The organism is Pseudomonas sp. SWI36, from assembly GCF_002948105.1.
GTDB classification, from domain to species: domain Bacteria; phylum Pseudomonadota; class Gammaproteobacteria; order Pseudomonadales; family Pseudomonadaceae; genus Aquipseudomonas; species Aquipseudomonas alloputida.
Window position 1 is genome coordinate 2,270,001 of record NZ_CP026675.1, and the last position, 57,671, is coordinate 2,327,671.

Here is a 57,671-nt window from a genome sequence, read left to right on the forward strand (position 1 = left end):
TACTCTAGCTTGCCAGTTTTGGATGCAGTTCCCAGGTTGAGCCCGGGGCTTTCACATCCAACTTAACAAACCACCTACGCGCGCTTTACGCCCAGTAATTCCGATTAACGCTTGCACCCTCTGTATTACCGCGGCTGCTGGCACAGAGTTAGCCGGTGCTTATTCTGTCGGTAACGTCAAAACAGCAAGGTATTAGCTTACTGCCCTTCCTCCCAACTTAAAGTGCTTTACAATCCGAAGACCTTCTTCACACACGCGGCATGGCTGGATCAGGCTTTCGCCCATTGTCCAATATTCCCCACTGCTGCCTCCCGTAGGAGTCTGGACCGTGTCTCAGTTCCAGTGTGACTGATCATCCTCTCAGACCAGTTACGGATCGTCGCCTTGGTGAGCCATTACCCCACCAACTAGCTAATCCGACCTAGGCTCATCTGATAGCGCAAGGCCCGAAGGTCCCCTGCTTTCTCCCGTAGGACGTATGCGGTATTAGCGTTCCTTTCGAAACGTTGTCCCCCACTACCAGGCAGATTCCTAGGCATTACTCACCCGTCCGCCGCTGAATCAAGGAGCAAGCTCCCGTCATCCGCTCGACTTGCATGTGTTAGGCCTGCCGCCAGCGTTCAATCTGAGCCATGATCAAACTCTTCAGTTCAATACTGCTTGGGTTTTTAAGAAACCCTAAACTTGGCTCAGCAATCTCAAATGACTATGTGATTTCTCGCATGGTCACTTGTGATGCTGATAATCTTTTTGACTATCAGTCCGTACTCACAAGCACCCACACGAATTGCTTGATTCGATTTGTTAAAGAGCGTTTGGTTAAGAGCTTTTCGTCTCAACCGAGGCGCGCATTCTACGCTTTCCTCAGAGCCTGTCAAGCGTTTATTTTGAAGTTTTTGCGAGAAAATCGTTTAACTTCAGACACTTAACTCGCTTCGATCTCTCGTCGCGGGAGGTGAATAATACAGCATTCAAAAACACTGTCAACCACCTTTTTACTGCAGCTGGTTGACCTTGCGGCTTACCAGGACGAAGCATGAGCTTCTACTTAAAGACAAAACCCCTACCTGCATGCGCAGATAGGGGTTTTGCGAAATGAATCTTGACGATGACCTACTCTCACATGGGGAAACCCCACACTACCATCGGCGATGCATCGTTTCACTACTGAGTTCGGGATGGGATCAGGTGGTTCCAATGCTCTATGGTCGTCAAGAAATTCTGTTGCCAGAATGTCCAGATGGACAGCCCAGCGAATTCGGATATGCGATATTTGTGGTCTTACGAATTTTCGGGTCTTTCGTCTTCACCACCACAATCTGCGTAGCAGATTGCTTGGGTGTTATATGGTCAAGCCTCACGGGCAATTAGTATTGGTTAGCTCAACGCCTCACAGCGCTTACACACCCAACCTATCAACGTCGTAGTCTTCGACGGCCCTTTAGGGGATTCAAGATCCCAGTGAGATCTCATCTTGAGGCAAGTTTCCCGCTTAGATGCTTTCAGCGGTTATCTCTTCCGAACATAGCTACCCGGCAATGCCACTGGCGTGACAACCGGAACACCAGAGGTTCGTCCACTCCGGTCCTCTCGTACTAGGAGCAGCCCCTCTCAAATCTCAAACGTCCACGGCAGATAGGGACCGAACTGTCTCACGACGTTCTAAACCCAGCTCGCGTACCACTTTAAATGGCGAACAGCCATACCCTTGGGACCGGCTTCAGCCCCAGGATGTGATGAGCCGACATCGAGGTGCCAAACACCGCCGTCGATATGAACTCTTGGGCGGTATCAGCCTGTTATCCCCGGAGTACCTTTTATCCGTTGAGCGATGGCCCTTCCATACAGAACCACCGGATCACTAAGACCTACTTTCGTACCTGCTCGACGTGTTTGTCTCGCAGTCAAGCGCGCTTTTGCCTTTATACTCTACGACCGATTTCCGACCGGTCTGAGCGCACCTTCGTACTCCTCCGTTACTCTTTGGGAGGAGACCGCCCCAGTCAAACTACCCACCATACACTGTCCTCGATCCGGATAACGGACCTGAGTTAGAACCTCAAAGTTGCCAGGGTGGTATTTCAAGGATGGCTCCATGAGAACTGGCGTCCCCACTTCAAAGCCTCCCACCTATCCTACACAAGCAAATTCAAAGTCCAGTGCAAAGCTATAGTAAAGGTTCACGGGGTCTTTCCGTCTAGCCGCGGATACACTGCATCTTCACAGCGATTTCAATTTCACTGAGTCTCGGGTGGAGACAGCGCCGCCATCGTTACGCCATTCGTGCAGGTCGGAACTTACCCGACAAGGAATTTCGCTACCTTAGGACCGTTATAGTTACGGCCGCCGTTTACCGGGGCTTCGATCAAGAGCTTCGCTTGCGCTAACCCCATCAATTAACCTTCCGGCACCGGGCAGGCGTCACACCCTATACGTCCACTTTCGTGTTTGCAGAGTGCTGTGTTTTTAATAAACAGTCGCAGCGGCCTGGTATCTTCGACCGGCATGGGCTTACGGAGCAAGTCCTTCACCCTCGCCGGCGCACCTTCTCCCGAAGTTACGGTGCCATTTTGCCTAGTTCCTTCACCCGAGTTCTCTCAAGCGCCTTGGTATTCTCTACCTAACCACCTGTGTCGGTTTGGGGTACGGTTCCCAGTTATCTGAAGCTTAGGAGCTTTTCTTGGAAGCATGGTATCAACCACTTCGTCGCCTAAAGGCAACTCGTCATCAGCTCTCGGCCTTGAAATCCCGGATTTGCCTAAGATTTCAGCCTACCACCTTAAACCTGGACAACCAACGCCAGGCTGGCCTAACCTTCTCCGTCCCTCCATCGCAATAACTGGAAGTACAGGAATATTAACCTGTTTTCCATCGACTACGCTTTTCAGCCTCGCCTTAGGGACCGACTAACCCTGCGTCGATTAACGTTGCGCAGGAAACCTTGGTCTTTCGGCGTGCGAGTTTTTCACTCGCATTGTCGTTACTCATGTCAGCATTCGCACTTCTGATACCTCCAGCAAGCTTCTCAACTCACCTTCACAGGCTTACAGAACGCTCCTCTACCGCATCATCGTAAGATGATACCCGTAGCTTCGGTGCATGGTTTGAGCCCCGTTACATCTTCCGCGCAGGCCGACTCGACTAGTGAGCTATTACGCTTTCTTTAAAGGGTGGCTGCTTCTAAGCCAACCTCCTAGCTGTCTAAGCCTTCCCACATCGTTTCCCACTTAACCATGACTTTGGGACCTTAGCTGACGGTCTGGGTTGTTTCCCTTTTCACGACGGACGTTAGCACCCGCCGTGTGTCTCCCATGCTCGGCACTTGTAGGTATTCGGAGTTTGCATCGGTTTGGTAAGTCGGGATGACCCCCTAGCCGAAACAGTGCTCTACCCCCTACAGTGATACATGAGGCGCTACCTAAATAGCTTTCGAGGAGAACCAGCTATCTCCGAGCTTGATTAGCCTTTCACTCCGATCCACAGGTCATCCGCTAACTTTTCAACGGTAGTCGGTTCGGTCCTCCAGTCAGTGTTACCTAACCTTCAACCTGCCCATGGATAGATCGCCCGGTTTCGGGTCTATACCCAGCGACTAAACGCCCTATTAAGACTCGCTTTCGCTACGCCTCCCCTATTCGGTTAAGCTCGCCACTGAATATAAGTCGCTGACCCATTATACAAAAGGTACGCAGTCACCTAACAAAGTAGGCTCCCACTGCTTGTACGCATACGGTTTCAGGTTCTATTTCACTCCCCTCTCCGGGGTTCTTTTCGCCTTTCCCTCACGGTACTGGTTCACTATCGGTCAGTCAGTAGTATTTAGCCTTGGAGGATGGTCCCCCCATATTCAGACAAAGTTTCTCGTGCTCCGTCCTACTCGATTTCATTGACAAGAGATTTTCGTGTACGGGGCTATCACCCACTATGGCCGCACTTTCCAGAGCGTTCCACTAATCTCAAATCAACTTAAGGGCTGGTCCCCGTTCGCTCGCCACTACTAAGGGAATCTCGGTTGATTTCTTTTCCTCAGGGTACTTAGATGTTTCAGTTCCCCTGGTTCGCCTCTTGCACCTATGTATTCAGTACAAGATAACCAGCTTATGCTGGCTGGGTTCCCCCATTCAGAGATCTCTGGATCACAGTCTGTTTGCCGACTCCCCAAAGCTTATCGCAGGCTACCACGTCTTTCATCGCCTCTGACTGCCAAGGCATCCACCGTATGCGCTTCTTCACTTGACCATATAACCCCAAGCAATCTGGTTATACTGTGAAGACGACATTCGCCGAAAATTCGTACGTTGCTCTTTCGAGCAGAACTCACAAATTTTACCTTAGCCTGATCCACCAGCAGTGAAACTGGTGTTCAGTCTATATCTATCACATATCCGAATTTTTAAAGAACGATCTGACAAAAGCCAGAAATCAACATTCGATACGAATGCTCATTTCCAGGTTCTGACCAGGAAAAACGTCTTCGACAATGAATCAAGCAATTCGTGTGGGAGCTCATCAGCAGGCTGATGTCGTCGATTAAGGAGGTGATCCAGCCGCAGGTTCCCCTACGGCTACCTTGTTACGACTTCACCCCAGTCATGAATCACACCGTGGTAACCGTCCCCCCGAAGGTTAGACTAGCTACTTCTGGTGCAACCCACTCCCATGGTGTGACGGGCGGTGTGTACAAGGCCCGGGAACGTATTCACCGCGACATTCTGATTCGCGATTACTAGCGATTCCGACTTCACGCAGTCGAGTTGCAGACTGCGATCCGGACTACGATCGGTTTTGTGAGATTAGCTCCACCTCGCGGCTTGGCAACCCTCTGTACCGACCATTGTAGCACGTGTGTAGCCCAGGCCGTAAGGGCCATGATGACTTGACGTCATCCCCACCTTCCTCCGGTTTGTCACCGGCAGTCTCCTTAGAGTGCCCACCATAACGTGCTGGTAACTAAGGACAAGGGTTGCGCTCGTTACGGGACTTAACCCAACATCTCACGACACGAGCTGACGACAGCCATGCAGCACCTGTGTCAGAGTTCCCGAAGGCACCAATCCATCTCTGGAAAGTTCTCTGCATGTCAAGGCCTGGTAAGGTTCTTCGCGTTGCTTCGAATTAAACCACATGCTCCACCGCTTGTGCGGGCCCCCGTCAATTCATTTGAGTTTTAACCTTGCGGCCGTACTCCCCAGGCGGTCAACTTAATGCGTTAGCTGCGCCACTAAAATCTCAAGGATTCCAACGGCTAGTTGACATCGTTTACGGCGTGGACTACCAGGGTATCTAATCCTGTTTGCTCCCCACGCTTTCGCACCTCAGTGTCAGTATCAGTCCAGGTGGTCGCCTTCGCCACTGGTGTTCCTTCCTATATCTACGCATTTCACCGCTACACAGGAAATTCCACCACCCTCTACCGTACTCTAGCTTGCCAGTTTTGGATGCAGTTCCCAGGTTGAGCCCGGGGCTTTCACATCCAACTTAACAAACCACCTACGCGCGCTTTACGCCCAGTAATTCCGATTAACGCTTGCACCCTCTGTATTACCGCGGCTGCTGGCACAGAGTTAGCCGGTGCTTATTCTGTCGGTAACGTCAAAACAGCAAGGTATTAACTTACTGCCCTTCCTCCCAACTTAAAGTGCTTTACAATCCGAAGACCTTCTTCACACACGCGGCATGGCTGGATCAGGCTTTCGCCCATTGTCCAATATTCCCCACTGCTGCCTCCCGTAGGAGTCTGGACCGTGTCTCAGTTCCAGTGTGACTGATCATCCTCTCAGACCAGTTACGGATCGTCGCCTTGGTGAGCCATTACCCCACCAACTAGCTAATCCGACCTAGGCTCATCTGATAGCGCAAGGCCCGAAGGTCCCCTGCTTTCTCCCGTAGGACGTATGCGGTATTAGCGTTCCTTTCGAAACGTTGTCCCCCACTACCAGGCAGATTCCTAGGCATTACTCACCCGTCCGCCGCTGAATCAAGGAGCAAGCTCCCGTCATCCGCTCGACTTGCATGTGTTAGGCCTGCCGCCAGCGTTCAATCTGAGCCATGATCAAACTCTTCAGTTCAATACTGCTTGGGTTTTTAAGAAACCCTAAACTTGGCTCAGCAATCTCAAATGACTATGTGATTTCTCGCATGGCCACTTGTGATGCTGATAATCTTTTTGACTATCAGTCCATACTCACAAGCACCCACACGAATTGCTTGATTCGATTTGTTAAAGAGCGTTTGGTTAAGAGCTTTTCGTCTCAACCGAGGCGCGCATTCTACGCTTTCCTCAGAGTCTGTCAAGCGTTTATTTTGAAGTTTTTTGCGAGAAACTCGTTTAGCTTCAAACACTTGGCTCGCTGCGATCTCTCGTAGCGGGAGGCGAATCATACAGCACTTGGAAGCGCTGTCAACCATCATCTCAACCGCTTTCGATCATTTGATCGTAGCACTTTCAGCTTTTGCCTCAACTACTTAACTCATTGAATCTCAAGGAGTTTTTCGTTCCGATGTCGCTGGAAGTGGGGCGCATTATAAGGGGATTCGAGAGGGCGTCAACCTTTAATTTCAATAAACTTTGATAGCGCTGAAAAACAAAGCGGGGAGGCCTGACGGCCTCCCCGCTTTTCATCTAGAGCACTCCAGCATCACGCAGACGCTGTACCTCGCCAGCATCCAGCCCCAACACTTCCCCAGCACCACTTCGGTATGCTCGCCCAGCAGTGGTGGCGCCCGGCGATACTCCACTGGCGTCTCCGACAACCGTATCGGGCTCGCAACTTGCGGCACACTACCCGCCAATGGATGCGGGATATTCAACGCCAACCCGCGCGCCAGCACCTGGGGGTCCTGGAACATCTGCGCCAGGTTATTGATAGGTCCACATGGCACTCCTGCAGCCTCCAACTGGGCCACCCACTCAGCCGTGGTCTTGAACACCGTAGCCTGGCGAATCAATGGTATCAGCTCAGCCCGGTTGGCCACCCGCAGCTTATTGGTAACGAACCGAGGGTCCTCCGCCCATTGCGGCTGCCCGGCCACCTCAGCGAACTTGCGGAACTGGCTGTCATTACCGACGGTAAGAATGAAATCGCCATCTGCCGTCGGAAAGTCCTGGTAAGGGACTATATTAGGATGCGCATTACCCAGCCGACGGGGAGGGGTGCCCGTGGTCAGGTAGTTCATCGCCTGGTTCGCAAGGCAGGCCACCTGCACATCGAGCAATGCCATGTCGACATGCTGGCCGACCCCTGTCTGATCCCGGTGGGCGAGGGCAGCCAGCATGGCGACCGTGGAATACAACCCGGTCAGAATATCGGTAAGCGCCACACCCACCTTGACCGGCCCTGCGCCTTCTTCACCCTCCGGACGACCGGTCAGGCTCATCAGCCCACCCAACCCCTGGATCATGAAGTCATAGCCAGCACGCTTGGCATAGGGCCCGGTCTGACCGAAGCCGGTAATGGAGCAATAGATAAGCTGCGGGTTGATCGCCTTCAGGCTCTGGTAGTCCAGGCCATAGGCAGCCAGCCCACCTACCTTGAAGTTCTCTATGACGATATCGCACTGTGCCGCCAGCTCCCGCACCAGCCGCTGCCCCTCCGACTGGGTAAAGTCGATGGTCACCGAGCGCTTGTTGCGGTTGGCCGACAGGTAATAGGCCGCCTCACTGGTGTCCTCACCTTCGACATCCTTGAGGAAAGGCGGCCCCCATGAGCGGGTATCGTCGCCACTGCCTGGGCGCTCGACCTTGATCACGTCGGCACCAAGGTCAGCCAGAATCTGACCAGACCACGGGCCGGCCAACACGCGCGAAAGGTCTAGCACCCGCAGATGTGATAGCGCGCCCATGGCTTGCTCCTTATTAATAGAACGCCTGGATACCAGTCTGCGCACGCCCCAGGATAAGTGCATGCACGTCGTGGGTACCTTCATAGGTGTTGACCACCTCCAGGTTAACCAGGTGGCGGGCCACACCAAACTCGTCGGAGATGCCATTGCCGCCCAGCATGTCACGCGCCATACGGGCGATATCCAGCGCCTTGCCGCAGGAATTGCGCTTCATGATGGAGGTGATTTCCACCGCAGCCGTCCCTTCATCCTTCATGCGCCCCAGACGCAGGCAGCCCTGCAGCGCCAGGGTGATTTCGGTCTGCATGTCGGCCAGCTTCTTCTGTATCAACTGGTTGGCGGCCAGTGGACGACCAAACTGCTGACGATCCAGGGTGTATTGGCGGGCGGTGTGCCAGCAGGCTTCAGCGGCACCCAGCGCACCCCACGAAATACCATAGCGAGCCGAATTCAGGCAGGTGAACGGGCCCTTGAGGCCACGCACGTCCGGGAAGATGTTCTCTTCTGGCACGAACACATTGTCCATGACGATTTCGCCAGTGATCGAGGCGCGCAGGCCAACCTTGCCATGAATTGCCGGGGCACTGAGGCCTTGCCAGCCTTTTTCCAGTACGAAGCCACGGATATCGCCCGCATCATCCTTGGCCCACACCACGAACACATCGGCGATGGGGCTGTTGGTGATCCACATCTTGCTGCCGGTCAGCCGGTAGCCACCGTCGACCTTTCTCGCCCGCGTAATCATCGAGCCAGGGTCGGAGCCATGGTTAGGCTCGGTCAAACCGAAGCAACCGATCCACTCGCCACTGGCCAGCTTGGGGAGATATTTCTGCTTTTGAGCTTCGGTGCCAAATTCGTTGATCGGCACCATCACCAACGACGACTGCACACTCATCATCGAGCGGTAACCCGAGTCGATGCGTTCCACTTCGCGAGCAATAAGGCCGTAGCACACATAGTTCAGGCCGCTGCCACCGTATTGCTCGGGGATGGTTGCACCCAACAGGCCGACTTCACCCATCTCGCGGAAGATCGCCGGATCGGTCTGCTCGTGGCGGAAGGCCTCGAGCACACGCGGCGCCAGCTTGTCCTGGGCGAACTGATAAGCGCTGTCACGCACCATGCGCTCTTCTTCAGTGAGCTGCTGATCCAGCAGCAACGGGTCGATCCAGTTGAAGCTTGCTTTACCGGCCATGAGCGAATCCTCGAAATAGGGGTCAGTTTCTTGTGCCTTTGAGCCTAGGCCTGATCGGCTGCGGGGACAAACGAGGATTGCGCACCGATTAGTGATATTTTGTCACTCCGTAAATCGGCAAAACGCCTTATTGACAGCCTTACAAGTGAGGTTGACGTACATGCGTCGTAAGATCCCCAGTACCGCCGCCCTGATTTGCTTCGAGGCGGCAGCCCGTAACGAGAGCTTTACCAAGGCTGCCCAGGAACTCGCGCTGACCCAGGGTGCCGTCTGTCGGCAGATCGGTGGCCTGGAAGCCTTCCTTAATGTGGAACTGTTCCGTCGCTCGCGCCGCGGCGTGAGGCTGACCGAAGCCGGCCTGTCCTACAGTCGCCAGGTGGCGGCCCAACTGGACGCCGTGGAGCGCGATACCTTGTCGGTAATGCGCCAGCAAGGCGCCAATGTGATCGAACTGGCGGTAGTGCCGACTTTTGGCACTCAATGGCTGCTACCACGACTCAAGGACTTCCAGCAGCGCCACCCGGAGGTCACAGTCAACCTCACCAACCGCACCCGGCCATTCCTGTTTGCCGACACGACCTTCGATGCCGCCATCTATTTTGGTGATGCGGACTGGTCAGGCACCCAATCGCACCAATTGATGGGTGAAAACCCGGTACCTGTGTGCAGTCCGGCGCTGCTGAACGGCCAAGGCATGCTCGAGGCACACCACATCGCGCAGCTACCACTGCTGCAGCAGAGCACACGCCCGTATGCCTGGCGGCAATGGTTCGGCAGTGTGGGCATGAATGTGGAGCGCGACATGACAGGCCCGCGCTATGAACTATTCTCGATGCTCGCCCAGGCGGCCATGCACGATATGGGCATTGCCCTGATACCACCGTTCCTGATCCAGCGGGAGCTGGAGGAGGGAAGGCTGGTGGTCGCTAACAGGCATGCCCTGAGTAGCGACAAGGCCTACTATCTGATGATTCCAGAGCGCAAGGTGGAGTCGGCGTCGCTACGCGCCTTTCGCGACTGGCTGGTAAGTCAGGCTCAGGCCTACATAAATAGCCCAGGGACAAACGCGACAAATTGACCCTGTAGTCAATTATTTTAAACACCTACAGATATATGTATATGTCGCATATTCGCAAACTGTAACGCAAGCATAAAAACACCCTTTAACCGTGCTCAGTACGCGGCTTTGCGGGTTATTTTGCGACATCCAACTAGTCGTAAGCGAATTGGCCGCTTTTTTTTTGATTTTTTCTCCTAATCTGCCAATGGCGCATGTTTGACGGGCTGCAACCCTATTGCTGCGACAAGCGGTCACAGGGTGACTTGTAGTTTTGACTTCGTTTCGCTCCAGAACCGGTTGAAGGCCTTCGGGTTCGTCTGCAAAATGCTTCGCCCCGCCCGGGATCCGGCGGGTTGGCGCTCCACAGCCGCCCCAGCGCACCATCCGAAGTGTGCTGGCTTCTACAAAGACAAAAGGTCACCGCAGGAGAAATAGTCGTGCACATTGGTGTTCCTCTCGAGACGCAGACCGGTGAGACAAGGGTCGCTGCGACCCCCGAAACCATCAAGAAACTGATTGGCCAGGGCCATCAGGTCACCGTTCAACGGGGGGCAGGGCTCAACGCCGCCATTCCGGACAGTGCCTATGAAGCCGTGGGTGCTTCCCTTGGGAGCGCCGCCGATGCCTACGGCGCCCAATTGGTACTCAAAGTGGTCGCCCCCAACGACCAGGAACTGGCCCTGATCAACAGCGGCAGCCTTCTGGTGGGCATGCTCAACCCCTTCAACGGTGAACTGATCGGCAAGATGGCCGAACGCGGCATTACCGCCTTCGCCCTGGAAGCCGCACCGCGAACCTCGCGGGCGCAGAGCCTGGACGTGCTGTCGTCGCAGGCCAACATCGCCGGCTACAAGGCCGTGTTGCTGGCAGCCCATCACTACCCACGCTTCATGCCAATGCTGATGACCGCTGCCGGTACCGTTAAGGCCGCACGCGTGCTGGTACTGGGCGCCGGCGTTGCCGGCTTGCAGGCCATCGCCACAGCCAAGCGCCTGGGTGCGGTGATCGAAGCATCCGACGTTCGCCCGGCAGTGAAAGAGCAGATCGAATCACTGGGTGCAAAATTCATCGACGTGCCATACGAGACCGACGAGGAGCGAGAATGCGCCGAAGGTGTTGGCGGCTATGCCCGACCAATGCCGGCCAGTTGGATGCAGCGCCAGGCACAGGCCGTGCACGAGCGCGCCAAGCAGGCGGATATCGTCATCACCACCGCGCTGATCCCCGGGCGCAAGGCGCCGACCCTGCTAAGCGCCGAAACCGTGGCGCAGATGAAGCCTGGTTCGGTGGTCATCGACCTGGCTGCAGCCCAAGGCGGCAACTGCCCGCTGACCGTCGCAGACCAGGTGGTGCAGGAGAACGGCGTGATCATCGTCGGCCCGACCAACCTGCCGGCCCAGGTGAGTGCCGATGCCTCGGCACTGTATGCACGCAACCTGCTGGACTTCATGAAGCTGCTGTTCGACAAGGATGGCGCGCTGATCATCAACCTCGAAGACGACATCGTCGCGGCCTGCCTGATGTGCCGTGATGGTCAGGTCGTCCGCAAAAACGGCTAAGGAGCACGACAATGGAAGACATGCTGATTTCCCACGGCATCTATAACCTGATCATTTTCGTGCTGGCCATCTATGTGGGCTACCACGTGGTGTGGAACGTCACCCCGGCGCTGCACACCCCACTGATGGCGGTCACCAATGCCATCTCGGCAATCGTCATCGTCGGCGCCATGCTAGCCGCGGCCCTGACCGTGACCCCGGCTGGCAAGCTGATGGGCACCCTGGCCGTGGCCCTTGCCGCAGTCAACGTGTTCGGTGGCTTCCTGGTCACCCGCCGCATGCTTGAGATGTTCAAGAAGAAAACCAAGAACGAGGCGAAGAAGTAAGCATGAGCATGAATCTGGTAACGCTCCTCTACCTCGTCGCCTCGGTGTGCTTCATCCAGGCGCTCAAGGGCCTGTCGCACCCGACCACCTCGCGGCGCGGCAATCTGTTCGGCATGATCGGCATGGGGCTCGCCATCCTCACTACGGTTGGCCTCATTTATAAGCTCGGGGCTGAACTTGCCACTGCCGGTATCGGCTATGTCATCGTCGGCCTGCTGGTCGGTGGCACCGCCGGTTCGATCATGGCCAAGCGCGTCGAAATGACCAAGATGCCCGAACTGGTCGCCTTCATGCACAGCATGATCGGCCTGGCCGCGGTATTCATCGCCATCGCCGCCGTACTAGAGCCGCAGTCGATGGGCATTGTGGCTGCCATCAGCGACCCGATCCCCACCGGTAACCGCCTGGAACTGTTCCTCGGCGCCGCCATTGGTGCCATTACCTTCTCCGGTTCGGTGATCGCCTTTGGCAAGCTGTCGGGCAAGTACAAGTTCCGCTTGTTCCAGGGCGCACCGGTACAGTTCGCTGGCCAGCACAAACTGAACCTGATCCTTGGCCTGACCACCATCGCCCTGGGCCTGCTGTTCACTTTCACTGGCCACTACAGTGCCTTCACCCTGATGCTGGTCCTGGCCTTCATCATGGGTGTGCTGATCATTATTCCGATCGGCGGCGCCGACATGCCAGTGGTGGTGTCGATGCTCAACAGCTACTCGGGGTGGGCAGCGGCCGGCATCGGCTTCTCGCTGAACAACTCGATGCTGATCATCGCCGGTTCCCTGGTAGGTTCGTCCGGTGCCATCCTCTCGTACATCATGTGCAAGGCGATGAACCGTTCGTTCTTCAACGTCATCCTTGGCGGTTTCGGTGGCGATACCGACACTGGCGCGGCGCAAGGTTCGCAAGAACAGCGGCCGGTGAAGTCCGGTTCGGCTGACGATGCCACCTTCCTGCTCAGCAACGCCGACAGCGTGATCATCGTTCCGGGCTACGGCCTGGCGGTAGCCCGCGCACAACACGCGCTGAAAGAGCTGACCGAGAAGCTGACCCACAACGGCGTGACCGTGAAGTATGCGATTCACCCGGTGGCGGGCCGTATGCCCGGGCACATGAACGTACTGCTGGCCGAGGCTGAAGTGCCGTACGATCAGGTATTCGAGATGGAAGACATCAACGCCGAGTTCGGACAGGCCGACGTGGTGCTGGTGCTGGGCGCCAACGACGTGGTCAACCCGGCGGCGAAGAACGATCCCAAGTCGCCAATCGCCGGCATGCCGATCCTCGAAGCGTTCAAGGCCAAGACCATCATCGTCAACAAGCGCTCGATGGCCAGCGGCTATGCCGGCCTGGACAACGAACTGTTCTATCTGGACAAGACCATGATGGTGTTCGGTGACGCCAAGAAGGTCATCGAGGACATGGTCAAGGCGGTGGAGTGACACCAGCCGCTGCAAACCAGCTGATATAAAGGAAGCCCCGGTCAGAATCTGCCGGGGCTTTTCTTTTATTGATCCGGATCAACGGCTCAAATACAAGGCTTCTCATACGACCATGGTCGTGGGACGGCAATGGGCGAAATCTCTAGACTGCGCTGCAGTAGTTTCAGTAGCCCGAGATAACAATCCATGTACCGTGATCGTATCCGCTTGTCCTCCCTGCACAGCAAGGTAATGAGTGCGGCTGATGCCGCTGGTCTGATCGAGGACGGCATGACTGTCGGCATGAGCGGCTTCACCCGCGCCGGCGAAGCCAAGGCCGTACCGCATGCATTGGCCGAACGTGCCAAGCAATCGCCACTGAAAATCAGCCTGATGACCGGCGCCAGCCTGGGCAATGACCTGGACAAACAACTGACCGAGGCCGGTGTGTTGGCCCGCCGCATGCCGTTCCAGGTCGACAGCACCCTGCGCAAAGCCATCAATGACGGCCAGGTGATGTTCATTGACCAGCACCTGTCGGAAACCGTCGAGCAACTGCGCAACCAGCAGCTGAAGCTGCCGGACATCGCGGTCATCGAAGCCGTGGCCATCACCGAGCAAGGCCACATCGTGCCAACCACTTCGGTGGGCAACTCGGCCAGCTTCGCAATCTTCGCCAAGCAGGTGATTGTGGAGATCAACCTCTCGCACAACACCAACCTCGAAGGCCTGCACGACATCTATATCCCAACCTACCGCCCGACTCGCACGCCAATCCCGCTGGTAAAGGTGGACGACCGTATCGGCAGCACCGCGATCCCGATCGATCCGGCCAAGATCGTCGGTATCGTCATCAGCGACCAGCCGGACTCGCCGTCCACTGTGCTGCCGCCAGATGATGAAACACAGGGCATCGCCGACCACCTGATCAACTTCTTCAAGAAGGAAGTGGATGCAGGCCGTATGACCAACAAGCTCGGCCCGCTGCAAGCCGGCATTGGCAGCATTGCCAATGCGGTGATGTGCGGCCTGATCGAGTCGCCGTTCGAAGACCTGACCATGTACTCCGAAGTGCTGCAGGACTCCACCTTCGACCTGATCGATGCCGGCAAGCTTAGCTTCGCATCCGGCAGCTCGATCACCCTGTCGACGCGCCGCAATGCCGATGTGTTCGGCAACCTGGAGCGCTACAAGGACAAGCTGGTGCTACGCCCGCAGGAAATCTCCAACCACCCGGAAGTAGTGCGTCGCCTGGGCATCATCGGTATCAACACCGCACTGGAGTTCGATATCTACGGCAACGTCAACTCCACCCACGTCTGTGGCACCAGGATGATGAACGGCATCGGTGGCTCCGGCGACTTCGCCCGTAACGCCCACCTGGCGGTATTCGTCACCAAGTCGATTGCCAAAGGCGGGGCGATTTCCAGCGTGGTGCCAATGGTCAGCCATGTCGACCACACCGAGCACGACGTGGACATCCTGGTCACCGAGCAGGGCCTGGCGGACCTGCGCGGCCTGGCGCCGCGCGAACGGGCGCGAGCGATCATCGACAACTGTGTGCACCCAGACTACCGCGCTGCGCTGAACGACTACTTCGACCGCGCCTGCCAGCGTGGCGGCCATACCCCGCACATCCTGCGTGAAGCCCTGAGCTGGCACGAAAACCTGGAAGAAACCGGGCGCATGCTGGCCAGCTGATCCAGATGTGGTACGGAACGGCGGCCCTGCTTCCGCTGTTCCGGCCTCTTCGCGGGCTTGCCCGCGAATGGGGCATAACAGTCAAACCCTTCTATCACTACGCCACGCCTCTACTAGCAGCATAATCTGTACTACTGTACTGGTTCTTTCAGACCTTCCCGACTGACAAATCCCCTTCTTCAAATCAGAACGCACCAAATAAGTGCGGACCAGTACAGTTACGCCTATTTCGAGTGCAACAGTAGGGTTACACAGTTAACTGAGCCATCGTCTTTCCACCGAACTGTATCTACTGTTATGGACGACAGAGGAGGATCATTGGCATCAGTTAAATCACTACCTAATGCCGCCATAAGCGGAAGGATGAAGCATCATGGAACGTACCCTCAGTTCCGGTCTGGTTTTTGAAAGCAACGCCCAGCAATCCAACACTTCGCTGCCACTGCGCGCATTGTCGACCCTGCTGCTGTGGCAGCGCCGTATGACCAGCCGTCGTCAACTGGCTCGCCTGGACTCCCGCCTGCTGGCAGACGCCGGTATCAGCGAGTCGCAGCGTTACGAAGAGCTGAGCAAGCCTTTCTGGCGCTAAGCTCCCGGCTTGCCGGCTTCGCCGGCACCGTGAATTCCTCAAACCCGTTGCAGGTGACTGCAGCGGGTTTTTTATGCCCGAGAGACGCGCAGTCGCGTGCTTCAGATTGAGACCAGTACAGTTTTACAAAAACGAAAATTCGCCTTAACAGTTGTCTGACACAGCAGTCGTTGTCATCTCTACACAGCACTGCGTGATACGCTTGGCCTAACCGTCTGCTGGAACCCGTTGAAGAAAACGTACCGTGACGAGCCCTGCAAACGTCCGATACAGCAGAACCAACCTGACCTACCCAGGAGTCCACATCATGAACCGTAAACACCTGCTTGGCGCCGCCCTGCTGCTTGGCCTGGCTGGCACTGCCAATGCCACCAGTTTCGTTGTCACCACCGACGCGGTAGTGGGCGCCGTTGCTGCCTCCACCGACGCCACATCCGACGTGAGCTCTTCCTTCCGCGACGACAAGATTGTCCAGGCAGCCCGCGATGACGCAGCCAGCTTCGTCGGCACTCAGGGCGCTATCCGCGGCGCCCGACTGGAAAGCGCCTTTGTGCACATCCGTTCGAACATGCCGGCCCTGCAAGCCAGCGATGCACAGCTGGCCCAGGCCATCCTGGCACTCTGATACGCGCCATGCACAACAGGTGCGTTGGCTTCGGCCCTCGCACCTGAGGTAGGCTTCGCCGTTCATTTTTCCAGCCTTCAAGAAAGCTCATGCGTTATCTGTTGCCATTGCTGTTCGCCGCCGCAGGCATGGCCAGCGCCCATGCCATGGATACCACCACACAAAGCCTGGTCATCACCGGCTATGTCACCAGCCAGGTCACAGTCGCACCATTCGATCGCAAACTGCTTACACAGGCCCGCGACGATGCCGCCGCATTCGTTGCCAGCGACGGGCTGATCCGTGGTGCACGCCTGGAAGCCGCCCTGGAATCATTACGCCACAATTGCGCACGGCACGCCGTCGGCGATCTGGAACTGGCGCAGGCAATTCTCGTCCAATAACTACATCTGACTCCCTGTATTTTTCGGAGATGCTCCATGCGCAAACCGCTGATTGCCGCTTCCCTCGGCATGCTGCTGCTGGCCGACCTGGCCCAGGCACAGACCCTGGTGGCCACCAGCAACATCATCGTGCGTGCCTTTGGCCGTTCGATCGACTTCACCTCAGACACCACCACCTCGATCCGCGACTCCAAAGTGGTGCGCGAAGCCCACGACGACGCTGCAAGCTTCGTCGCCAGCAACGGTGACATCCGCGGCGTCCAACTCGAGGCGGCCTTCAATACCCTGCGCGAGCGAGTACCGGAAGCGCGCGGCGCCAGCGACCAGGTATTGGCTGAAGCCATACTCGCACTGTGAAGCGCGTGCGTGCCTGGCTGCTTGGCTGCGCCCTGACGCTGCTCGGCACGCCCGCCTTGGCCGACCTGCAGCTTGAGCTGCAGGCGTCCGGCCTCGACCCACAACAAACAAAAGCCTCCCAAGCCCTGCTCGACGAGGCCATGGGCAAGCTGCCACCGCGCTTCAAGCAACAGCTGGACCGCCGCGTGCGGGTCAGCTGGAGCGACAACATGCCTGCCGACGCCTATGGGCAGGCATCACTGATATCCACCCTCGAGCTCAACCGCCGCTTGCTGCCCAGCCTCGCCGATGGCAGCGCCGCCGCCGAGCGCACCGACCGCCCACATGGCACGGTGCATGAAGAGCTGCTGGCCACCGTGCTGCACGAGCTCACCCATCTCTACGACCGTGCCCGCCTGTGGCCCAGCGCCGAAAATGCGCTGATTGCACGCTGCAAACGCCAGCAAGGTACGCTGGGCAAGGTCGGCCTGCCGGAAGAATGCCGCGGGCAGGCCGAGCGCCGCTTCACCCTGAGCGACGACCCACGCCTGCTCGACCTGGCCGGGTGGCAGCAGTACGTGGGCCGACGAGGCGAGCGCGAACAGCACAATGGCCAATTCGTGCGCAGCCCCGACAGCTATGAGTTGAGCAGCCCCAAGGAATACATCGCGGTCAACATGGAGTATTTCCTCCTCGACCCGAGCTACAGCTGCCGTCGCCCGGCGCTGTATCAGTACCTTCGCGAACACTTCGGCTGGGCACCCCAACAGGACACCTGTGCCAAGGGCCTGCCATTCATCAATGCCGGCAGCGACTTCGCCCGCCAGCCGCTAGGTGAAATCGACCCAGAGCGGGTCTACGAAGTGGACTATCTGCTGGCTGAAGCCAATCAGAACCTGGTCAGCCGCTGGGGGCACAGCATGCTGCGCCTGGTGATCTGCAAGCCGGGCCGCCCACGCGGACCAGACTGCCGCCTGGACCTCGATCAAAGCCTGGTGCTGTCGTACCGCGCCTTCGTCAACGACGTGCAACTGTCCAGCTGGGACGGCCTGGTCGGCAACTATCCATCGAGGCTATTCGTGCTGCCGCTGGGCCAGGTGATCGACGAATACACCAAGACCGAGCTGCGCAGCCTGGCCTCGGTGCCCTTGAAGCTCAGCCGCGACGAAATCGAGAACCTGGTGCGCCAGGCCGCCGAGATGCACTGGAGCTATGACGGCAACTACTGGTTCCTGTCCAACAACTGTGCCGTGGAGTCGTTGAAGCTGCTGCGCAGCGGCACCGCCAATCCACGCCTCAACGACCTGGACAGCATCATGCCCAACGGTTTGCTGGCAGTGCTCAAGGGCAGGGGGCTGGCAGATACCAGCGTGCTTGATAACCCGCGCGAAGCGTTACGCCTGGGCTACCGCTTCGATTCTTACCGCGACCGGTACCAGGCCATGTTCGAGGTGCTGAGAAAGCAGTTGCCAATCAAGCAAGCTCTGGTTGAAGACTGGCTGGCCCTCAATGCCGAGCAGCGCCGTAGCTGGTTTGCCAAGGCTGACCTGCGCACCAGTGCGGCACTGCTTCTGCTTGAGCAGGCCAGCCTGCGCCGGCAGCTTCTGCTGGCCCAGGACGAAGTCAAGCAGCGTTACCTGAATGCCGCAGCCTTGAAGGATGGCAGCATCAACAAAGCCGATGCCACGCTCAAGCAAATGCTTGCCAACAGCGGTTTTCTCAGCCGCCCGGCAGAGTTGCTCGATTCCAAAGGCTATGGGCTGCCGCAGCCAGAAGAGCGCAAGCACCTGGAGCAGGTGAGCAGAGAGCGCCAGGCACAGCTGTTGCGCTTGAGCACCAGCCTGGATAAAGAGGTGAGGGCGCTGCTGGAGCCGTCGCGAGCCAAGGAAATTGCAGCGGTCGAGGCAAACGTGAAGCAGATCGGCGAGCACTTGCGAGCGTTGCACAAGGCTGCTGGTGGCCTGCAGTTGTGATGTATGAAGGGCTGGCCCTTTCGCGGGCGAGCCCGCGCCTACAGGCGCTCCTCATCTTCCGAGGGCAAATCCTCATCCAGATGCAGCCAAGGCAACCGGCTGCCTGCCCAGATATGTCGGTTGGCTCGTACCCGCTCAGGGTGATCCAGCGTCGCCACCGTCACATCGATCGTCTGCGGGCTATGCGTGGTCACCAGCGCCACATGCGCCCCACACTGCCCACAGAAGTAGCGGCTGCAACTGGCAGGCGCCACATAGCAGCTCGGCTCGCCCCTTAACCACTGGAACCCAGAACGGGGCAGGGTAAGCCAGGTGACCACCAGTCCACCGCTGACCCGCCTGCAGATCGAACAATGGCAGTGGGCAATGTCCGTCAGGTTGCCCTCCAGCCGATAACGCAGGGCTCCACAATGGCAGCCACCTTCGGTTACATCCTGCATCACCTACCTCTCGTCACCTTTGCTTCAGCGAAAGCTGGCTGAAAGCTTGCCCTTTTAGGATAGCGCCCACTACCGGCACAAGACCGGTCAGCCAGGGCACCCGGTCAATACCGCGCCCGGCCCAATCAACAACAACAATGGTGATTCTGATGTCTTCCTGTGCCCGCCTTTTCGTAGTCCCCCTCCGCATGCTCCCCGCACAGCGCCCTACGCGCTGATACGCCCGAATCGACTGTCCTTTCGCCGCGCCACGCCTGGAGTATTGCCATGCTGACCTTCCTCGGCTTTGCCATGGTCATCACGTTCATGTACCTGATCATGACCAAGCGCCTTTCGGCCTTGATCGCGCTGATTCTGGTACCGATCCTGTTCGCCCTGTTCGGTGGTTTTTCCGCCAAGATCGGCCCCATGATGCTAGAGGGCATCAGCAAGCTCGCACCTACCGGCGTGATGCTGATGTTCGCCATCCTCTATTTCGCCCTGATGATCGATTCCGGCCTGTTCGACCCGGCCGTTCGCAAGATCCTCAAGCTGGTCAAGGGCGATCCGCTGAAAGTCTCGGTCGGCACCGCTGTACTGGCCCTGGTGGTCTCGCTCGACGGTGACGGTGCCACCACCTACATGATCTGCTGCGCCGCCATGCTGCCGATGTACAGCCGCCTGGGCATGAGCCCGCGGATCATGGCCGGCCTGATCATCCTCGCCGGCGGCGTGATGAACATGACCCCATGGGGTGGACCGACCGCGCGTGCTGCCAGCGCCCTGCACGTAGACCCGTCAGACATCTTCGTACCGATGATCCCGGCCATGCTGTTCGGTGTACTGGCGATCCTGGCCATTGCCTACATGTATGGCAAGCGTGAGCGTGCCCGCCTGGGCGAACTGCATCTGCCTACCGACGACATCGACCACAGCGAAATCACCGTCTCGCAGTACCCGGACGCACGCCGGCCCAAGCTGCTGTACTTCAACGGTGCCCTGACCGCCGCCCTGATGGTCGCGCTGATCGCCGGCCTGCTGCCGCTGCCAGTGCTGTTCATGATTGCCTTCAGTATCGCCATGATCGTCAACTACCCGTGCCTGCAACAGCAGAAGGACCGCATCGCCGCCCACGCCGGCAGCGTACTGGCCGTGACCGGGCTGATCTTCGCCGCCGGCATCTTCACCGGCATCCTGTCCGGCACCGGCATGGTCGACGCCATGTCCAAGAGCCTGCTGGCGGTCATCCCCGAGGCGCTGGGCCCATACTTGGCCGTGATCACCGCGATCGTGAGCATGCCGTTCACGTTCTTCATGTCCAACGATGCGTTCTACTACGGCGTGCTGCCGGTGCTGGCCGAAGCCGCCAGCCACTATGGCATCACCCCGGTGGAAATGGCCCGTGCGTCGATCGTCGGGCAGCCGGTACACCTGCTCAGCCCGCTGGTACCCTCCACCTACCTGCTGGTAGCCCTGGCCGGTATCGAGTTCGGCGATCATCAGCGCTTCACGCTCAAGTGGGCAGTGCTGGTATGCCTGTGCATAATGCTCGGCGCACTGCTGATGGGGATTTTCCCGCTGTTCAGTAGTCTTTAATACATCCGTATCACGTACGCGACGCGCCCTGACCGGGGCGCGTTGCCATTACCGCTCGAAGGAAAATACATGGAATGGCTGACCAGCCCGGAAATCTGGGTTGCCTTTTTCACCCTTACCGCGCTTGAGATCGTCCTCGGTATCGACAACATCATCATGATCTCGATTCTGGTCAGCCGCATGCCCAAGCACATGCAGCCACGCACCCGGATCTTCGGCCTGGCCCTGGCCATGGTCACCCGTATCATGCTGCTGCTGTCGATTACCTGGGTCATGCGCCTCACCGCCGACCTGTTCGTGGTCTTTGGCCAAGGCATCTCCGGGCGTGACCTGATCCTGTTCTTCGGTGGCCTGTTCCTGCTGTGGAAGAGCTCGCAAGAGATCTACCACGGCCTGGAAGGCGAGGACGAGAACGCAGAGGAGCCCAAAGGCGCAGGTGGCAAGTTCTTCTACACCATCATCCAGATCGCCATCATCGACATCGTGTTCTCGCTGGACTCGGTGATCACCGCTGTGGGCATGGTTTCCCACGTACCGGTGATGATCGCCGCCATCGTTGTGGCCGTGCTGGTGATGATGCTGTGCGCCGGCGCCATCAGCAATTTCATCGACAAGCACCCGTCGCTGAAGATGCTCGCGCTGTCGTTCCTGATCGTGGTCGGTACTGTACTGATCGCTGAAGCGTTCGAAGTGCATGTGCCGAAGGGCTATGTCTACTTCGCCATGGCCTTCTCGCTGGCGGTGGAGGCCATCAACATCCGCATGCGCACCGCCATGGCCCGCAAGGATGGCAAGGATCATGAACCGGTGAAACTGCGCAAGGACATTCCGGGTCAATAAGGCCAAGGAAGTGCAGCACAACAAGGGCCCTTCGCAGGGCCCTTTTTAATGCCTTTTTTCTGTGCGTTTTTTCCTGCGCGTTGTCACTGTGGAGGCTTGCCCGCGAAGCAGCCCTCACGGGCAGTCATTCGTTTCAAGATCTGTTTCAAATAAATGACTGCCATGCGAAGCTGGCGACAGCTGGGCAAAACAACTAAAGCTTTGAGTGAGCACCGAAAATTCTTCAAATGCTCACGTTTCTTTTCTTGGCCCGATGGGCCTATGCAACAGGGGGCCTTCGCCATGCTGACCCTGCTCAACCTGCTCTCGGCCGTGACGCTTCTGGTCTGGGGTACCCACATTGTGCGCACCGGCATCCTCCGGGTATTCGGCTCGAACCTGCGACGCATCATCAGCCAGAACATGGACAAGCGCCCGCTGGCATTCATCGCCGGTATTCTGGTCACGGCCATGGTTCAAAGCAGCAACGCTACGGCCATGCTGGTCACCTCGTTCGTCGGCCAAGGCCTGATGGCCATGACCCCGGCCTTGGCGATCATGCTGGGTGCCGACGTGGGTACCGCACTGATGGCCCGGGTACTGACCTTCGACCTGTCCTGGCTGTCGCCGCTGCTGATCTTCCTTGGCGTGATCTTCTTCCTTTCGCGCAAGCAGACACGGGCCGGCCAACTGGGCCGGGTGGGCATCGGGCTTGGCCTGATCATCCTGGCACTCGAACTTATCGTGCAGGCAGCTGCGCCGATCACCCAAGCCCAAGGCGTGAAAGTGCTGTTTGCCTCACTGACCGGCGACATCATGCTCGACGCTCTGGTCGGGGCAATGTTCGCCATGATTTCCTACTCCAGCCTGGCTGCGGTTCTGCTCACAGCGACACTGGCCGGCGCCGAACTGATCAGCCTGCCGGTCGCCATCGGGCTGGTGGTCGGCGCCAACATCGGCAGCGGGCTGCTGGCCTTCATCAGTACCAGCATGCAGAACGCCGCCGGGCGTCGGGTGGCCTTGGGCAGCCTGCTATACAAGCTGATCGGCCTGGTGCTGATCATCCCTGTGCTGCACCCGCTGGTGGCATGGATGGACTCGCTGAGTTTCAGCCCTCAGGAACTGGTCATCGGCTTTCACCTGCTCTACAACACGCTGCGCTGTCTGATCATGCTGCCCACGGTCAAACCGATGGGTCGGCTGTGCAACGCCCTGCTACCTGAACGGGAAATCGGCAATGGTCAGGTGCGCCCGCGCCACCTTGACGCCTCGGCCCTGGAAACGCCCAGCCTGGCCCTGGCCAACGCCGCCCGCGAGACCTTGCGCCTGGGGGACATCGTCGACAGCCTGCTCGAAGCCATGCTTGGAGCCCTGCGTGGCACCCAGACCGCCTTGCCACAGCAAGTTCGCGCCTTGGGCGAAGACGCCGAAGCCCTGTACAGCGCAATCAAGCTGTACCTGGCGCAGATGTCACGGGAAGACCTCAGCGAACAGGACAACCGCCGCTGGGCCGAAATCATCGAGCTGTCGATTAACCTCAAACTCGCCTGTGACCTGATCGAACGCATGCTGCGCAAGGTCCAGCAGCAGAAAACCAGCCAGCGACGGGAGTTTTCCCAGGTAGGCCTGGAAGAGCTGACCGGCCTGCAGGAGCAATTGCTGGCCAACCTGCGCCTGGGCCTGTCGGTGTTCCTCAGTGCCGACCCGGAAAGCGCCCGCTTGCTGCTGCGGGAAAAACGCCGGTTCCGTGCCCAGGAACGGCGCCTCGCCCACGCCCATGTCAGCCGCCTGCAGCGCAAGGTCGTGCAAAGTATCGAGACCAGTTCGCTACACTTGGAGCTGATCGCCGACATGAAGCGGTTGAACTCTTTGTTCTGTAGCAGTGCCTATGTGGTACTGGGCGGCTCGGACACCGGAGGGCTGATGCTCGACAGTGTGCCCGATGAAGCCCGCCTGCCGTGATTTCTCCTAGCTGAGGACCCTCGCTCGCCCATGCGTTGCCTGATGTTCGTTTGCCTGCTGATCTGCAGCCTGCCCTCGTTCGCCCTCGACCGCTCGCGGGTTGAAGGCTACCTGTTGCCCAATGGTCTGCAGGTCATCCTGAAAGACGGCTACGAACGTGACCATGTGGCGATTCGCCTGGTGGTCGGCGTGGGCCTGGATGATTTCGACTGCGAGCAGAAAGAGCTGCCACACCTGCTTGAGCACCTGCTGTTCAGTGGCATCGACGAGACAGGCGAAGGCGGGCTGGAAGAGCGCCTGCAAGCGCTCGGCGGAGAGTGGAACGCCTATACCAGCAGTGCCGACACCACCTTTGTCATCGAGGCCCCGGCACGCAACCAGCGCAAGGTCCTCGACCTGCTGTTGGCAGTCATCCGCGATACCACCATCGACGCCAAGGCCTTGGCCACCGCCAAGCGCATCATAGAGCGCGAGGACGGCGGCCACTATGGCCATCTGCAGCGCTGGCTCGACCGCCAGGATATCGGCCACCCCGCCAGCGACCAACTGGCCACCGAGCTGGGGCTGAAATGCCCGGAGCGCTCCAACCTCGACGACATGACCTTGGCGCAAGTTCAGGCGCTGCGTGAACGCTGGTACGCCGCCAACAACATGACCCTGATCATGGTCGGTGGCCTCGACCGCCTGCTTCCGGCCTATCTGGAGCGGTCGTTTGGCGAACTGCCCGCCACTGAACCCGAAGAGCGCCGCAACCTTGAAAGCATCACCCGACAGGCCGAGCAGCGTCGCAACCTGACCCGCGGCTGGCTGGGTGATGGCGTCAAATTGCACTGGCTGTTCATCGAGCCGGTGCTGGACAATGACCACCAAGCCACCCTCGACCTGCTGTCGCGCTACCTGGACTGGGCGCTGTACGACCAGCTGCGCCTGCGCAACGAGCTGTCCTACGGCCCCTCCGTGCAGCGTGAGAGCTTTGGCGACACCGGCTTGCTCAGCCTCAATGCGGACCTTGAGCGCGATGACATCGACAAGGCTGTCAAGGTGATGCAGGCCCTGTTCGACCACCTGCGCAAGGAAGGCCTGGACCCGGACACCTTCGCCCGCATCAAGGAAGCCAGCATCGCCAAGGAAAGCTGGAGCACCCAAGGCAACAGCGCCTTGGCCGACTACTACTGGGGGGCGCTGAACGACTATACCGACGGGCGCTTTGCCAACCCGATGCGCAAGCTGCGCCAGGTCAGCCTGGAACAGGCCGACGAGGCACTGAAGGATCTGCTCAAGGAAGATGGCTATGTGCGCATCGAAAAGCCGTTGCTAGGCTATGACGAGCTTTACGGGCTGATGGCCTTGCTTGTGGGGCTGGGCCTGGCGGCGGGGCTGTTGCGCTGGCGGCGGCATGGACCTGAACGGCCCAGTGGTGCTACACGGCAGCGGTAAATCGGCGGTATCCTTTTGCCAGTACCGACCCTTTCGCGGGCTTGCCCGCGAAGAGGCTGGCACAGCCACCTCACTTTTCTGTCGTAGCCCCCAATGCCCCAAATCCCCCATATCGTCCAGCGCATCATCGAACTACTCAAGCGCTACCCCGGCATCATTGCGCTCGGCGGTTTCCTCTCCGGTATCGGCAGCTTCATCCTGGTCGACCGCCAGGCTGGCCTGGCCAGCTGGGTCGCCGTGCTCATGCTGGTCAGCTGGGTCTGGCTGATGCTGGAGAACACCCTCACCGGGCTGTTCGCGCGCACTTTCAACCGCGAGATCCCTCAGCCGCTGCTGCGCTACGCAACGCAGATGATCCACCAGGAAACGCTGTTCTTCGTGCTGCCGTTCTTTTTCATCACCACCACCTGGAACAGCGGTCAGCTGGTCTTCACCGGCTTGCTCGGCGCCGCCGGCCTGGTTTCGATCACCGACCCGCTGTACTACAAGTGGCTGGCACCACGGCGCTGGCTGTTCCTGGCGCTGCATACCCTGACGTTGTTCGCCGCTCTGCTGACCGCGCTACCGATCATCCTGCACCTGACCACCGCACAAAGCTTCAAGCTGGCCCTGATCGCGGCCATGGCCCTGTCATTCCCCAGCCTGGCCAGCAGCTTCCCGATCAACAACTGGCGCCGCGCCGTGGCACTGGTGCTGGTTACCCTGTCGGTCGGTGCCGGTGGCTGGCTGCTGCGCTCCTGGGTACCGCCGGCAACCCTGTGGATGACCGAGGTGGCGGTGAGTACCGAAGTAATGAACCGCCAACCGGGCGACTCGCTGGACGAAATTGCCGCCAGCCGCATCCGCAGCAGTGGCCTGTATGCCTACACCGCCATCAACGCGCCACGCGGCCTGAACGAGCGGATCTACCACGTGTGGCAGAAGGACGGCCAAGAGGTCGACCGCATTGCCCTGGACATCCACGGCGGGCGCAAGGAAGGCTATCGTGCCTGGACCCACAAGCAGAACTTCCCGCCCAACCCGGTAGGCAAGTGGCAGGTGAGGGTGCTGACCGAGGATGGGCAAGTGATCGGCGTGCTGCGCTTCAAGGTGGTCAATGATGCACCCGCGAGTAGTTGACCCCCTGCCTTGCGCAGCACAAGGCGGCTCCAGGTCACTGTTGCCAAGCGTACACACAGCACATAATCACCAAACAGCCCATGCCCCCTGCGCTATGATCAGCCCCTAAGCCTTAGCGCCGAGTCAATTGCATGGAGCCTATGACCAACCCCAGCGCCACCCTGGACACCAGCAGCCAACCGGCCTGCCTGCGTATTACCGGTGACTGGACCCTGGCACACTACGCCAACCTCAAGCGCGAGAGCGAGCGCCTGCGCTCGCAGTGCCCTGCCGACACCGTCGCCGACCTCAGCCAGCTGGGCCGCCTGGACACTGCCGGCGCTTCGCTGCTGGCCGAACTGCTAGGCTCCGAGCGCCTGTCGCACTGCACCCACGCGCTGCCTGAAGCCAGCCAGGCGCTGCTGAAAAACGTCTACTGTTCGGTCCAGGATTACTGCATCCCGGTCAAGGAGCCCGAGCGCAATGTGCTGTTGCTGCTGCTGGAGCGTATCGGCCGCGCCGTCGGCACGCTGTGGCAGGACAGCATGCAGCTGCTTGGTTTCGTCGGTGTGATTCTGGAAACCTTGCTGCGCCGCGCCTTCCAGCCACATCGCTGGCGCTTCACTCCTGTGGTGGCACATATTGAGCAGACCGGGCTGGACGCCGCGCCCATCGTTGCGTTGCTGACCTTTCTGGTAGGCGCCGTAGTCGCTTTTCTCGGGGCCACGGTGCTGGCCGACTTCGGCGCGACCATTTTCACCGTCGACCTGGTCGCGTTCTCGTTCCTGCGCGAGTTCGCCGTGCTGCTGACAGCCATTCTCATGGCCGGCCGCACTGCCAGCGCGTTCACCGCGCAGATCGGCTCGATGAAGGCCAACGAAGAAATTGACGCCATCCGCACGCTGGGCCTCAACCCCATGGAGCTGCTGGTGGTGCCGCGGGTACTGGCTCTGCTGATTTCGCTGCCGTTGCTCACCTTTGTCGCCATGATCTGCGGCATCGTTGGCGGGGCGGTGGTATGCGCCCTGACACTGGATATTTCACCGGCCATGTTCCTGTCGCTGCTGCAAACCGACATTGGCGTGCAGCACTTCCTGGTAGGCCTGGCCAAGGCACCGTTCTTCGCCTTCCTGATCGCCGCCATCGGCTGCCTGGAAGGCTTCAAGGTCAGCGGCAGCGCCGAGTCGGTGGGGGCACACACCACCTCGGCAGTGGTGCAGTCGATTTTTGTGGTCATCGTGCTGGATGCGGTGGCAGCGCTGTTCTTCATGGAGATGGGCTGGTGAGTGGCCAGAATTGCGTAATCGAAGCCCGCGGCATCTGCAACCGCTTCGGCCGCCAGGTGGTGCATGAAAACCTTGACCTTGACCTGTACCGCGGCGAAATCCTCGCCGTGGTAGGCGGTTCAGGCAGCGGCAAATCGGTGCTTCTGCGCAGCATCATTGGGCTGCGCCGGCCCAATGAAGGGCAGATCAAGGTGCTCGGCCAGGACCTGACCGGCCTGCGCGAAGAACAGCGTTCACTGGTCGAGCGGCGCTTTGGCGTGCTGTTCCAGAAGGGGGCGCTGTTCTCTTCGCTGACGGTGACCGAAAACGTGGCCTTGCCGCTGATCGAGCACGCCGGGCTGTCCCGTAGCGATGCCGAGCACCTGGCCGGGGTGAAACTGGCCCTTGCCGGGTTGCCGATCTCGGCTGCCGACAAGTACCCGGCCTCGTTGTCGGGGGGCATGATCAAGCGCGCAGCGCTGGCCCGCGCCTTGGCCCTGGACCCGGACATCCTGTTCCTCGACGAACCCACGGCTGGCCTGGACCCGATCGGTGCCGCGGCATTTGACCAGTTGATCCTTACCCTGCGCGATGCGCTGGGCCTGTCGGTGTTCCTGATCACCCACGACCTCGACACCCTGTACACCATCACCGACCGCATTGCGGTGCTGTCGCAAAAGAAGGTCCTGGTGGCCGGCCCGCTGGCCGAGGTCGAGAAGACCAACGACACCTGGATCCAAGAATACTTTCACGGCCCACGCGGGCGCGCAGCCGAACAGGCTGCCACCCGTGCCGGGCAGGAGCGCTGAGCAATGGAAACCCGAGCCCATCACGTCCTCATCGGCCTGGTCACCGTTCTGGTGGTGACAGGGGCCATGCTGTTCGGCCTGTGGCTGGCCAAGTCCAGTGTCGACGACGCCTTCAAGGATTACGAAGTGGTGTTCAACGAAGCCGTGTCCGGCCTTTCTCCCGGCAGCACGGTCCAGTACAACGGCATCAAGGTGGGCGACGTGTCCACCCTGCGTCTGGACCCGAAAGACCCGCGCCGGGTACTGGCACGCGTGCGCCTGAGCGCCGATACCCCCGTGAAGGAAGACACGCAGGCCAAGCTGACCCTGGCCGGCGTCACCGGCAACTCGTTCATCCAGCTCAGCGGCGGCACCCCGCAAAGCCCCGAGCTTAAAGGCAAGGATGGCAAGCTGCCGGTGATCATCGCTTCGCCATCGCCAATCTCGCGTCTGCTCAACGACAGCAGCGACCTGGTGACCAACATCAACATGCTGCTCCATAACGCCAACCAGATGTTCTCCGAGGACAACATAGGCCACCTCAGCAACACGCTGGCCAACCTCGACAAGACCACCGGCGCCTTTGCCGGCCAGCACGGCAGCATCGCCGAGGCCATCGCACAGCTGGTGCAGGTGGGCAAGCAGGCCAGCGCCACCCTGGCCGAAACCCAGGCATTGATGCGCAATGCCAACGGCCTGCTGGATAGCGAAGGCAAGCAGGCGATCGGCAGCGCCGAACAGGCCATGCAGTCACTGGCCCAAAGCACGGCAACCATCAATAACCTGCTCCAGAACAACAGCGAGGCTATAGGTGACGGCGCCCAGAGCCTGAACCAGCTTGCCCCGGCCATTCGTGAACTGCGCGAAACACTTAACGCGCTCAAAGGCATTTCCCGGCAACTGGAGGCCGACCCAAGCGGCTACCTGCTTGGCCGCGACAACAACAAGGAGTTCCAGCCATGAATCCGTCGCTGCGCCTGCTGACCCTGGCGGCCTCGCTGAGCCTGGCCAGTGCCTGCTCGATCCTGCCGAAGAGCGAACCTGTGGACCTTTATCGCCTGCCGGTGAACCAGCCCAGTCGCACAGCGCCGCCGCTGGAGTGGTCATTGCGCCTGAACAAGCCGCTGGCCAGTGAAGTGTTGGCTGGGCCAAGGATTGCCGTGGTTCCGCAGGGCAATGTGGTGAGCAGCTACAAGGGCGCGCGCTGGAGCGATGCGGCCCCGGTGCTGCTGCGTAACCGCTTGCTCGACGGGTTCCAGCGTGAGGGCCAGGTACAGCGCCTGAGTGCTGACGACAGTAACCTGCAGGCAGACTACGAGCTGGCCGGCGAGCTGCAGGCATTTCAGAGTGAATACCGCACGGATGGGGCAGTGGAGGTGGTGATCCGCTATGACGCTCGCTTGGTCCAGGGCCGCAACCAACGCATCCTGGCCAGCAAGCGCTTCGAAATCCGCCAACCGCTGGACGACAAACAGGTATCAGCAGTGGTCGCCGGCTTCGGCCAGGCCAGCGACCAGCTGGTGGGGCAAGTCGTGAACTGGACCATCACCCAGGCCAACCAGGCACAACTGAAGCTTCAGGCAAAGAACCAGTAGCAGACGAAGATCGCCGCGACTACCCCTGAAAACTCGGCCAGAAGTGCGCAACCGACCGCATGGCGCACGCGCTGGATGCCCACGGCACCAAAGTACACGGCCAGTACGTAGAAGGTGGTTTCGGTGCTGCCCTGAATCGTCGCTGCCACCAAGGCAGGGAAACTGTCCACGCCTTGGGTCTGCATGGTCTCGATCAGCATTGCCCGCGCTGCGCTGCCAGAGAACGGCTTGACCAGCGCGGTGGGCAGGCCCTCGACGAAGCGCGTGTCCAGGCCCATCCAGCTCACCGCATGGCGGATACCGTCCAGGGCCAGCTCCAGGGCACCAGAGGCGCGCAGCACACCCACCGCCACCAGCATCGCCACCAGGTAGGGCAGCAGGCTCTTGGCCACATCGAAGCCTTCCGTGGCGCCTTCGACAAAGGCTTCATACACCTTCACCCGTTTCAGGGCGCCCACCACCAGGAACAGCATGATCACGCCAAACAGCGTGAGGTTGCCCAGGAGCGACGACAGGCTGGCCAGCGCGGCGGCCGACAGGGTGCCAAGAAAAGCCATGAAGCCTCCCAGCAGCAAAGCGCCGGGGATGAAGTAGGCAAGCACCACCGGGTCCCACAGACGCAAACGCTGCATCACTGCCACCGACAGCAGACCAACCAGGGTCGAGACGCTGGTCGCTAGCAGGATTGGCAGAAACACCATGGTCGGGTCTGGCGCGCCTTGCTGGGCCCGGTACATGAAGACAGTTACCGGCAGCAGGGTCAGCGACGAGGCGTTGAGCACCAGAAACAGGATCTGCGCGTTGCTCGCGGTGGTGCTGCCGGGGTTCAGCTCCTGCAGCGCGCGCATGGCCTTCAGGCCAATCGGCGTAGCAGCGTTGTCCAGCCCCAGGCCGTTGGCAGCGAAGTTCATGGTGATCAGGCCCAGGGCTGGGTGGCCGGGCGGCACCTCCGGCATCAGGCGGGCGAACAACGGGCCCAGCACCCTGGCCAACCATTCGACGATACCGGCCTTCTCGGCGATCTTCAGAAAGCCCAGCCAAAGGGTCAGTGTGCCGAACAGCAGCACCATCACCTCGACCGACAGCTTGGCCATGGCGAATATGCTTTCGACCATTGCCGCGAAGATGCCTGCGTTGCCACCCACCAGCCATTGGGCCATGGCGGACACCGCCGCCACCAGGAAAAAGCCGAGCCAAAGGCCGTTGAGCATCCGTATGTTCCCCCTGAAAAGTGCCCGAATAATAGCGTATCGCAGCCTGTGACTGGCGATCGCGAGCCTTTGTAGGCGCGGCTCAAGATCTCGCAGATAACAAAAAGCCCCGACAAGTCGGGGCTCTTGGTCAAACAGCCATCAGGCTCAGCGCTTGGCGGTTTCGCCAACCACTGCAGCTCCCTGCTTCTCGGCCATCAGCGAGGCGTAGTACTGCTCGCCCTTGACCGCGTCGTACATGCCTTCCCAGCGAGCAATGACCAATGCAGCCAAGGCGTTGCCCACAACGTTCAGTGCAGTACGGGCCATGTCCATGATGCGGTCCACGCCCGCGATGAAGGCCAGGCCTTCCAGCGGAATGCCCACGCTGCCCAAGGTGGCCAGCAGTACCACGAACGATACGCCCGGCACACCCGCGATACCTTTGGAAGTGACCATCAGGGTCAGCACCAGCAGCAGCTGCTGGCTCCACGACAGGTCGATACCGTACAACTGGGCAATGAAGATCGCCGCGATGCTCTGGTACAGGGTCGAACCGTCGAGGTTGAACGAATAGCCGGTCGGTACCACGAACGAGCAGATCGACTTCGGCGCGCCGTACTTCTCCATCTTCTCGATCACCCGCGGCAGCACGGTTTCCGAACTGGAGGTGGAGTAGGCCAGGATCAGCTCATCTTTCATGATGCGCATGATCTTGATCACCGAGAAGCCGAACAGGCGGGCAACCAGGCCCAGTACCATGAAGGCGAAGAAGGCGATGGCGAAGTACACCAGCACAACCAGCTTGGCCAGCGGCAGCAGCGAGCTGAAACCGAAGTTGGCCACGGTCACCGCAATCAGGGCGAACACGCCGATCGGGGCGTAGTTCATGATCATGTGGGTGACCTTGAACATGGTCTCCGAAACAGCCTGGAAGGTACGCACCAGCGGGTCACGCAGCTCTGCCTGCAGGCTCGACAGACCCAGGCCGAACATCACCGAGAAGAAGATGATCGGCAGCATTTCGCCACGCATCAGCGCTGCGAAGATGTTCGACGGAATCAGGTTGAGCAGGGTTTCGATGAACGCGTGCTCATGTTGCACTTCGGCCGCTGTCGCCTGGTACTTGGAGATATCCACAGTGCCCAGGGTGCTCATGTCGATGCCGGCACCCGGATGGAACAGGTTGGCCAGCACCAGGCCTACGACGATGGCGATCGTGGTCACCACTTCGAAGTAGATGATGGTCTTCAGGCCGATACTGCCCAGTTTCTTCGCGTCGCCAACACCGGCGATGCCCACGATCAGCGACGAAATCACGATCGGGACGACGATCATCTTGATCAGGCGGATGAAGATGTCACCAGCGGGCTGAAGGACGTTGCTGATCCACCATGCCTTTTCTGCACTGAAATGATTCAGTAGCGCGCCGATTGCAACACCCAGGACCAGACCGATGACGATCTGCCAGGCGAGGCTCAGTTTTGCCTTCTTCATGTCTTTACCCTTTGTTTTAGTGGTCATGGCACCTGGCGGAAACACGCGTAACAGAGCCATGGGCAAGGTCACGGGCAATAAAGGCTTCCGTCAGGCGACGTCATGTAAGGACACCGCAGGCGAGCGACAGGGCGCTCTGGCCAGCGAAAAAGGCGGCAACTATTGCGACGGCAAGGGGCGAAAGCTAATGCCTGAAACGCATAGCCCATGCCGTTTATGCATACTGTTTTCGACCTAGCCGGCAGCTTCGCAAGTGCTTGATTTATAACATTCGGAATCCCGAACAAGACCAAACCGCCATATTTCGGCAGATTTGGCGGGACAGATAGAACACGAAAGATGGCCTGTTCGACAATCCGAATGGCGGAAATGCCACTTGTAGCAGCACTAGGAAGGTCGAAAAAAAATTGATGTACGGTCGAGACAAAATGTGTCCCAGGGGAAAAAACGCGCAAGGGAGGCGACGTTTCCTACATGGCTCCTCGGAAGTCAGGTCTGGCAAGGTATCCCTGTGACACCGCCGACCTGAGACTTCCGATTCCGCCTTTCCTGACCCGGCCCATTACTGGAGGCACTCCCTGTACCCCTAGGCCACTCCGGTCCTGTAACAATCAGAGCAGCCCGACCCCTTGGTCATGTGCTACCCCTCCTCGGGGCGGCGCATCATAGAAGGCTGAACTATAGAAAGCTTCAGCTTCTATTACGTGACAGTGAGTGACCTTTCATCCGTACCGGCAACAATGCTCAGTACCAGTTCGGGTCACGCTTGAGCTGCTCCTGCAGCATTGCCTTCATGCCGTCGTCAGGTTCGCCCAGCCAGCGGTACTGCGCATGACGGGTGGGCGACTTGTCGCTCGGCAAACCTTCGGGCACCTCGACGAGCATCCCGTAGGCATCATCCTTGTCCCAGCTGAACGCCACGATCAGCCGCTTGTAGGTGCAATTGTCCTGTTTTTCGCACAGCGGGCCGACTAGGTACTTGTCGCCGTCCTCAGTAACGGCAGACATCTGCTGCTGAGAACTGCCGGTCAGATTGACCACCCAATCGGGCAGGCGTTCCTCGCCTTCGAGGGTGTCCTGCCAGGTTTCCCGGTACTCCGGGTCCGAGCCGAGCAGTTGGTCGACCCGAACCTGGCCGTCATTGGCCGCCATGGCCGCCGCGCTGCCGCCCAGCAACAGGGCGGCGACCACGGCTGAACGAAGCTTCCTGCTCATCTTCAACCTCGTCCGCGTCCAAAGAAGAAGGAGGCTACAAACAACACCAGGAAGACAATGAACAGGATCTTGGCGATACCTGTAGCAGCGCCCGCGATACCACCGAAGCCCAATACGGCGGCGACAATGGCGATGATGAGGAAAGTGATAGCCCAACTCAGCATGGTAGTTCTCCTTTCTTTTTGCGGAATCGATCCGGCCGCCTGGTCAGAAAACCCAGCGTTCCTGGGGAACAACTTTTTCCACAGTGGCCGGTGAGGCAATGGCCTGGCCAGCTGGTTGCCAGTCAGCGGCCTTGACCAAGGTGTTGGCACGAGTTGCCTGAATTTGCGTCAACAGGGCAGTCTGAGCCGCCACCTGCTCAGCCAGACGCGCCGTCTGCAAGCTGTAATAGAAGAGGCCAGCGGCCAAGGTCAGCAGCATCGCCATGCCGAGTGTCAGCATCTGGCGCAAAGGCAGTGCAGCGCTCTGCGAGCGGTTGACGGATTGGCGGTTCATGCTGGCTCCTCCTGCTGTATTTTTTGTTCAAACCTGAACAGGTAATTGCAGCCTGCATGCCAGCCTTTTGATTTAAATAAAATCCTTATAAATCAACTAGTTAGTGATTATTAAAAAACACCGTGAGGACGTATCCTGCACGATGACGCCTGTGTGGTCGTGCGAATTGCACGATCAGCCTTCCACCTTGGTCGCGACTTTCAGCAGGTCAGCATCCACGCCCCGTACGCCGATGATCTGCCGGGCGATCTCCACGGCGATGGTTTTCTGCTCCGCGCTGACCACCTCGCCCGAGAGCCGCACCATGCCTGCTTCGCTGGCCACCTTCAGGTTCAGGCCATCGAGGTTGCGGCTGAAGCGATAGCTACTTTGGATCTTGTCGACGATCCAGCTGTCGCTTGGTTGCGGCCCGATTGGCGCGCCCGCCGGTGTTTCCCGCGCCTTGGCCATGGCGGCGGTATCGAGGCTGACCAGGTTGTTGACCAGGTACACGCCGTCGGTGGTACGCGCTACCACGCCCGCCAGCTCCTTGGCTTCGGCACTGTCGACCTTGCCACGCAACGTCACCACACCCTCGCTGCTCTGTACCTCTATAGGTGCCTTTTCGGTGGTACGGCTCCACAACAGCCGAGCACGGATCACCGCCGCCAGGGTCACGTCCTCCAGGCGCTGGGCGTAGGCACGCAGCTCCTGCGGACGCTCCACCAGTTGGGCATTGAGTTGCAGCAGGTTCTCTACCTGTTCGATGCCCCGGGTAGCACGGGCCACGTCCTCGGCCAGCTGCCGCTCGACCTCGTTCTCCACCTCACCGGAAAGCCGCGCCTGCTTGCCGTCCACTTCAACCTTGATGCGAAATGAATCAAGCATGCGGTTCAGTGACAAGGCGGTTTGCAGGGCGCCTTCCAGGCGCGCGTCCTGCACAGGGTCGGCGAATGCGGGGGTAAGGATTGGCAGCAGCGTGGCGGCCAAAACGGCTGTACGCAGGGAAAAGGGCATGAAAGCGCCTCCTTCGTGGGCAAAATCTGAAAATCATCGCAACCAATGTGCCAGCGCGTGTCTCTAAGCAAATCATTGAAGAATCACGGCTTGTAGACATCGTTTGGCCACTGGCTAGCATGCAAAGGACAGAATCCTTCAGAATTGACCATGCAACTTGCCCGATTTTTCCCACACTAAATAAAGATCTTTCCCTAAGGAGCACAGGAAATGGAATCAGCCCAGGACAACCAAGGCCGAATTCTGCTGGTGGATGACGAGTCCGCGATCCTGCGCACGTTCCGTTACTGCCTGGAAGACGAGGGCTACAGCGTGGCCACGGCCAACAGCGCCGCCCAGGCAGAAACCCTGCTGCAGCGCCAGGTGTTCGACCTATGCTTCCTCGATTTGCGCCTGGGGGAAGACAACGGCCTCGACGTGCTGGCACAGATGCGTATCCAGGCCCCGTGGATGCGGGTGGTGATCGTCACCGCGCACTCGGCGATCGACACCGCAGTAGATGCCATCCAGGCCGGCGCTGCCGACTACTTGGTCAAGCCATGCAGCCCCGACCAGTTGCGCCTGGCCACTGCCAAGCAACTGGAGGTGCGCCAGCTTTCTGCACGCCTGGAAGCGCTGGAAGGTGAAATACGCAAACCCAAGGACGGCCTCGACTCCCATAGCCCGGCCATGATGGCGGTGCTTGAAACCGCCCGCCAAGTCGCCATCACTGACGCCAACATCCTCATCCTTGGCGAATCGGGTACCGGCAAGGGCGAGCTGGCACGGGCCATCCATGGTTGGAGCAAGCGTGCACGCAAAGCCTGCGTGACCATCAACTGCCCGTCGCTTAACGCCGAGCTGATGGAAAGCGAGCTATTCGGCCATACCCGCGGCGCCTTCACCGGCGCCAGCGAAAGCACCCTCGGGCGGGTCAGCCAGGCTGACGGGGGCACGCTATTCCTCGACGAGATCGGCGATTTCCCGCTGACCTTGCAGCCCAAACTGTTGCGTTTCATCCAGGACAAGGAATACGAACGCGTCGGCGACCCGGTTACCCGGCGTGCCGATGTACGTATCCTGGCTGCCACCAACCTCAACCTTGAAGAGATGGTGCGCGAAAGCCGCTTTCGCGAAGACCTGCTGTATCGCTTGAACGTGATTACCCTGCACCTGCCCCCGCTGCGCGAGCGCAGTGAAGACATCCTCATCCTGGCCGACCGCTTCCTCGCCCGTTTCGTCAAGGAATACTCCCGGCCCGCCCGCGGTTTCAGTGACGAGGCGCGAACCGCCCTGCTCAACTACCGCTGGCCTGGCAACATTCGCGAACTGCGCAACGTAGTGGAACGGGCCAGCATCATCTGCCCGCAGGAACGCGTGGAGATCAGCCACCTGGGCATGGGTGAACAACCCGCCGGCAGTGCCCCGCGCGTAGGTGCCGCACTTAGCCTGGATGAGCTGGAGCGTGCCCATATCGGTGCCGTACTGGCCGCCAGCGATACCCTCGACCAAGCAGCCAAGACCTTGGGCATCGATGCTTCTACCCTGTACCGCAAGCGCAAGCAGTACAACCTATGAAATGGCCGCCCATGAAGCTGCGTACGCGGCTTTTCCTCAGCATCTCGACGCTCGTCACCGTGGCGTTGCTAGGGCTGCTGCTGGGTCTGGTCAGCATGCTGCAGATGGCTACAGTGCAACAGCGACTGGTGCGCGACACCACCCATGCCCTGGAAGTGGGGCTGAAGTTGCGCCAGAACCTGGGCGAACAGATGATTCTGATTCTCGATGAAGACACCGCCCCAGAAAGCCTGCGGCTGCTGCAGGACAACTTCCAGGACCTGCTCAACCAAGGGCTGGAACAAGGCGGTGAGCGCACCGGTTTCAGCAAGGCGAGCAGCAATTACCAGGCCTTCCTCCAGACCTATCGCGACAGCGCCACACCCGCTCGCAGCATGGGTGTCGATCAGCCGCTTGGGGCCGCGTTCAATCAGGTGCGCACCGACCTCATCGATTCCCACAAGCAGGCATTGGACCTGATTACCCGTAGCGAGGAACGCACCCGTGACCGCGCATTGCTGGTCAGTGGTGTACTCGGCCTGATGGGGTTGGTGGTGTTGATACTGGGCTTTATCACCGCGCACAACATCGCCCGGCGTTTCGGCCAGCCGATCGAAGCCTTGGCCAAGGCGGCCGACCAGTTGGGCAAGGGCAATTTCGATGTGACCTTGCCGGTCGCCCAGGCCGCCGAGCTCAACCAGCTGACCCGCCGTTTTGGGCTGATGGCCGATGCCTTGCGCAAGCACCAGGCCACCAACGTCGACGAGCTGCTGGCCGGCCAGCAGCGTTTACAGGCGGTACTCGACAGCATCGACGACGGCCTGCTGATCATCGACCGCCAGGGCCGCCTCGAGCACCTCAACCCGGTGGCGCAGCGCCAGCTGGGCTGGAACGACAGCCGCGTGGGCAGCAGCCTGGTCGAAGCCCTGCAGCGACCCGAGCTTGAGCAACAACTGCGCCAGGTTCTGCGCGGGGGCAGCCTCGACCGCCCACCGGACGACCTGAACATGGAGGTCGATGAAGAATCACGTCTGCTCACCTACAGCCTGACCCCGGTCAGCCACCCGCAGGGGCCAATCCTCGGCGCGGTGATGGTGCTGCACGATGTGACCGAGCAAAGGGCCTTCGAGCGGGTACGCAGCGAATTCGTGCTGCGCGCCTCCCACGAACTGCGTACCCCGGTGACCGGCATGCACATGGCCTTTGGCCTGCTGCGCGAGCGGATCAAGTTCCCGCCCGAAGCCCGCGAGAACGACCTGCTGGAAACCATCGGCGAAGAAATGCAGCGTCTAACCCAACTGATCAACGACCTGCTCAACTTCTCCCGTTATCAGAGCGGTTTGCAAAAGCTCGAGCTGGCCCCCTGTGCCATCGACGACCTGCTGGACCACGCGCAATCGCGCTTTGCCGAACAGGCCGCGCACAAGCAGATCGAGTTGATCAAGGAACTGGACCCGCCGCTACCGCGCATCCAGGCCGACGTCGCCCAGTTGGACCGGGTGCTGGACAACCTGCTGCACAACGCCATCCGCCATACCGCCAACGGCGGGCGCATCCGCCTGCATGCCAGACGGCATGCAGAACGGGTGATCATCAGCGTCGAGGACAACGGAGAGGGCATTTCCTATGGGCAACAAGCGCGCATCTTCGAGCCTTTCGTGCAGGTAGGTCGCAAGAAAGGCGGCGCTGGGCTGGGGCTCGCGCTGTGCAAGGAAATTGTGCAGCTGCACGGAGGGCGCATGGGCGTGTTTTCGCGGCCGGGGCAGGGGACCCAGTTCTACATGGCGTTACCGGTCTGATTGCTTCAACGCGCCTACACCCGCCGCGGCAGGTGCCCACGAGTCACCAACTCGGCAAACTGCCGGGCGTTCAGCGGCCGGGCAAACAACCAGCCCTGGCCATAATTGACCCCCTCGCTGTTCAGCAGCACCGCCTGGTCCTCGAACTCGATTCCTTCGGCAATTACCCGCAGGTGCAAGTCATGGGCCATGCGGATGATATGCGGGGCCACGCCGCTACTGGCGGCATCGTGGCCCAGAGCGTCGATGAATGCCTTGTCGATCTTCAGGCAGTCCACCGGCAGGGTTTGCAGGTAGGCCAGGCTGCAATAACCGGTACCAAAGTCGTCGATCAGCACCTGGTGCCCCACGGCGCGTAGCGCCTGCAGATTGTCACGGGCGACCACCACGTCGATCAGGCCGCGCTCGGTCACCTCGAAGGCAATCTGGCTGGGCGCCACTCGATGCAAGGCCAGCAAGCGCGCCGCCACCCGGCCAATACGTGGCACCATCACATCGCAGGCCGCCAGGTTTATCGATATGTATAGCTTGGGGTGCGAGCGCAGTAGCTGTCCTAGCTGTTCAAGCACACGCTGCAGGACAAAGTCGGTGATCTGGCGAATCTGCCCGGTATTCTCCGCCAGCGGAATGAAAAGGTCCGGGCTGGTCAGGGTGCCGTCCGGGCGGCGCCAGCGCACCAAGGCCTCGGCGCCCACACAGCGCCGGCTGTCGAGCTCGATGATTGGCTGGTAGAGCACCTGCAGCTCTCCACGACGCAAGGCATTCTGTAACTCTGAACTCATCGACCGTCGTTGCAGAATCAACTGCAGAACCAACCAACCGATGCAGCAGGCCGCCAGCACGCTACCGGGGAACAGCAACCAGAGCATGCCGTTCATCTTCAACGGCAGACTGGCCCTCGGGGCAATCAGCACCAACTGGTAATCCGGCGACTTGGTCGGCATTCGGTAGATCAGCCGATCACTGAGTTCCAGCAGCGACTTGTGGCTGGTCGACCAGGCCGAGGGTGGTGGCCATACCTGTGGCGGGCCAAGCACCGGAATGGCCCGGGCGCCGTTGTCCAGCACCACCACCAGGCTGCCACCTGGGGGCAGGTCCACCACATCGGTCAAATGCCCACGGGAGGTGGAAACCAGAAACTTGCCCCGGCCCAGCATCAGTGCTGCCAGGTTCTCGTTCGGCTCGGTGGTGGTGTTAAGCCAGTAGCTGTACGTTGGCCCCTGGATATCTGGCGCCCGCAAGGGAACGAACGCTCGCTCATCACCGCGGTTGGAGCAGGCAACATTGCCATCTACATAAGCCGCTTCATAGATGAACCGCGAGTTCAGGCCAACCTGCTGCAAGGCTGCCAGCATTGCCGGGCTGCAGCCGCGCAAGGGTTGGGCCTGCAGCAGGTCGACCCCTTCGCGCAATTGGCCGAACACCTGTTCGAGCCGTTCCAGAAAACGCTCGCCCTGGGCATTCATCTGTTCGCTTTCGCTTTGCTTCATTTGTTGCAAGGCAATGCCGATGCTGGCAGAGAGCAACACCGCGGCGCTGGCCAGCGCTGCCAAAGTGGCCAGCATCCAGGGACGGTAAAAAATTTGGCGCAGCAAGGCGATGAAGGCTGACATCGAAGGCATCCAGTTGATAACCAAGGTATAGCAACGGAATCAATAATCACCCTCACCGTTTGGCGCTTCGCTGCAATCCACCCACGCGCTTTGTAGAAACAACCTTGTGGCTGCGATGAGACCGTTAAGTCGATACAACTGCGTCGACCCAACTCGCCTATTCGCAGCGCAAGGCTTGCAACAAGGACCCCGCCCGCCGTGACTCAACGCATGCGGTTAAGTACCTGCAGCATCGCTGCTGTCTGCGCATCCGGCATACCGTCGAAGCGCTGCGGGCGGAAGCGCATCTGGAAGGCGGCGATCACATGACGTGTGGCGACATCCAGCACGCCGGTCTGCTCGATCTGATAGCCAAACCGTGCCAGCTCCTGCTGGTACCAGCCAACGCTTGGCGGGTTGACGCTGAAGTAGGCTTGCTGCCGTGCCACGGCGTTGGCATCCGGCCAGATACCCAGCCCGGCGTCGGCCAGGCGCTTCCACGGGAACAATGGCCCCGGGTCCAGCTTGCGCAGCGGGGCGATGTCACTGTGGCCGATGATATGGCGTGGTTCGATGTTGTTGCGTTTGACAATGTCCTTGAGCAGCGCGATCAGCGACTGGATCTGCGCCTCGCTGTAAGGGTGCCAGACCCGGCCGTTCGGGGTGTCGGTGAAGCCTGGGTTGACGATCTCGATACCAATGGACGAGGAGTTCAGCCAGGTACGCCCCTGCCACTGGCTCTCACCGGCATGCCAGGCGCGACGGTTTTCATCTACCAGCTGATACACCGTAGCCGGGCCATCGCCGATCAGGTAATGGCTGCTGACTTCACCATGGGTAAGCAGCGCCAGGGAGCGCTCCAGCGAAGCATTGGTGTAATGCAGGACAACGAACTGGATGCGGTTGTCCTGATTGGCCGAAGGGTGACTGCGGTCGATGCGCAGGCCCGTCGAGCAACCGGCGACAGACAACAGCAAAAAGGAAATCAGGGTTTTTTTAAGCGTGGAAAGCACGTCAGTGGCCTCAGCGTATGAGCGCTACAGTATAACGTGCTCACCTGCGCTGTGCCTGCCGGACAGCGGCTGGCTAACCATGCTCGACGCGATTACGCCCCAGCTCCTTTGCCCGGTACAGCGCTGCATCGGCCCGTTTGAGCACCTGGTCGCTGCGTTCGCCAGAACGGAATGCACCCAGGCCGATGGAGGTGGTGATCACCACCCGTTCTCCCTTGAAGTGGAATGGGCAGGCTTCGACTGTGGCACGCAACACCTCGGCCACTTGCGCAGCGACTGCGGGCGTAGTCTGCGGCAGCAGCAAGACGAATTCCTCGCCGCCAAAACGGGCGATGAAATCCCGGCCCCGCAGACGCTTGCGCAACTGGTCGGCCACGATCTTGAGGACCTTGTCCCCAGCCAGATGACCATAGTTGTCGTTGATGCGTTTGAAATGGTCCAGGTCAAGAATCGCCATCGCCAGATGGCCGCCGTTTTCCTGCCAGTCAAGCATTTCGCGTTCGACTCGCTCGCTCCAGGCCGCACGGTTGGGCAGGCCGGTGAGCGGGTCCAGCAGGGCTTTCTGGCGCTGTTCTTCCAGATGCTCGCGATAGCCAAGCGCCTCATGCTCCATGCTCGCCACCCGCTCCGACAAGCCTTGCAGGCGACCGGCCAGTTCCTGCTCGCGGCGATCACGCTCGTGCTTGTGCTCGTCCATCGTCACCAGCAAGCCTTCCAGGCGGTTTTCCAGAATGTGCTTGAGGCTGTCTACATCGGCGGCACCTTGCACGCTGCTCTGCAGGCCGTCGACGTGCTCACGCAGTTGGCTATCCAGCTCGCGGGCAGCGGTGCTGTTGTCCGCGTGGCCGGCGCTGGCCTCGTGCAGGTGGCTCTGGAAACCTTCCAGGCGTTCATTGAGCTGCTGCAGGTAGGTTTCGAATTCGTGCTGACCGCTGTCGGTGATCGCCAGCATGAGTACTGCCAAGTCATCCAGCACCGGGATCAGTTCGTACCAGTTCAAGCCGCGAGCAACCCGCTCGCGCATTTCCTGCGCCTGAGCCTTGTGTCGCTCGGGCAGGCTGAGGTCATCGAGCAGACCGATCAGGGTCTGCTCGATGTGCGCGGCAACCTGGCTGTAAGGCGGCTCCACTGCGTAGGGCAGGGCATAGGGGCCGTCTTCACCAAAGGTTTCTTCAAGGGCTTGTAAGGGTTCTGCCTCAGCCAACGGCTCGCTGGCGGAAACTTCAGCTTCCGGCAATGGCGCCTTGTCCCTTGGCAACGGGGCTGGCGGCATTTCGGCCGTTTCGATCAGCGCCGGGCCAAATGCCTCCAGCTCAAGCTCGGGCGCTTCGGCCACCTCGGCAGTCGGAGCAGCAGGAGCCGGCAACGGTTGTAGCGCATCGACGTCATCGTGCCGCGAGGGCTCGGCACTGCCGGCTGCCTGGGGTACAACCTCGGCAGCAGGTAACGCTACCGGCGCAAGCTCTGCTCCTGCCTGTGCATCTTCCTCGCGGCTTCCAAACAACCGCTGCAGAAAACCGGGTCGGGCTTCTTCACTCGGCTTGCCAAGGGCCGACAGCGCGCGCCCCTGCAAGCCGCTCAACTCGCCCAACAGCGGCGGCAGCTCGCGTGACTGGGCAACCCCGCCCTCGAGCTTCTTCGCCAGTTTTTTCAATGGCCGCGAGATATCGCTGGGCAGGGGCAGGCCTTGCAGTTGGCCAACCAGTGCGGTCAGCGCATCGCTGACCTGGTTCATGCGGGTTTCGCGACGCTGTTCGGAATCCAGTACCGCTTTCTCAAGGCGCGGAATCAAGCCAGCGAGGCCGGCGTCCATATTGTCGCTGCGAATGACATCGCGCATTTCCTTCATGCACTCGTCTACCACCTTGTCACTGCCTTCAGCAGCCAGGGTGCTGCGCACCAGGCCTCGGCGCAGCAGGTCAAGACGGGCATCCCAACGGCGCTCGAGCTTTTCTTGCTGCTCGATGCTTTTAAGGTATTTTTCTTTCCAGCGCTCAGCGTCTTCAGTCATGCCCGGGTCCGCAAACGGTGATGGCAATTAGCTCAAAACCGGCAGCGTATCCACAGTCAATGCATCAGGCAATCGAATCTCGACAGCAACGGGAAGGTGGTCCGAAATTGGCTGCGCCAGCACCTCGACACGCTCCAGCGTGAGGCTTGAACTGAGCAGAATATGATCGAGGCAACGCTGCGGTCGCCAGCTGGGGAAGGTGGCCTCGACTTGTGGGGCGACCAGGCCCAAATCGCGCAGCGGCGAATGCTCCAGCAGGTCAGTGGCATGGGTGTTCATGTCACCCATCAGCACCTGGTGACGGTAACCGCCTATCAGCTCGCGGATATAACCCAGCTGCAGGGCCCGGGTCTTGGCCCCCAATGCCAGGTGCATCATCACCACTATCAGCGCATCTTCGCCTTCGCCAAACCGCACCAGAATCGCACCACGCCCGGCCGGGCCAGGCAACGGATGGTCTTCGAGCAGTTGCGGCTTCAGGCGGCTGAGCACACCGTTGCTGTGCTGGGCAAAACGCCCAAGGTTGCGGTTGAGCTGCTGGTACCAGTAGGGGAAGGCCCCCAAGTGGGCCAGGTGTTCGACCTGGTTGACGTAGCCCGAGCGCAGGCTGCCACCATCGGCTTCCTGCAGGGCCACCAGGTCGAAGTCGCCCAGCAGCCTGCCGATCTTCTGCAGGTTACCGGCACGCCCGTTATGCGGCAGCAGGTGCTGCCAGCTACGCGTCAGGTAATGGCGGTAGCGCTCGGTGCTGATGCCCACCTGGATGTTGAAACTGAGCAGCCGCAGACGGCCATCCTCGGGCAGGCCCGGGGCCTGCAGGTGATGCTCGTTGACCTGCGGCTCGTGCAGGCCAATGCCACGCGTAGCTCTGAAGCGGGGCATGGGTGACGCCGCCTACTTGGCAGCGCGCTCCTTGTCGATCAGCTGGTCGGCGACATTCAGCACGCCTTCCGGTCCGCCAGCAGTCCCCAGGTCGAAGCGGTACTTGCCGTTGACGACCAGGCTCGGTACGCCGGTGATCTCATACTTCTTCGCCAATTCCTTGGCCTGTTTGACCTGGCCCTTGATGGCGAACGAGTCGAAGGTGGCGAGGAACTTGTCCTTGTCCACACCTTGAGTGGCGAGGAAGTCGGCCATCTCGTTCTTGTCGGTCAGGCGCTTGTGCTGGTTCTGGATGGCATCGAACACCGCGGCATGAACCTTGTGCTCGACGCCCATGGCTTCGAGGGTCAGGAACATCTGGCCGTGTGCATCCCACGGGCCACCGAACATGGCCGGTACGCGCTTGAAGTTGACGTCCTTCGGCAGCTTTTCAGCCCAAGGGTTGATGGTCGGCTCGAAATGGTAGCAGTGTGGGCAGCCGTACCAGAACAGCTCGACGACTTCGATCTTGCCAGGCACGGAAACCGGAACAGGGTTGCTCAGCTCGATGTATTCCTTGCCGGCGACAGGCTCGGCAGCCTGAACGGCAGTCATACCGAATACGCTGGCGGCGACCAGCGCAGCGCTGAGAATCAGTTTACGCATGCTTTACTCCTGAGCAGTCATGGGTCGCCACGACGCGACCTGCACTGAGACAGGCCGGGAAGGGCTCGAGTTCTGTAGTGTAACGGCTGCGGACGGAAAAAAGGGCAGCCCGGCCGCCCTTTCATCATTGACCTACAACATTAACCGAAAGTTAATGCAGGCCCTGGATGTAGCTGGCCAACGCTTCGATGTCACGGTTGCTCAGCTTGCCAGCGATGGTGCGCATGGTCATGGCATCGCCATCGTTGGTGCGGTTGCCTTCGCGGAAGTCAGTGAGCTGCTTGGCCACGTACTGCGAGTGCTGCCCGCCCAGGTGCGGGAAGCCGGCCAGGGCGATACCCGCGCCGTTGGGCGAGTGGCAGCCAGTGCAGGCCGGCATGCCCTTTTCCAGGTCGCCGCCATTGAACAACGCGCGGCCGCGCTCGACCAGCTTGGGATCGGCGGCACCCACGCTGCCTTTCTGGCTGGAGAAGTAGGCGGCGATATCGGCCAGATCCTGGTCGCTGAATGCGGCCAGCATGCCGGTCATTTCCAGCACGGTACGCTTGCCCGACTTGATATCGTGAAGTTGTTTTTCGAGATAGCGCTGGCCTTGGCCGGCCAGTTTCGGGAAGTTCGGTGCCAGGCTGTTGCCGTCGGGGTTGTGGCAGGCGCCACACACGGCGGTCTTGGCCTGGCCAGCGGCGGCATCGCCTTTGATAGGTTGCGCAGCAGTGGCCGCACCAGCGACACCCAAGGTCAACAGCAGACTCACGACTAGTTTGTTCATCAGCTAATCCAACACGGCTAAGGGTGAAATGTTATGTATCGGGACTGCCGCTCATCCAAAGGATGACCAAACGGTAGTCCTCGGCACTGCAGTCCATGCACAATCCACGCGGCGGCATAGCCTTGAAACCCTGGGTCACGTGCTTCACCAGTACATCCATGCCTTGCGCCAGCCTTGGCTCCCATGCTGCCCGGTCACCCCGTCTGGGTGCCTGTGGCAACTGCCCGGTGTGACAGGCCGCACACGTGCGGTTGTACAACACCTCGGGATCCTGTGTAGCCTGTGCGCTGAAAAACGGCAGGAACATACCGACAGCAAGCAGCCATTTCGCCATGCGGAACGACCTTCAGGGTTGGGGGCCGCGCTGCGTTCTGTTGCGCGAGCTATTGTTCGACACCCCATGCCCGTTCTCCTTCGCTGGGAGAATGAGCACACAAAAACTGGGGCATTATATACTTCCGCCATCCAAACGGAAACGACACCGCTTGCCAGGCTTGGCTCTACAAAGTCAGGCAACACCCACATCGGATATCCCATGCAAGTCAAGAACCCCATCCTCGGCCTCTGCCAGAAAGCCAAATTCGCCCTCAGCGCAGCCAAGGTCGAACAATGCCCGGACGACCAGGGTTACGAGGTGGCTTTTGCCGGCCGTTCCAACGCCGGCAAATCCAGCGCCCTCAATACCCTGACCCATGCCAGCCTGGCGCGTACCTCGAAGACTCCCGGGCGCACCCAGCTGTTGAATTTCTTCAGTCTGGACGATGAACGGCGTTTGGTCGACCTGCCGGGCTATGGTTATGCAAAAGTCCCGATTCCGCTCAAGCAGCACTGGCAGAAACACCTGGAAGCCTACCTGGGCAGCCGTGAGTGCCTGCGTGGCGTGATCCTGATGATGGACGTGCGTCACCCGATGACCGACTTCGACAAGATGATGCTCGACTGGGCCAAGGCCAGCAGCATGCCGATGCACATCCTGCTGACCAAGGCCGACAAGCTGACCCACGGCGCGGGCAAGAACACATTGCTGAAAGTGCAGTCGGAAATCCGCAAGGGCTGGGGGGATGGCGTGACCATCCAGCTGTTCTCGGCACCCAAGCGCCTGGGCGTGGAAGACGCCTACCGAGTGCTGGCGGACTGGATGGAACTGGAAGACAAGCCGGTCGTTTAGTGGTTTGCGCCTGACCCGGGTTTACCCGCGAAAGGGCCGGGCCTGCTCTCCACCCGCCGTTCACAGTTGCCGCCTCTACCGTATTCGCGGGTAAACCCGCTCCTACACCTGATCGGGGTTGGACACGCTTTGGTGATTGGGCGCAGGCCCTTGTAGGAGCGGGTTTACCCGCGAATGCGATGTCGAATTCACCGCTGCATTCGCGGGTAAACCCGCTCCTACGGGGGGCTCAGTACAAGCCATCCGGCAAATTCCGGGCAAAAAAAACCCCGGACTTCGTATGGGGAGGGGGAAGTTCGGGGTCCAAGTCCGGACCGCTAGGGCGGGGTCCAGATATCTGCCAACACTTAACACAACATAGGAGCATCGAAGGGCTTCACCAGCCATTCAGTTACTCTGAGTTCCGCTTCACCGGTTTAGTTCCGAAGCCCATAAAACTATTTGCGATAGTTTCATGAAACTTAAGCACCCCCGGCACTGAGCGGTGCTCGGATCCGCGTCACTACGTCGCAGATCCTACACAGTTTTACCTGCTCAATCAGTGAGCTTCGTCCCAATTCGCACCAACGCCTGCTTCGACAAGCAGCGGCACATCCAGCTGCGCGGCCTGGCTCATGTGCTGGCGAATTTCATCTTTCACCTGCTGCACCAGGTCCTCGCGTACTTCAAGCACCAGTTCGTCGTGCACCTGCAGGATCACCCGGGCATCCAGCCCGCTCTCGCTCAACCAGTTATCTACCTTGACCATGGCCCGCTTGATGATGTCGGCAGCAGTACCCTGCATCGGGGCGTTGATCGCCGTGCGCTCGGCGCCCTTGCGCAGGGCAGGGTTCTTGGCATTGATGTCTGGCAAGTACAGCCGGCGGCCAAACAGGGTTTCGACAAAGCCTTGCTCGGCCGCCTGGGCGCGGGTGCGCTCCATGTAGGCCAGCACGCCTGGGTAGCGGGCAAAGTAGCGGTCGATGTAGTCCTGTGACTGCTTGCGGTCGACGCCGATCTGCTTGGCCAGGCCAAAGGCGCTCATGCCGTAGATCAAGCCGAAGTTGATGGCCTTGGCGCTGCGGCGCTGGTCGGTGGTCACGTCTTCCAGGGCCACACCGAACACTTCGGCTGCTGTGGCGCGGTGCACGTCCAGGTCATTGCGGAAGGCATGCAGCAAGCCTTCGTCCTTGGCCAGGTGGGCCATGATGCGCAGCTCGATCTGTGAATAGTCCGCCGCCAGAAGCTTGTAGCCCGGACTGGCGATGAACGCCTGGCGGATACGCCGCCCTTCAGCGGTGCGGATCGGGATGTTCTGCAAGTTCGGGTCGCTCGACGACAACCGGCCGGTGGCCGCCACGGCCTGCTGGTAGGACGTGTGGATACGCCCGGTGCGCGGGTTGATCTGCCCCGGTAACTTGTCGGTGTAGGTGCTCTTGAGCTTGCTCAGGCTGCGGTACTGCATCAGCACCTCTGGCAGCGGGTAGCCTTGCAAGGCCAGTTCGTCGAGCACTGCTTCGGCGGTGGATGGCTGGCCCTTGGCGGTCTTGCTCAACACCGGCATGCCCAGCTTGTCGTAAAGGATCGTGCCCAGCTGCTTGGGCGAGCCGAGGTTGAACGTCTCACCGGCGAGCTCGTAGGCACGCAGCTCCAGCTCAGCCATCTTCACGCCCAGCTCACCGCTCTGTACTTTCAACAGCTCGGCATCGACCAACGCACCCTGGCGCTCGATCCTGGCCAGCACCGGCACCAGCGGCATCTCGATATCCATCAGCACCGGTTGCACGCTCGGCGTCTGTGCCAGGCGGGCCTGCAATGCATGGTGCAGGCGCAGCGTGATGTCGGCGTCTTCGGCGGCGTACGGGCCGGCCTTGTCCAGGGTGATCTGGTTGAAGGTAAGCTGCTTGGCACCCTTGCCGGCGATGTCCTCGAAGGCGATCGTGGTGTGGTCGAGGTACTTCTGCGCCAGGCTGTCCATGTCATGACGGGTGGCGGTGGAGTTAAGCACGTACGATTCGAGCATGGTGTCGTAGGCCACGCCGCGCATCTCGATGGCTGGGGAGCCATTGGCGAGGATGTTGATGTCGTACTTGGCGTTCTGCCCGACCTTGGCCTTGGCCGGGTCCTCCAGCAGTGGCTTCAGCGCCAGCAGCACGGCCTCGCGGTCCAGCTGGGTCGGCGCGCCTTCGTAATCGTGGGCCAGCGGCACATAGGCCGCTTCATGCGGCTCGACTGCGAAGGACAGGCCGACCAACTGCGCCTGCTGGGCGTCCAGGCCGGTGGTCTCGGTGTCGAAGGCGAACAGCGGTGCCTGGCGCAGCTTCTCCAGCCAGGCGTCGAAACGGGCCTGGTCGAGAATGGTTTCGTATTTGGGCTCGACCTTGGCCGCAGGCTCCACGGCCGAGGCAACATCATCACCGGCCTTGGCCGCATCGCGCTGCACTTCGGCGACCCAGCTCTTGAACTCCATCTCGGTGTACAACGCCAGCAACGCCTCGCGGTCAGGTTCACCGCACACCAGCGCCTCGACCTCCACATCCAGCGGCACGTCAACCTTGATGGTGGCCAGCTCGTAGGACAGGAATGCCGCGTCGCGGTGCTCCTCCAGTTTGGCCGGCAAGGTCTTGGCGCCGCGAATGGCCAGCGTTGGCACCTTGTCCAGGTTGGCGTAAAGGTCGCTGAGACCGCCGCCGATGCCGGTCAGCAGCCCCACTGCCGTTTTTTCGCCCACGCCCGGCACACCCGGGATGTTGTCGACCTTGTCACCCATCAGGGCCAGGAAGTCGATGATGTGTTCCGGGCCGACGCCGAACTTCTCGTGCACGCCAGCCACGTCCAGCACGCTTCCGGTCATGGTGTTGACCAAGGTAATGTGCCCGTCCACCAGCTGCGCCATGTCCTTGTCACCGGTCGAGATGATCACCGGGCGACCCAGGGCGGCGCTGCTGCGCGCCAAGGTGCCGATCACGTCGTCAGCCTCGACACCCTCCACGCACAGCAGCGGGTAGCCCAACGCCTTGACGCTGGCGTGCAGCGGCTCGATCTGTACCCGCAGGTCATCCGGCATGCTGGGGCGGTTAGCCTTGTACTCGGCGAACATGGCATCGCGGAAAGTGCCGCCCTTGGCGTCGAACACCACGGCAAACAGGCTGTCGGGATATTGCTTGCGCAGGCTCTTGAGCATGTTCAGCACACCCTTCACCGCGCCGGTCGGCATGCCCTTGGAGGTGGTCAGCGGTGGCAGCGCGTGGAAGGCGCGATAAAGGTAGGAGGAACCGTCCACCAGGACGAGGGGCGCTTGGCTCATGAGCAGAATCAACCTTTTCGACGGGTCCGGCGCTAGAATAGCCAGAATCATTGACGACAAAGGGACTAGGTTATCATGCGCACACTCAATCGCCTGTTACTGCTCGGCCTGTTGGCAACCATGCCTGTCGTCACCCTGGCGGCGGACGACGCCCCCTCGGCCGATCCCGAGGTGACCATTCGCACGGAAGGCGATAAAACCATCCAGGAATACCGGCAGAACGGCTTCCTGTATGCGATCAAGATCACGCCGAAAAACGGCAAGCCTTATTTTCTGGTACGCGCTGATGGCACTGATGCCAATTTCATTCGATCCGACCAGCCGGACATGCTGATTCCGTCCTGGAAGATCTTCGAGTGGTAAGCTGACGCGCACCGTTCACATCAACCCGGCACTTCCCGGCGGAAGTGCCCGTATGGGCAATTTTTCATCATGTCAGTCTTCACCCCCGTGACCCGGCCTGAGCTGGAAACCTTTCTGGCGCCGTACGAGCTGGGCCGTCTGCTCGACTTCCAGGGCATTGCCGCCGGTACCGAGAACAGCAATTTCTTCGTCAGCCTCGAACAGGGGGAGTTCGTCCTGACGCTGATCGAGCGCGGGCCCAGCGAGGACATGCCGTTCTTCATCGAGCTGCTCGATACCCTGCACGGTGCCGACATGCCGGTGCCCTATGCCATTCGTGATCGCGACGGCAACGGCCTGCGCGAGCTGTGCGGCAAGCCGGCATTGCTGCAGCCCAGGCTGTCGGGCAAACACATCAAGGCACCCAACAACCAGCACTGCGCCCAGGTCGGCGAACTACTGGCACACATTCACCTGGCCACCCGCGAGCACATCATCGAGCGCCGCACCGACCGCGGCCTGGACTGGATGCTGGCCTCGGGTGCCGAGCTACTGCCACGCCTGACTGCGGAGCAAGCCGCATTGCTGCAGCCAGCGCTGGATGAAATCAGCGCACACAAGGCGCAGATCCTGGCCTTGCCGCGGGCCAACCTGCATGCCGACCTGTTCCGCGACAACGTGATGTTCGAAGGCACCCACCTGACCGGTGTGATCGACTTCTACAATGCCTGCTCCGGGCCGATGCTGTATGACATCGCCATCACCGTGAACGACTGGTGCCTGGATGAGCAGGGCGCGGTGGATGTACCACGCGCCCAGGCGCTGCTGGCAGCTTATGCGGCGCTACGGCCGTTCACTGCAGCCGAAGCCGAGCTGTGGCCGGAAATGTTGCGGGTAGGCTGCGTGCGTTTCTGGCTGTCGCGCCTGATTGCGGCCGAGTCGTTCGCCGGGATGGATGTGATGATCCACGATCCGAGCGAGTTCGAAGTGCGTCTGGCGCAGCGCCAGCAGGTGGCTTTGCACCTGCCGTTCGCGCTGTAGACCGCGTCTGCTTCTTCGCGGGCACGCCCGCTCCCACAGGTACAATGACAAACTCAAGGTTTGAGTTTATCCCTGTGGGAGCGGGCGTGCCCGCGAAGGGGCCGGTACAGGCTTACAACTGCTCCAGGCAGCCTGCCAGGTCACCGCCCAGCTTCTCCAGCAAGCGCTCATACCCTTTGCCATCCACCGGATCGGTGCCACCCAAGGCATCCAGCTCGGCAAGGCGTACCGGCAACCCGGCAGTCAGGGTCTCGGCCAATCGCGGCCGCAGTGGCGGCTCGCTGAACACGCAGGTCTTGCCCACTTCCTGAAGACGCTTGCGCATGGCCGCCACATGTTGCGCCCCAGGCTGCACCTCGGATGCCACGCTGAACACGCCCGCGTGCTTCAAGCCATATTCAGCTTCAAAATAGTCGAAGGCTTCGTGGAAGACGAAGTACGGCTTGCCGGCAATACCGGTCACGCGCGCCTTGATACGCCCATCCAACGCATCCAGGCGTTCATCGAAGGCCTTCAGGTTGCTCTGATAGCGAGCCGCATTGGCCGGGTCGACCTGGGCCAGGTCAGCTGCCATTTTTGCCGCGATTACTCGCGCATTGACCGACGATAGCCACAAATGCGCATCCAGGCTGCCTGGGCGGTGATCGTGGTCATGATCGTCGTGGTCTGCTTCCTCATGGGAATGGCTGTCCTCGCCAAAGTGGCGCAGCTTCATGCCCGGCAACGACTGCACAGCCACTGTGGCCTTGCTGCGGCTTCCCAGCACACGCGCAAGGAAGTTCTCCATGTCCGGGCCGATCCAGTACAGCAGGTCGGCATCGCCTACCCGCCGCACGTCGGAGGGACGCAGCGCATAGTGGTGGGGTGAAGCGCCGGGCGGCAGCAGCACGTCAGGGCTGCCAACACCCTCCTGCACGGCAGCGGCAATCTGCTGCAGGGGCTTGATGCTGGTGAGCACACGCACGTCGGCCTGCGCGGATAATGCGATGAAAGCGACAAACAGAGCCAGGAATCGGGACACGGTGGATACTCGAATCTTCAGAAACAGGTAACATAATAACGTCTCTGTCCAGAACCGTCGCTGCCCATGTCCATCACACCGCTGGCCAACCGTCCTCACGACCACTCCCATTGCGTACACAGCGCACTGGCTGAAGCCGACACCTTGTGCACCCGCCAGGGCCTGCGCCTGACAGCCCTGCGCCGCCGTGTGCTGGAGCTGGTGTGGCAGAGCCACAAGCCACTGGGCGCCTACGACATCCTCGCTGTGCTCAGTGAGCAGGACGGCCGCCGCGCCGCGCCGCCCACGGTGTACCGCGCGCTGGACTTCCTGCTGGAAAACGGCCTGGTACATCGCATCGCATCGCTGAACGCCTTCATCGGCTGCAGCCACCCCGAGCACGTGCACCAAGGCCAGTTCCTGATCTGCCGGGCTTGCCATGTGGCCATCGAACTCGAGCAGAGCAGCATCAGCGAGGCCATCATCAACAGCGCCAAAGGCGTGGGTTTCACGGTCGAGACCCAGACCGTGGAAGTGGTCGGCCTGTGCGGTAACTGCCGGAGCGCGGCATGAGCGACGCCCTGATTCGCCTGGATCAGGTCGGCGTCACCTTTGGCGGCGAGGCGGTGCTCGACAGCATCGACCTGTCGGTCGCCCCAGGCCAGATCGTCACCCTGATTGGCCCCAACGGGGCGGGCAAGACGACCCTGGTGCGCGCCGTACTTGGCCTGCTCAAGCCACATCGCGGCAAGGTATGGCGCAAGCCCAAGCTGCGCATTGGCTACATGCCGCAGAAGATTCAAGTTGATGCCACACTGCCGCTGTCGGTGCTGCGCTTCCTGCGCCTGGTGCCCGGCGTAGACCGCGCGGCAGCCTTGTCGGCGCTGCAGGAAGTGGGCGCCGAGCAGGTCATCGACAGCCCGATCCAGACTATTTCCGGCGGCGAAATGCAACGCGTGCTGCTGGCCCGCGCCTTGCTGCGCGAACCCCAGTTGCTGGTGCTCGACGAACCGGTACAAGGTGTGGACGTGGTCGGCCAGACCGAGCTTTACAACCTCATCACCCGCCTGCGCGACCGCCACGGCTGCGGCGTGCTGATGGTGTCCCACGACCTGCACCTGGTAATGAGCGCCACCGACCAGGTGGTGTGCCTGAACCGCCACGTGTGCTGCTCGGGCCACCCTGAGCAAGTCAGCGGTGACCCGGCGTTCGTCGAGCTGTTCGGCAAGACCGCACCGAGCCTGGCCATCTACCACCACCATCACGACCACAGCCATGACCTGCATGGCTCGGTGGTCGCCCCTGGCACCCATGTTCACGGAGAGCACTGCAAGCATGGCTGATTTTCTTCTCTACGCCTTGCTTGCCGGCTTGTCCCTGGCACTGGTTGCAGGCCCACTGGGCTCTTTCGTGGTATGGCGGCGCATGGCCTATTTTGGCGACACCCTGTCTCACGCCGCGCTGCTCGGTGTGGCCTTGGGCTTTGCCCTGGATGTCAGCCCGGCACTGGCGGTAACCGTGGGCTGCCTGTTGCTGGCGATCCTGCTGGTGACATTGCAGCAACGCCAGCCGCTGGCCTCAGACACCCTCCTGGGTATCCTGGCCCCCAGCACCTTGTCGCTGGGCCTGGTGGTGCTGAGCTTCATGCACGATGTGCGCATCGACCTGATGGCTTACCTGTTCGGCGATCTGCTGGCCATCAGCACCACCGACCTGGCCTGGATCCTCGGTGGCAGTGCACTGGTCCTGCTGCTGCTCGCTGCGCTGTGGCGGCCGCTGCTGGCGGTTACCGTGCACGAAGAACTGGCCATGGTTGAAGGCCTGCCCGTGGCCGGCTTGCGCATGGCGCTGATGCTGCTGATCGCGGTGGTGATTGCGGTTGCCATGAAAATCGTTGGCGTGTTGCTGATTACCTCACTGCTGATCATTCCTGCCGCTGCGGCACAGCGCCACGCCCGCTCACCAGAGCAGATGGCCCTGGGTGCCAGCCTGCTGGGTGTCACCGCGGTGTGCGGCGGCCTGGCCATGTCCTGGTTCAAAGACACCCCCGCCGGGCCCTCGATCGTGGTCTGCGCCGCAGTGCTATTCTTGCTGAGCCTGGCCCTGCCAAAACGCTGAAAAGCAAGGCGTGTGCAGGCACGCCTTGCAACCTTCGGCCCGTAAAGGGTCTGTAAGGCCTATTTTCGAGCGTGCGCACCTGGGTGTAGACTTGCTCGCTTTTTGCGCAAATAGAGAGTCGCAGGAATGAAGCCGTTCGCCTCCCGTTATCTGCTTGTTGCCGCGTTTTCCCTGATCCTGGCTGCCTGTTCCAATGCGCCGGTCGAACAGGCCACCGCACCTGCTCAAGCAGATGCCTGGCAGCAGTTGCAACAGAACATCGCCAGCAACGAGCTGGCTACCGCCGAAGACCAGCTTGCAGCACTGCAGGCCCAGTCGCCGGATGATGCACGCCTGGAGCAATACCAGCGCCAACTGGCCGAAGCTTACCTGCAACGTAGCCAGATCGTCCTGCAGAAGGGCGATGTGAACGCGGCAGCTACCGCGCTGGCCCGTGCCCGGGCCCTGATGCCGCAGGCGCCAGCGGTGACCGGCGGGGATGCCGTGACCCAGGCCCGCAAGGCCGAGCTGGAAAAGGCTGAAGCGGCGCTGAAAGCCGCCGAGGCCAAGCCCGAGGCACGCATCATCGACCCGACAGCGCCAAGTACCGTGGTGGCCTTGAAGACCACTGACAGCCGTGCGCTGCGCCGCCAACTGGACGACATTGCCGCCGATGTGGTGAGTTACCAGTGTGAGGTGGTATTCCAGGTACCGCGCACCGAGGATGCGCCTTGGCTGAAGACTTTGCTGGAAAAGCGCGTGCGCAAGATTGACAGTGGGTTTGAGCTGAAGCAGAAGCATCAGATCCAGCGCTCGCTGCCGGCGCAGGTGGTGCTGGTCCCGCATCAGCAGTAAAAGCTTCGCGGGTAAACCCGCTCCTACACGGCCGATGCAGGAGCGGGTTTACCCGCGAAGCGGCGTTATCAGGCAGGAACAGCTTCAGCCGCCGCCTCCCGCTCCCACACCCGGTGGCCTTCTACCGCTTTGACAAAGGCATCCACTGCCTTCTGCTCATCCCCGAGCAACAGCCCCTTGTCCTCCTTGAGCCCCAACGCTTTCGCCAATTCCTTGGTCAGCACCAGCGCCTTCAGGTGCTTGTAACCCTCCAGCACGAAGTGCTTGGCCAATCCGCTAGCCGCCAGCGCATCCGTAGAGGCCTTGCCCGCTGGCACGACAATCCCGTCGAACATGATCGAAGGCATCCCCTCCATCGACGCCGCTACCGGCAGTTGCTTGCCATCCGCCGCCTTCACCGGCGCCGAGGTCGGCCCCAAAAGCATCGGCCGGGCACTGTGCGCTTCCAGGGCCTTGACCAGTTTGTCCACGCTGGCAGCGTCCACGCCATCTGCCACCAGCACAGCAATCTTGCGCCCCTTGATACCCACCGAACCTGGGTGGTTCATCTGGCTCAACGCAGGCGATTGCGCCAGCTGGCTACCCTTCACCTTCACCGTACCCGCTTTCGGCGCAGGAAGGCCCAGGTTGGCCGCAACTGCCGCTGCCAGCTTCAGGTCGATGTTGGCGAGAATTTCATTCACTTCCCGGGCGCGGATATGTTCACGCTCCACTTTGCCCAACTCGAAGCTGTAAGCCTTGATGATGTGCTGTTGCTCGGTCGGGCTCATGCTCTGGAAGAACAGCCGAGCCTGCGAGAAGTGATCGCCGAACGACTCACTGCGCTGGCGAATCTTGTGCGCATCGATACGCTCCTGATAGCTCTCGAAGCCGCCGTCTTGCGCCGCAGGCGGGGTTTCCTTCGGCCAGCCGCCGTCAATCGAGTTGGGCTCATAGGAAGCCCGGCCCTTGTGCACGACGTGCTGGTGCAGCGCATCACGCTGGTTGTTATGGTTCGGCGCTACCGGCCGGTTGATCGGGATCTGGTGGAAGTTCGGCCCACCCAGGCGGCTGATCTGGGTATCGGTATACGAGAACAGCCGGCCCTGCAGCAGCGGGTCGTTGGTAAAGTCGATACCTGGCACGATATGGCCTGGGCAGAACGCCACCTGTTCGACCTCGGCAAAGAAATTGTCCGGGTTGCGGTTGAGCACCATCTTGCCCAGCGGCGTGACGGGTACCAGTTCCTCCGGGATGATCTTGGTCGGGTCCAACAGGTCGAAGTCGAATTTGTGTTCGTCAGCCTCAGGCACAATCTGCACGCCCAGCTCCCATTCCGGGTAGTCACCGGTTTCGATGGCTTCCCATAGGTCACGGCGCTGGAAGTCGGTGTCCTTGCCCGCCAGTTTCTGGGCTTCGTCCCACAGCAGGGAATGCACGCCCTGGCGTGGTTTCCAATGAAACTTGACGAAGCTGGCCACGCCCTCGGCATTGATCAGGCGGAAGGTATGCACGCCAAAGCCTTCCATCATTCGAAGGCTGCGCGGGATGGCGCGGTCAGACATGGCCCACATGACCATATGAGCCGACTCCGGCACCAGCGAGACGAAATCCCAGAAAGTGTCATGAGCCGAACCGCCGGTCGGTATCTCGTTGTGGGGCTCTGGCTTCACCGCGTGGACAAAGTCGGGGAACTTGATGGCATCCTGGATGAAGAACACCGGCATGTTGTTGCCGACCAAGTCGAAATTGCCTTCATCTGTATAGAACTTGACAGCAAAGCCCCGCACATCTCGCACCGTATCGCCCGAACCGCGTGGGCCCTGAACCGTCGAGAAGCGGACAAAAACCGGGGTGATCTTTTCCGGATCTTGCAGGAAGCCGGCCTTGGTCAGCTCGGCGTGGTTGCCATAGCTCTGGAAGAACCCGTGTGCCCCGGTACCGCGGGCGTGCACGATGCGCTCGGGGATACGCTCATGGTCGAAGTGGGTGATTTTCTCGCGCATGATGAAGTCTTCAAGCAGCGAAGGTCCGCGATCACCCGCCTTGAGGGAGTTCTGGTTGTCAGCAATGCGCACGCCTTGGTTGGTCCGCAGCGCCTGCCCGGTCGCATCGCTGCGGTCGGCCTCCAGGCTCTGCAGCTTGGCATTGGTGTTGGCCCTGTCAGGGGTCTGGGTACCGGCGGCCTCGCTGTGCTTGGGCGCATCCGTTTTCTTGCTGGGCATGATCGGCTCTCCTCATCAGTCTTAAGGCGTGCCCGTTCAGGGCTTGTCC

General features: G+C 60.3%; 46 protein-coding genes, 4 rRNA genes and 1 pseudogene (1 of these 51 only partly in view). 28 read left to right on the forward strand and 23 right to left on the reverse strand.

The features are described 5' to 3' along the window. The 6 genes and pseudogenes from C4Q27_RS10905 to C4Q27_RS10930 form a co-directional block, all read right to left on the reverse strand. Positions 1–652 (reverse strand): 16S ribosomal RNA (locus C4Q27_RS10905); it reaches 885 nt to the left of the window's first position. Between the two features lie 448 nt (positions 653–1,100). Further along, positions 1,101–1,216 (reverse strand): 5S ribosomal RNA (rrf, locus tag C4Q27_RS10910). Positions 1,217–1,346: 130 nt separating this feature from the next. Further along, a 23S ribosomal RNA gene (locus C4Q27_RS10915) occupies positions 1,347–4,239 on the reverse strand. A gap of 292 nt (positions 4,240–4,531) precedes the next feature. Continuing rightward, a 16S ribosomal RNA gene (locus C4Q27_RS10920) occupies positions 4,532–6,068 on the reverse strand. Together the 16S, 23S and 5S rRNA genes form the textbook arrangement of a ribosomal RNA operon. A 554-nt stretch (positions 6,069–6,622) precedes the next feature. Further along, a pseudogene (locus tag C4Q27_RS10925) lies at positions 6,623–7,842 on the reverse strand (CaiB/BaiF CoA transferase family protein). A gap of 13 nt (positions 7,843–7,855) precedes the next feature. After that, positions 7,856–9,037 (reverse strand): acyl-CoA dehydrogenase, encoded by a 1,182-nt coding sequence (locus C4Q27_RS10930; protein WP_003252907.1) that lies wholly within the window; start codon positions 9,035–9,037, stop codon positions 7,856–7,858. Between the two features lie 160 nt (positions 9,038–9,197). On the opposite strand from C4Q27_RS10930, the gene C4Q27_RS10935 reads away from it, so the two are divergent. The 10 genes from C4Q27_RS10935 (at position 9,198) to C4Q27_RS10980 (ending at position 19,007) form a co-directional block, all read left to right on the forward strand. Further along, on the forward strand, positions 9,198–10,115 hold the full coding sequence (locus tag C4Q27_RS10935; protein WP_064490874.1) for a LysR family transcriptional regulator: 918 nt from the start codon (positions 9,198–9,200) through the stop codon (positions 10,113–10,115). A 419-nt stretch (positions 10,116–10,534) separates the two neighbouring features. After that, a complete protein-coding gene (locus tag C4Q27_RS10940; RefSeq protein ID WP_020191551.1) occupies positions 10,535–11,656 on the forward strand; it encodes a Re/Si-specific NAD(P)(+) transhydrogenase subunit alpha in 1,122 nt (373 codons plus the stop codon). An 11-nt stretch (positions 11,657–11,667) separates the two neighbouring features. Next, entirely contained in the window at positions 11,668–11,982 is a 315-nt protein-coding gene (locus C4Q27_RS10945; RefSeq protein ID WP_003252914.1) for an NAD(P) transhydrogenase subunit alpha, read from the forward strand. 2 nt (positions 11,983–11,984) lie between these two features. Then, positions 11,985–13,421 carry an NAD(P)(+) transhydrogenase (Re/Si-specific) subunit beta gene (locus tag C4Q27_RS10950; RefSeq protein ID WP_003252919.1) on the forward strand — a complete coding sequence of 479 codons (1,437 nt, stop codon included), beginning with the start codon at positions 11,985–11,987 and terminating at the stop codon, positions 13,419–13,421. Positions 13,422–13,607: 186 nt separating this feature from the next. After that, complete coding sequence (locus C4Q27_RS10955; protein WP_064490875.1) at positions 13,608–15,101, forward strand: acetyl-CoA hydrolase/transferase family protein; 1,494 nt, start codon at positions 13,608–13,610, stop codon at positions 15,099–15,101. A gap of 373 nt (positions 15,102–15,474) precedes the next feature. Next, positions 15,475–15,690: a DUF1127 domain-containing protein gene (locus C4Q27_RS10960; protein WP_003252924.1), complete on the forward strand. Its 216-nt coding sequence runs from the start codon at positions 15,475–15,477 to the stop codon at positions 15,688–15,690. 307 nt (positions 15,691–15,997) lie between these two features. Beyond that, positions 15,998–16,315, forward strand: a complete 318-nt coding sequence (locus C4Q27_RS10965) for a DUF2388 domain-containing protein (RefSeq protein ID WP_014589278.1) — start codon at positions 15,998–16,000, stop codon at positions 16,313–16,315. Positions 16,316–16,404: 89 nt separating this feature from the next. Then, positions 16,405–16,698: a DUF2388 domain-containing protein gene (locus C4Q27_RS10970; protein ID WP_010951544.1), complete on the forward strand. Its 294-nt coding sequence runs from the start codon at positions 16,405–16,407 to the stop codon at positions 16,696–16,698. Positions 16,699–16,734: 36 nt separating this feature from the next. After that, positions 16,735–17,055: a DUF2388 domain-containing protein gene (locus C4Q27_RS10975; RefSeq protein WP_003252932.1), complete on the forward strand. Its 321-nt coding sequence runs from the start codon at positions 16,735–16,737 to the stop codon at positions 17,053–17,055. Next, positions 17,052–19,007 carry a DUF4105 domain-containing protein gene (locus tag C4Q27_RS10980; RefSeq protein ID WP_064490877.1) on the forward strand — a complete coding sequence of 652 codons (1,956 nt, stop codon included), beginning with the start codon at positions 17,052–17,054 and terminating at the stop codon, positions 19,005–19,007. The genes C4Q27_RS10975 and C4Q27_RS10980 overlap by 4 nt, the downstream gene beginning before the upstream one ends. A gap of 38 nt (positions 19,008–19,045) precedes the next feature. Here C4Q27_RS10980 and C4Q27_RS10985 read toward each other — a convergent pair whose 3' ends face one another. Further along, positions 19,046–19,447, reverse strand: coding sequence for a GFA family protein (locus C4Q27_RS10985; protein ID WP_020192919.1), 402 nt, complete (start codon positions 19,445–19,447; stop codon positions 19,046–19,048). A 267-nt stretch (positions 19,448–19,714) separates the two neighbouring features. Between C4Q27_RS10985 and C4Q27_RS10990 the strand changes: the two genes are divergently transcribed. From C4Q27_RS10990 to C4Q27_RS11030, 9 genes are all read left to right on the forward strand, one after another. Continuing rightward, positions 19,715–21,022: a CitMHS family transporter gene (locus C4Q27_RS10990; RefSeq protein WP_010951541.1), complete on the forward strand. Its 1,308-nt coding sequence runs from the start codon at positions 19,715–19,717 to the stop codon at positions 21,020–21,022. 69 nt (positions 21,023–21,091) lie between these two features. Continuing rightward, entirely contained in the window at positions 21,092–21,862 is a 771-nt protein-coding gene (locus tag C4Q27_RS10995) for a TerC family protein (protein ID WP_020192918.1), read from the forward strand. Positions 21,863–22,144: 282 nt separating this feature from the next. Continuing rightward, positions 22,145–23,803 carry a Na/Pi cotransporter family protein gene (locus C4Q27_RS11000; RefSeq protein WP_010951539.1) on the forward strand — a complete coding sequence of 553 codons (1,659 nt, stop codon included), beginning with the start codon at positions 22,145–22,147 and terminating at the stop codon, positions 23,801–23,803. Between the two features lie 30 nt (positions 23,804–23,833). Next, positions 23,834–25,240 carry a pitrilysin family protein gene (locus C4Q27_RS11005; RefSeq protein ID WP_064490878.1) on the forward strand — a complete coding sequence of 469 codons (1,407 nt, stop codon included), beginning with the start codon at positions 23,834–23,836 and terminating at the stop codon, positions 25,238–25,240. A 93-nt stretch (positions 25,241–25,333) separates the two neighbouring features. Further along, positions 25,334–26,359 (forward strand): DUF5924 family protein, encoded by a 1,026-nt coding sequence (locus C4Q27_RS11010; RefSeq protein WP_064490879.1) that lies wholly within the window; start codon positions 25,334–25,336, stop codon positions 26,357–26,359. 131 nt (positions 26,360–26,490) lie between these two features. Next, positions 26,491–27,624 (forward strand): ABC transporter permease, encoded by a 1,134-nt coding sequence (locus C4Q27_RS11015; RefSeq protein WP_064490880.1) that lies wholly within the window; start codon positions 26,491–26,493, stop codon positions 27,622–27,624. Beyond that, positions 27,621–28,412 carry an ABC transporter ATP-binding protein gene (locus C4Q27_RS11020; RefSeq protein ID WP_010951535.1) on the forward strand — a complete coding sequence of 264 codons (792 nt, stop codon included), beginning with the start codon at positions 27,621–27,623 and terminating at the stop codon, positions 28,410–28,412. The genes C4Q27_RS11015 and C4Q27_RS11020 overlap by 4 nt, the downstream gene beginning before the upstream one ends. Before the next feature lie 3 nt (positions 28,413–28,415). After that, a complete protein-coding gene (locus C4Q27_RS11025; protein ID WP_010951534.1) occupies positions 28,416–29,354 on the forward strand; it encodes an MlaD family protein in 939 nt (312 codons plus the stop codon). Next, complete coding sequence (locus tag C4Q27_RS11030) at positions 29,351–29,986, forward strand: ABC-type transport auxiliary lipoprotein family protein (protein WP_064490881.1); 636 nt, start codon at positions 29,351–29,353, stop codon at positions 29,984–29,986. Before C4Q27_RS11025 ends, C4Q27_RS11030 begins: the two co-directional genes overlap by 4 nt. On the opposite strand, the gene C4Q27_RS11035 is transcribed toward C4Q27_RS11030, so the two are convergent. From C4Q27_RS11035 to C4Q27_RS11060, 6 genes are all read right to left on the reverse strand, one after another. Beyond that, positions 29,968–31,197 (reverse strand): nucleoside recognition domain-containing protein, encoded by a 1,230-nt coding sequence (locus tag C4Q27_RS11035; RefSeq protein ID WP_020191151.1) that lies wholly within the window; start codon positions 31,195–31,197, stop codon positions 29,968–29,970. The genes C4Q27_RS11030 and C4Q27_RS11035 overlap by 19 nt on opposite strands. Before the next feature lie 147 nt (positions 31,198–31,344). Further along, positions 31,345–32,673 (reverse strand): glutamate/aspartate:proton symporter GltP, encoded by a 1,329-nt coding sequence (gltP, locus tag C4Q27_RS11040; protein WP_064490882.1) that lies wholly within the window; start codon positions 32,671–32,673, stop codon positions 31,345–31,347. 744 nt (positions 32,674–33,417) lie between these two features. Further along, on the reverse strand, positions 33,418–33,888 hold the full coding sequence (locus C4Q27_RS11045; protein WP_010951530.1) for an inhibitor of vertebrate lysozyme family protein: 471 nt from the start codon (positions 33,886–33,888) through the stop codon (positions 33,418–33,420). Between the two features lie 2 nt (positions 33,889–33,890). Beyond that, on the reverse strand, positions 33,891–34,052 hold the full coding sequence (locus C4Q27_RS11050; protein WP_003252966.1) for a DUF1328 domain-containing protein: 162 nt from the start codon (positions 34,050–34,052) through the stop codon (positions 33,891–33,893). Between the two features lie 43 nt (positions 34,053–34,095). Continuing rightward, positions 34,096–34,386: a hypothetical protein gene (locus C4Q27_RS11055; RefSeq protein ID WP_003252968.1), complete on the reverse strand. Its 291-nt coding sequence runs from the start codon at positions 34,384–34,386 to the stop codon at positions 34,096–34,098. A gap of 174 nt (positions 34,387–34,560) precedes the next feature. Next, a complete protein-coding gene (locus tag C4Q27_RS11060) occupies positions 34,561–35,382 on the reverse strand; it encodes a BON domain-containing protein (RefSeq protein WP_064490883.1) in 822 nt (273 codons plus the stop codon). A gap of 210 nt (positions 35,383–35,592) precedes the next feature. Here C4Q27_RS11060 and algB point away from each other — a divergent pair, with 210 nt between their 5' ends. Further along, entirely contained in the window at positions 35,593–36,939 is a 1,347-nt protein-coding gene (gene algB / locus C4Q27_RS11065) for a sigma-54-dependent response regulator transcription factor AlgB (protein WP_010951528.1), read from the forward strand. Further along, a complete protein-coding gene (locus C4Q27_RS11070) occupies positions 36,936–38,717 on the forward strand; it encodes a KinB sensor domain-containing domain (RefSeq protein ID WP_064490884.1) in 1,782 nt (593 codons plus the stop codon). The genes algB and C4Q27_RS11070 overlap by 4 nt, the downstream gene beginning before the upstream one ends. 14 nt (positions 38,718–38,731) lie before the next feature. On the opposite strand, the gene C4Q27_RS11075 is transcribed toward C4Q27_RS11070, so the two are convergent. The 7 genes from C4Q27_RS11075 to C4Q27_RS11105 all read right to left on the reverse strand — a co-directional run bounded on the left by C4Q27_RS11075 (position 38,732) and on the right by C4Q27_RS11105 (position 45,963). Next, the gene (locus C4Q27_RS11075; protein WP_019437393.1) at positions 38,732–40,330 is read right to left on the reverse strand and encodes an EAL domain-containing protein; all 1,599 of its coding nucleotides are present in this window, start codon (positions 40,328–40,330) and stop codon (positions 38,732–38,734) included. A 203-nt stretch (positions 40,331–40,533) separates the two neighbouring features. Next, positions 40,534–41,322, reverse strand: a complete 789-nt coding sequence (locus C4Q27_RS11080; RefSeq protein WP_020191154.1) for an N-acetylmuramoyl-L-alanine amidase — start codon at positions 41,320–41,322, stop codon at positions 40,534–40,536. Positions 41,323–41,395: 73 nt separating this feature from the next. Continuing rightward, a complete protein-coding gene (locus C4Q27_RS11085) occupies positions 41,396–43,333 on the reverse strand; it encodes a GGDEF domain-containing protein (RefSeq protein WP_064490885.1) in 1,938 nt (645 codons plus the stop codon). A gap of 27 nt (positions 43,334–43,360) precedes the next feature. Further along, positions 43,361–44,215: an endonuclease/exonuclease/phosphatase family protein gene (locus C4Q27_RS11090; protein ID WP_003252985.1), complete on the reverse strand. Its 855-nt coding sequence runs from the start codon at positions 44,213–44,215 to the stop codon at positions 43,361–43,363. Positions 44,216–44,227: 12 nt separating this feature from the next. Continuing rightward, entirely contained in the window at positions 44,228–44,860 is a 633-nt protein-coding gene (dsbA, locus tag C4Q27_RS11095) for a thiol:disulfide interchange protein DsbA (RefSeq protein WP_010951523.1), read from the reverse strand. A gap of 151 nt (positions 44,861–45,011) precedes the next feature. Further along, entirely contained in the window at positions 45,012–45,629 is a 618-nt protein-coding gene (locus C4Q27_RS11100; RefSeq protein WP_020191157.1) for a cytochrome c, read from the reverse strand. A gap of 31 nt (positions 45,630–45,660) precedes the next feature. Beyond that, positions 45,661–45,963: a cytochrome c5 family protein gene (locus C4Q27_RS11105; protein ID WP_003252992.1), complete on the reverse strand. Its 303-nt coding sequence runs from the start codon at positions 45,961–45,963 to the stop codon at positions 45,661–45,663. Positions 45,964–46,164: 201 nt separating this feature from the next. On the opposite strand from C4Q27_RS11105, the gene yihA reads away from it, so the two are divergent. Continuing rightward, positions 46,165–46,797, forward strand: coding sequence for a ribosome biogenesis GTP-binding protein YihA/YsxC (gene yihA, locus C4Q27_RS11110; protein ID WP_010951522.1), 633 nt, complete (start codon positions 46,165–46,167; stop codon positions 46,795–46,797). Between the two features lie 538 nt (positions 46,798–47,335). On the opposite strand, the gene polA is transcribed toward yihA, so the two are convergent. Continuing rightward, positions 47,336–50,083 (reverse strand): DNA polymerase I, encoded by a 2,748-nt coding sequence (polA, locus tag C4Q27_RS11115; RefSeq protein ID WP_104886836.1) that lies wholly within the window; start codon positions 50,081–50,083, stop codon positions 47,336–47,338. 75 nt (positions 50,084–50,158) lie between these two features. Here polA and C4Q27_RS11120 point away from each other — a divergent pair, with 75 nt between their 5' ends. Continuing rightward, positions 50,159–50,446 (forward strand): DUF2782 domain-containing protein, encoded by a 288-nt coding sequence (locus tag C4Q27_RS11120; protein ID WP_010951520.1) that lies wholly within the window; start codon positions 50,159–50,161, stop codon positions 50,444–50,446. Positions 50,447–50,515: 69 nt separating this feature from the next. Next, entirely contained in the window at positions 50,516–51,466 is a 951-nt protein-coding gene (locus C4Q27_RS11125) for a homoserine kinase (protein WP_003252998.1), read from the forward strand. 112 nt (positions 51,467–51,578) lie between these two features. On the opposite strand, the gene C4Q27_RS11130 is transcribed toward C4Q27_RS11125, so the two are convergent. Beyond that, on the reverse strand, positions 51,579–52,487 hold the full coding sequence (locus tag C4Q27_RS11130) for a zinc ABC transporter substrate-binding protein (protein ID WP_104886837.1): 909 nt from the start codon (positions 52,485–52,487) through the stop codon (positions 51,579–51,581). 66 nt (positions 52,488–52,553) lie between these two features. On the opposite strand from C4Q27_RS11130, the gene zur reads away from it, so the two are divergent. The 4 genes from zur to C4Q27_RS11150 all read left to right on the forward strand — a co-directional run bounded on the left by zur (position 52,554) and on the right by C4Q27_RS11150 (position 55,418). Next, positions 52,554–53,039: a zinc uptake transcriptional repressor Zur gene (gene zur, locus C4Q27_RS11135; RefSeq protein WP_020191160.1), complete on the forward strand. Its 486-nt coding sequence runs from the start codon at positions 52,554–52,556 to the stop codon at positions 53,037–53,039. Beyond that, on the forward strand, positions 53,036–53,809 hold the full coding sequence (znuC, locus tag C4Q27_RS11140; protein ID WP_010951517.1) for a zinc ABC transporter ATP-binding protein ZnuC: 774 nt from the start codon (positions 53,036–53,038) through the stop codon (positions 53,807–53,809). The genes zur and znuC overlap by 4 nt, the downstream gene beginning before the upstream one ends. Beyond that, the gene (gene znuB / locus C4Q27_RS11145; RefSeq protein WP_003253007.1) at positions 53,802–54,584 is read left to right on the forward strand and encodes a zinc ABC transporter permease subunit ZnuB; all 783 of its coding nucleotides are present in this window, start codon (positions 53,802–53,804) and stop codon (positions 54,582–54,584) included. The genes znuC and znuB overlap by 8 nt, the downstream gene beginning before the upstream one ends. A 126-nt stretch (positions 54,585–54,710) precedes the next feature. After that, the gene (locus C4Q27_RS11150) at positions 54,711–55,418 is read left to right on the forward strand and encodes a PA5502 family lipoprotein (RefSeq protein ID WP_010951515.1); all 708 of its coding nucleotides are present in this window, start codon (positions 54,711–54,713) and stop codon (positions 55,416–55,418) included. A gap of 68 nt (positions 55,419–55,486) precedes the next feature. Here C4Q27_RS11150 and katE read toward each other — a convergent pair whose 3' ends face one another. Next, positions 55,487–57,622 (reverse strand): catalase HPII, encoded by a 2,136-nt coding sequence (gene katE / locus C4Q27_RS11155; protein ID WP_064490888.1) that lies wholly within the window; start codon positions 57,620–57,622, stop codon positions 55,487–55,489. Positions 57,623–57,671: the final 49 nt, after the last annotated feature.

Coding starts and splice junctions, on each gene's coding strand:
- dsbA (WP_010951523.1), bottom strand. CDS start 44,860: ATGCGTAAACTGATTCTCAGCGCTGCGCTGGTCGCCGCCAGCGTATTC.
- C4Q27_RS11000 (WP_010951539.1), top strand. CDS start 22,145: ATGCTGACCCTGCTCAACCTGCTCTCGGCCGTGACGCTTCTGGTCTGG.
- C4Q27_RS10955 (WP_064490875.1), top strand. CDS start 13,608: ATGTACCGTGATCGTATCCGCTTGTCCTCCCTGCACAGCAAGGTAATG.
- C4Q27_RS10990 (WP_010951541.1), top strand. CDS start 19,715: ATGCTGACCTTCCTCGGCTTTGCCATGGTCATCACGTTCATGTACCTG.
- C4Q27_RS11045 (WP_010951530.1), bottom strand. CDS start 33,888: ATGAGCAGGAAGCTTCGTTCAGCCGTGGTCGCCGCCCTGTTGCTGGGC.
- C4Q27_RS11125 (WP_003252998.1), top strand. CDS start 50,516: ATGTCAGTCTTCACCCCCGTGACCCGGCCTGAGCTGGAAACCTTTCTG.
- C4Q27_RS11015 (WP_064490880.1), top strand. CDS start 26,491: ATGGAGCCTATGACCAACCCCAGCGCCACCCTGGACACCAGCAGCCAA.
- C4Q27_RS11105 (WP_003252992.1), bottom strand. CDS start 45,963: ATGGCGAAATGGCTGCTTGCTGTCGGTATGTTCCTGCCGTTTTTCAGC.
- katE (WP_064490888.1), bottom strand. CDS start 57,622: ATGCCCAGCAAGAAAACGGATGCGCCCAAGCACAGCGAGGCCGCCGGT.
- znuB (WP_003253007.1), top strand. CDS start 53,802: ATGGCTGATTTTCTTCTCTACGCCTTGCTTGCCGGCTTGTCCCTGGCA.
- C4Q27_RS10960 (WP_003252924.1), top strand. CDS start 15,475: ATGGAACGTACCCTCAGTTCCGGTCTGGTTTTTGAAAGCAACGCCCAG.
- yihA (WP_010951522.1), top strand. CDS start 46,165: ATGCAAGTCAAGAACCCCATCCTCGGCCTCTGCCAGAAAGCCAAATTC.
- C4Q27_RS11030 (WP_064490881.1), top strand. CDS start 29,351: ATGAATCCGTCGCTGCGCCTGCTGACCCTGGCGGCCTCGCTGAGCCTG.
- C4Q27_RS11075 (WP_019437393.1), bottom strand. CDS start 40,330: ATGTCAGCCTTCATCGCCTTGCTGCGCCAAATTTTTTACCGTCCCTGG.
- C4Q27_RS11010 (WP_064490879.1), top strand. CDS start 25,334: ATGCCCCAAATCCCCCATATCGTCCAGCGCATCATCGAACTACTCAAG.
- polA (WP_104886836.1), bottom strand. CDS start 50,083: ATGAGCCAAGCGCCCCTCGTCCTGGTGGACGGTTCCTCCTACCTTTAT.
- znuC (WP_010951517.1), top strand. CDS start 53,036: ATGAGCGACGCCCTGATTCGCCTGGATCAGGTCGGCGTCACCTTTGGC.
- C4Q27_RS10945 (WP_003252914.1), top strand. CDS start 11,668: ATGGAAGACATGCTGATTTCCCACGGCATCTATAACCTGATCATTTTC.
- C4Q27_RS11120 (WP_010951520.1), top strand. CDS start 50,159: ATGCGCACACTCAATCGCCTGTTACTGCTCGGCCTGTTGGCAACCATG.
- algB (WP_010951528.1), top strand. CDS start 35,593: ATGGAATCAGCCCAGGACAACCAAGGCCGAATTCTGCTGGTGGATGAC.
- C4Q27_RS10930 (WP_003252907.1), bottom strand. CDS start 9,037: ATGGCCGGTAAAGCAAGCTTCAACTGGATCGACCCGTTGCTGCTGGAT.
- C4Q27_RS10995 (WP_020192918.1), top strand. CDS start 21,092: ATGGAATGGCTGACCAGCCCGGAAATCTGGGTTGCCTTTTTCACCCTT.
- C4Q27_RS10985 (WP_020192919.1), bottom strand. CDS start 19,447: ATGCAGGATGTAACCGAAGGTGGCTGCCATTGTGGAGCCCTGCGTTAT.
- C4Q27_RS10970 (WP_010951544.1), top strand. CDS start 16,405: ATGCGTTATCTGTTGCCATTGCTGTTCGCCGCCGCAGGCATGGCCAGC.
- C4Q27_RS11060 (WP_064490883.1), bottom strand. CDS start 35,382: ATGCCCTTTTCCCTGCGTACAGCCGTTTTGGCCGCCACGCTGCTGCCA.
- C4Q27_RS11055 (WP_003252968.1), bottom strand. CDS start 34,386: ATGAACCGCCAATCCGTCAACCGCTCGCAGAGCGCTGCACTGCCTTTG.
- C4Q27_RS11070 (WP_064490884.1), top strand. CDS start 36,936: ATGAAATGGCCGCCCATGAAGCTGCGTACGCGGCTTTTCCTCAGCATC.
- C4Q27_RS10935 (WP_064490874.1), top strand. CDS start 9,198: ATGCGTCGTAAGATCCCCAGTACCGCCGCCCTGATTTGCTTCGAGGCG.
- C4Q27_RS10975 (WP_003252932.1), top strand. CDS start 16,735: ATGCGCAAACCGCTGATTGCCGCTTCCCTCGGCATGCTGCTGCTGGCC.
- C4Q27_RS11150 (WP_010951515.1), top strand. CDS start 54,711: ATGAAGCCGTTCGCCTCCCGTTATCTGCTTGTTGCCGCGTTTTCCCTG.
- gltP (WP_064490882.1), bottom strand. CDS start 32,673: ATGAAGAAGGCAAAACTGAGCCTCGCCTGGCAGATCGTCATCGGTCTG.
- C4Q27_RS11085 (WP_064490885.1), bottom strand. CDS start 43,333: ATGACTGAAGACGCTGAGCGCTGGAAAGAAAAATACCTTAAAAGCATC.
- C4Q27_RS10950 (WP_003252919.1), top strand. CDS start 11,985: ATGAGCATGAATCTGGTAACGCTCCTCTACCTCGTCGCCTCGGTGTGC.
- C4Q27_RS11005 (WP_064490878.1), top strand. CDS start 23,834: ATGCGTTGCCTGATGTTCGTTTGCCTGCTGATCTGCAGCCTGCCCTCG.
- zur (WP_020191160.1), top strand. CDS start 52,554: ATGTCCATCACACCGCTGGCCAACCGTCCTCACGACCACTCCCATTGC.
- C4Q27_RS11050 (WP_003252966.1), bottom strand. CDS start 34,052: ATGCTGAGTTGGGCTATCACTTTCCTCATCATCGCCATTGTCGCCGCC.
- C4Q27_RS10965 (WP_014589278.1), top strand. CDS start 15,998: ATGAACCGTAAACACCTGCTTGGCGCCGCCCTGCTGCTTGGCCTGGCT.
- C4Q27_RS11035 (WP_020191151.1), bottom strand. CDS start 31,197: ATGCTCAACGGCCTTTGGCTCGGCTTTTTCCTGGTGGCGGCGGTGTCC.
- C4Q27_RS11100 (WP_020191157.1), bottom strand. CDS start 45,629: ATGAACAAACTAGTCGTGAGTCTGCTGTTGACCTTGGGTGTCGCTGGT.
- C4Q27_RS11025 (WP_010951534.1), top strand. CDS start 28,416: ATGGAAACCCGAGCCCATCACGTCCTCATCGGCCTGGTCACCGTTCTG.
- C4Q27_RS11090 (WP_003252985.1), bottom strand. CDS start 44,215: ATGCCCCGCTTCAGAGCTACGCGTGGCATTGGCCTGCACGAGCCGCAG.